Genomic DNA, 41,884 nt, shown 5'->3' on the forward strand with positions numbered 1-41,884 from the left:
CGGGATCACGGCGCGCGTCTCCAGGATGGCCATCGATCTGGCGCGCAAGGAGGGAGCCAAGGTCGGCTTCCTGCGCCTGATCACCGTCTGGCCGTTCCCCGAGAAGCGGATCCGGGATCTGGCCCGGAAGACGAAAGCCTTCGTCGTCCCGGAGATCAACTATGGACAGATGGCGCTCGAGGTGGAGCGGTGCGCGGCCGGGGCCGCCGGGACGGTGCACGTGCCGCATGGCGGCGGCGGTGTCCACGATCCCGAAGCCATCTTGAAGGCGATCCTGGGGGTGAAGCGATGAGCACGATCCTGGGCAGGATGGAGCTTCCGCTCGAAGAGCATCCGATCGCTCCCTACATCCGGATGGACAGGATGCCGCACATCTGGTGCCCCACCTGCGGCATCGGCACGGTGGTCAAGTGCTACGCCACGGCGCTCGAGCAGTCGCAGCTCGACTTGGACAAGGTGGCGGTCGTCTCTGGCATAGGCTGCACAGGGAGAGTCGCGGGATACCTGAAGCTCGACGGCTTCCACAGCACGCACGGGCGGGCGATCCCGTTCGCGACGGGATTGAAGCTCGCGCGGCCCGAACTCCTCGTCACGGTCTTCTCAGGCGACGGCGACCTCGTCGGCATCGGCGGCAATCACTTTATCCACGCCGCGCGCCGGAACATGGACCTGATGATCGTGCTGGTCAACAACTTCATCTATGGGATGACGGGCGGGCAGAACGCGGCCACGACTCCGCCGGGGGCCAAGACCTCCACGATGCCCTTCGGAAACTACGAGAGGCCGTTCAATCTGCCCCATCTGGCGGCGAGCTGCGGGGCCACCTATGTCGCGCGCTGGACGAGCCTGCATGTGCGGCGGCTGACGAAGTCCTTCCGAGAAGCGCTGGGCAGGAAGGGGTTCCGGTTCATCGAGGTGATCGCTCCCTGCTCGACCCTCTATGCGCGATTGAACAAGCTCGGCACCGGGTACGATCTGATGCGCTTCTATCACGACAACGCCGAGATCCAGCACGGAGCCGACGTTCGGGATCTGGACATCGCCTTTCAGGACCGGATCATCTGCGGCAAGTTCATCGACGAGGAGCGCCCGACCTTCCAGGAAATGATGATGGCGCACTACAAGAAGGTGCTCGGAGAGAAGTACGTGCCGATGTCGCCCGAGGGAGGCTGGATCCATGAGTAGGACGGAGATTCGGATTACGGGATTCGGCGGCCAGGGGGTTGTCCTGTGCGGGTACATCATCGGACGCGCTTGCGCGATCAACTCCGACCTGCACGCGACGATGGTCCAGAGCTTCGGCCCCGAGGCCCGAGGATCCTCGTGCAGCGCGACCCTGGTCGTCGCGGACGTCGAGGTTCTCTATCCCTACATCAAGAAGCCCAACATCCTCGTCGTCATGTCTTCCGAGGGATACCAGAGGTTCTCGGACGAGCTGGACGGCGAGGGGACCCTGATCTACGAGAAAGATCTCGTGCACCCCACAGCGAAGCCGGGCCAGCGGAGCTTCGGCGTCCGATCAACCTGGATCGCCGAATCGATGGGCAAGCCGATCGTTCAGAACATCGTGATGCTCGGGTTCTTCACCGCGGTGACGAAGATCGTCACACGGGAACAGATGCGGGAGGCCGTGAAGGCATCGGTTCCGGCGGGCACGGAGGAGTTGAATGTGAAGGCCTTCGAGGCGGGATGGGAGGCCTTCGAGCAGGAATACGGCCCGGGCGGGCCGGCGCGCAAGGAGAGCGCCTTGAAGGAAGCCGACAAGGCCTGAGGCCGCAGCGCCGGTTGCAACAGAGGAGTCTCAGGAGGCAATTGAGAATGAGGTCACGGCGCCCGCGCGCGCAGAGTCCCCCCAAAGCGGTGGCGGAGAAGCGCGCGCTCGTAATCGGAGGCGGAATCGCGGGGATTCAGGCCGCGCTGGATCTCGCGAACGCGCGCATACCCGTGACGCTGGTGGAGAAGTCGCCGTCGCTCGGCGGCCGCATGGCCCAGCTCGACAAGACCTTCCCCACCATGGACTGCTCGATCTGAATTCTCGGCCCTAGGGCCATGGATGCCGGTCGGCATCCGCTGATCGAGGTCGTCACGAATGCGGAAGTCATCGCGTGCGAAGGCGCGCCGGGGGACTTTCGCGTCCGCATCCGAAAGAACCCGCGCTACGTCCGCGAGGACAAGTGCGTCGCCTGCGGGCAGTGCGTCGATACCTGTCCGATGGTCGGGGGCAACGAGTTCGACGTGGGGCTCAAGGCCCGCAAGGCGATCTACCGCCCCTTCCCCCAGTCCGTGCCGGCAGCGTATGTCATCGATCCGGAGGCCTGCCTCAACTTCACGCCCTTCCTCAGCCAGAAGCAGAAGAAGACCCTCGAGAAGGTTCAGGAAGTCAAGAAGCGCAAGCAGGCCGACTATCCGCTCCGCTTCCTGCCGTGCGGGCATTGCATGAAGTCCTGCCTGGTGGATGCCGTCGACTTCGACATGCTCCCGGAGGAGAGGGAGATCGACGTGGGCGGGATCCTCGTCGCCGTCGGATTCCAGGAATTCGACGCGCGGAAGCTCGGCAACTACGGATATGGACGTTTCCCGAATGTCATCACGAGCCTCGAGCTCGAACGGATGCTCAACGCCTCCGGCGTCACGCTCGGTCACGTCGTGCGTCCCTCCGATCGGACGACGCCGAAGCGGATCGTCTTCGTCCAGTGCGTGGGCGCGCGGGGCGAGGGGGGAAGGCCCTACTGCAGCCGCTTCTGCTGCATGAACGCCGTGAAGGACTCGATGCTGATCAGGATGCACGATCCCGAAGTCGAGGAAGTGACGATCCTCTACACCGACCTTCGGGCCTTCGGCAAGGGTTTCGACGAGTTCGTGGAGCGATCGAGGAACGAGCGAAGCGCGGTCTATGTCCGGGGACGCCCGGCCAAGATCGAGCAGGTCGAGGACGGGAGTCTGGAGATCTTCGTGGAGGACACGCTGGAGCACGCGCAGAAGCGGATGCGGGCGGACCTCGTCGTCCTCTCCGTCGCCGCGGCGCCGAACGAGGGGGCGCTGGACCTGGCGCGGATGCTCGGGATCGAGACCGACGCCTATGGGTTCATGGCGAGAGAGGATCCGGCGGTCTCGGCCGTCGAGACGACGCGCGAGGGGATCTATGTCTGCGGAAGCTCGGTGGGGCCGCAGGTGATCCCGGACTGCGTAGCGCAGGCATCGGCCGCCGCCGCGCGCGCCGAGCTGTTCCTGGCCGGACACCGGAGCGAGAAGCGCGAGAAAGAGGTGGAGCCGCTCGATCTCTCGGGTCCCCTTCGGATCGGGGTGATGATCTGCCATTGCGGGATCAACATCGGCGGCGTCCTCGACGTGGAAGGGCTCGTAGGCCGCGCGGCCGGGCTTCCCGACGTGGTCGCGTCGAAGGGGCATCTCTTCTCCTGTTCCTCGGTGGGACAGGACGAGCTGGCGGAGATGATCCGCGAGCACAAGCTCAACCGGATCGTCGTCGCGGCCTGTACGCCGCGGACGCATGAGCCGGTCTTCCGCGGGGCCTGCGCGCGGTTGGGCTTCAATCCATACCTGCTGGAGATGGTGAACATCCGGGATCAGTGCTCCTGGGTCCACGCGAACGAGCCGGAGGCGGCGCAAGAGAAAGCCTGGGCTCTGATCCGCATGGGAGTCGCCCGCGCGCGGCATCTCGCCCCGCTCGCCGAGGGCGAGGCGCCGATGACGCGCAGCGCTCTCGTGATCGGCGGCGGCATCGCCGGGATCCAGGCCGCGACCGATCTCGCGGCCCAGGGTTTCCCGGTGACCCTCGTCGAGAAGGGCAAGGAGCTTGGAGGCAGACTGGCGGGGGAGGGCCTCAAGCACCTCTATCCGAACATGAGGGCGGCCCGGGACGTGCTGCGCGAGAAGCTCCAGCGGCTGGAAGAGAGCGGCGCGCGGGTTCTGCTCGAGACGGAGGTCGCCGGCATCAAGGGGTTCGTCGGGAGCTTCGAGGCCACGCTCAAAGGACCGACCAGCGAAGTTCTTCCCGCAGGAGCGATCATCCTGGCGATCGGCGCGGACCTTCACGACCCCGCCGGCGAGCATGGCTACGGCAGGCTGCCGAACGTTCTGACGAGCGACGATCTGGAGCGGCTCTTCACCGGATCAGGAGAGGAGATCCTGATCGAGGGGAAGAAGCCGAAGAGCGCGGCCTTCATCCTCTGCGTCGGATCCCGCGATCCGAACGGCTATCCGGGATGTTCGCGCTATTGCTGCCCCACGGCCATCAAGCAGGCCATGATCCTGTCCCGCCAGGGTATCGACACCACGATCTTCTACCGCGACATCCGCACGATCTCGACGGGAGCCGAGGAGATGTACCGCGAGGCGCGCGGACTCGGGATCCTCTTCGTCAGGATACCGCCCGAGCGCGCCGTGGAGGTGATCGGCGGCGAGCGGGCCGAGGCGGTCCGCTGCCATGACGACCTCCTCGCGCGCGAGCTGGAGGTTCCCGCCGATCTCGTCGTCCTGAGCGTCGGAATGCGCCCGAGGCAGCCCGACACGGATCGATTTCACGACATGCTCAAGGCGAGCGTCGGCCTCGACGGCTTCTTCATGGAGAGGCATCCGGAGCTGGCGCCCGTCGAGACGGTCGTGGAGGGGATTCTGCTGGCGGGGACCGTGCAGGGCCCGAAGGACTTGGTCGACTCCGTCGCCCAGGCGTCGGCCGCAGCCGCGAAAGCCGCGGTCTTCCTCGCGCACGAGAAGGTGAAGATCGATCCCACCGTCGCGGCGGTCCACGAGGCGCGTTGTCGCGGCTGCGGGAAGTGCGTCGAGATCTGCGAGTTCCAGGCGCCGGTCCTCGTCGAGATCGCGGAGGGCGTGCATGTCGCGAGGATCAACCCGTCGGTCTGCAAGGGATGCGGCACCTGCGCGAGCTGGTGTCCCTCGGGGGCGATCACGGCGATGCACTTCACCGACCGCCAGGTGTTCGCGATGATCGACGAGCTGCTCGCCGAGGAGGCGGCGCCGTGAGCGGGGCCCTGAAGCCGGCCGCGCGGCGCCCTCGCGTCGGGGATTCCGGGGCGTCCTGGGATCCCAGCATCGTCGTCTTCGCCTGCAACTGGTGCTCCTACGCCGGGGCCGACACCGCGGGAGTATCGAGGATCCAGCAGCAGCCCCACTTCCGGATCATCCGCGTCATGTGCTCGGGGAGGATCCAGCCGGGATTCGTCCTGCGGGCGTTCGAGAAGGGGGCCGACGGCGTTCTGGTGTCGGGATGCCACTTCGGCGACTGCCACTACATCTTCGGGAATCATCGGGCCGTCGAGCAGTTCGACAAGACGAAGAAGGTCGTCCGTCTCCTCGGGATCGAGGAAGGGCGCCTCCGCCTCGAGTGGATCAGCGCGGCGGAAGGGGCCCGGTTCGCACAGGTGATCGGGGAGTTCACCGACACGGTTCGCAGGCTCGGTCCTAGCCCGCTCGGAGCGAGCGCGGGACGGCGATCGGCCGCGCAACCGGCAAGAGGCGAGACCGAGCCATGACGCTGACGCAAGATCTGCTCAAGGCGGCCGGGAGGTCCAGGGCGTGGGCCTGCTACGACTGCGGCAAGTGCACGGCCACTTGCCCCGTGAGCCGGACCGGGCGCGACTACAGCCCGCGCCGTCATGTCCTCGCGACGGTTCTCGGCCACGAGGATGAGATCCTGAGCGACGGCAAGATCCACGCGTGTCTCACCTGCTCGCTGTGCGACCAGCGATGCCCGGCGCAGGTGCGCTACACCGATCTCATGCTCCTGCTCCGCGAGATGGCTCATCGGGAAGGGGTCGAGCCCGAGTGTCCGCACGGCGGCGCGTTGCAGTCGGTCATGCGCATGATGGCCGGAGGCAAGACCGAGCAGGACCGGATGGGGTGGATGCCGAGCGATCTCCGCGCCGACCCCGAGAAGGGGGAGGTCTTCTACTGGACCGGCTGCTCCATGTACTACGACGCCTTCTTCCCCGAGCTCGAGTCGCGCGCGCTGCGCGGGACCGAGGCGGCCGTCAGGGCGCTCAACCGTCTCGGGATCGTCCCGGTCGTCTCGCCCCGGGAGCGCTGCTGCGGCCACGACCTCCTCTGGAACGGGGATCGCGCGAGCTTCGAGCGGCTCGCCGAGCACAATGTGGACCTTGTCGCCGGGAGCGGAGCGGCGACCCTCGTCGTTTCCTGCGCCGAGTGCCTTAGAACATGGTCGATCGACTACGCCCCGCGCTTCAAAGGGAAGGCGCCGAGGATCGTCCACATCTCGACCTATCTGCTCGAGCGCCTCCCGGACCTTCGCATCGCCGCGAGGGAGCCGCTGCGGGTCACCTACCAGGATCCTTGCCGCCTGGGTAGGCATCTGGGGATCTATGACCCCCCGAGGGAGCTTCTTGCGGGGATCCCCGGGGTCGAGCTCATAGAGATGCGTCACGCGCGCGCCGCCGCGGGCTGCTGCGCCGGAGGAACCTGGTCGGACTGCGACCGCTTCGCGAAGCAGATCCAGGTGTCGCGCCTCAGGGAAGCGCGCGCCACGGGCGCCGAGGTCCTGGTCACCGCCTGTCCGAAGTGCCAGATCCACTTTCGATGCGCCATGAAGGATCCCAAGGTCGGGGAAGAAGTGCAGATCGAGATGAGGGATCTTGCGGAGATCGTCGCGGAGGCCCTCGCTCCGAACGAGTAAACGAGACGGCCGCTGAGAGGAAGGGGAGAGACCGATGATACGCGAGCAGACCGACGACGGCGTCCGGGTGGGCGTCTTCGTCTGCGACTGCGGGTTGAACATTGCGGGCGCCGTGGACTGCGCCGACGTGGCGGAGTACGCAAGCACGCTGCCGGACGTGGCCTGCGTCGTACGCAACAAGTACACCTGCGCCGACCCGGGCCAGAACGAGATCAAGACCGCGATCCAGCAGCACCGGCTGAACCGGGTCGTGGTCGCATCCTGCACGCCCAGGCAGCACGAGCCGACGTTCCGCCAGTGCGTCTACGAGGCGGGCCTGAATCCCTATCTGATGGAGATGGCCAATCTGAGGGAGCACTGCTCCTGGGTCCATCCCACCGATCGGGATGGCGCCACGTGGAAGGCGAAGGATCTCGTGGCGGGGGCGGTGGCGCGGGCCCGGCTCCTGCAGCCGCAGGAAGAGATGAGCGTCCAGGTGACCAAGCAGGCGCTCGTGATAGGGGGCGGCGTGGCCGGCATCGAAGCGGCCCTGCAGCTCGCCGATGCCGGGCATCGAGTGGTGCTGGTCGAGAAGGAGGCGTCGATCGGCGGGATCATGGCCCAGCTAGACAAGACCTATCCCACGATGGACTGCTCCATATGAATTCTCGGCCCTAAGGCCATCGATGCCGGTCGGCATCAGAAAATCGAGCTCCTGACCTATAGCGAAGTCGAAGAGGTCTCCGGCTACGTCGGCAACTTCACGGTCAAGATCCGCAAGAAGGCGCGCTATGTGGACCCTTCGCTCTGCAACGCCTGCGGCGAGTGCTCGAAGATCTGTCCGGTAGTCAAGCCGGACGAGTTCCAGATGGGGCTCTCGTCCCGCAAGGCGGTCTACATCCCCTTCCCGCAGGCGGTCCCATGCTCCTATGTCCTCAACATGGACGACTGCCTGGGGAACAATCCGCTCGCCTGCGGCAAGTGCGCCGAGGTCTGCGAGAAGAAGGCGATCAACTACGACGACCGCGATCAGATCGTCACGCGCGAGGTCGGAGCGATCGTCGTCGCGGTCGGCCTCGATGTCTACGATCCCACCGAGATGGACGAGTATGGATACACGCGATTCGAGAACGTGATCACGTCGATGGAGTTCGAGCGCCTGATCTGCGCGGGGGGGCCCACGGCGGGGCACTTCGTCCGGCCCAGCGACCAGAAGAGGCCCCAGAGGATCGGGTTCATCCAGTGCGTCGGCTCGAGGAATCCGAAGATCGGCCGCCCCTACTGCTCCAATATCTGCTGCATGAACACGGTGAAGGACACGCTGCTGCTCGCGGACCACTATCCGGACGTGGAGAACACGGTCTTCTACCAGGACATCCGCGCCTTCGGAAAGATGTTCGAGGACATGTTCCAGCGCTCCAAGGAAGCGGGAACGCGCTACGTCCGCGGGCTGCCGGGGGACATCGAGGAGGATCCGGTCACGCGCAATCTCGTCATCACCGTGGAGAACACCACTTCCGGCCGCATCGAGCGCCACGGGCTGGACATGGTGATCCTCTCCGTCGGCGTCGAGCCCCGGAAGGACCTGGACAAGATATGCAGGATGCTGACCCTCTCGCGGACCTCGGACGGCTTCCTGATGGAGTCGCATCCCAAGCTCAAGCCGGTCGACGCTCCGACGCGGGGCGTCTACTTCGCCGGCTTCTGCGAGTCGCCGAAGGACATCAAGGACGCCGTCTGCCAGGCGGGCGCGGCCGCGTCGCGCGGCGGGGCGCTCCTCAACGCGGGACGGATCAAGATCGAGGCGATCACCAGCCGCATCGACGAAGCGGCCTGCAAGAAGTGCGGACTCTGCGCGGCGGTCTGCCCCTATGGCGCGATCGTCTGGAAGAAGGGAGACGTCGCCGTCGTGGTCGAGGCGGCGTGCGCGGGCTGCGGCGCGTGCGGCGCGACCTGCCAGTTCGGGGCGATCACGATGCGCCACTTCACAGATGATCAGATCCTGGCGCAGGTGAGGGCGATCCTGGCCGATCGTCCGCAGGAGAAGGTTTTCGCCTTCGCATGCAACTGGTGCTCCTATGCGGGGGGCGACATGGCGGGGATCTCGAGGATCCAGTATCCGGCGACGGGACGCGTCATTCGGACGATGTGCTCGGCCCGGGTCTCGGAAGAGATGGTCCTCGAGGCGTTCCGTTGCGGAGCGCCTGTCGTGCTCCTCTCGGGCTGTCACTACGCGGACTGCCACTACATCAACGCGAATCGCCAGACGGTCAAGAGGATGCAACGCCTCTGGGACAAGCTGGAGGCGGCGGGGGTGCGCCCGGAGCGGCTTCAGCTCGAGTGGATCAGCGCCGCTGAAGGACAGAAGTTCGCCAAGGTGATGAAGCAGATGGAGGAGCTGCGGCGCACCGTGACGGCGGAGGAGATCCAACACGCGCGGAAGGCGCTGCGGCCGAAGCCGAGGAAGGTGGCGGTGGAGGAGGTCGTAGGCTAGGCCGAGATGACCCGCTGCGCGGGCGAAGCGAGCCCAACTGGAGGCACGAATGGGGGCGACGATCGAGAAGTTCCGATGCATGATGTGCGGCCACGAGTACGAGGAGGCCGTCGAGAAGGGAGAGGACAAGGAGCGATCCTGTCCGAAGTGCCGCTCCAACAGCATTCGCCACCTCAAGAAGAGGCCGGCGGCCAGGGAGTCGCTCCAGGGATGAACGGGGATCGGCGCAAGAAGGGGATCGGAGGCGGGGCCCGATGATCGGCAACGACGAAGGCCGGGAGGGAGCCGTCCGGGTCGACTTCGCCTTCAAGCGAGAGCTGGCGAAGAAGATCGAGGGGAACCTCGCGAGCTACTGCTACCAGTGCGGGGCCTGCGCGGGCGATTGCCCCGCCACGACCTACAGCGGCAACCGGTTCAATCCGCGCGAGATCATGTTGAAGGTTCTCTACGGCCTCGGCGATGAGCTGCTCACGAAGGAGTCGATCCTCTGGGAGTGCACCAACTGCTACAACTGTCATGAGCGATGCCCGCAGGAGGTGAAGCCGGTAGAGGTCATCATCTCCCTGAAAAACATGCTTGCCGATCGCGGGATCTGCCCCGAGCCCGTGGAACAGGTCATTCGGACGTTCGAGTCGAGCGGTCGAACGACCCCGATGACATCGGCCGTCAATCGGCAGCGGGAGTCATATGGCCTCTCTCCCCTGATGGATGTCCCGATGGAGGAGGTTCGAGCGCTCATCGAACCGGAGGCGGGACCGGTGATCGCCACGGCGGCCGAGTTCCCCGAGATCGCGCGGAGGCCGGCCCCGACCTCCACCGACTCGCAAGGCTCGCGCCGCTTCGCCTTCTTCCCCGGCTGCTTGATCCCCGTGAGGCATCCGGCGATGGAGTTCGCGATTCGCCATACGCTCTTGAACCTCGGCATCGAGATCGTCGACCTCGAGGGCGCCTCCTGCTGCCCCGATCCGATCTACTTCAAGTCCAAGGACAAGCTGTCGTGGCTCTGCGTCGCCGCCCGCAATCTCTGCCTGGCCGAGGAGCAGGGCGTCGATCTGTTCACGAACTGCTCCGGGTGCACGGCGACCCTTTCGGAGACCTACCACCTTCTTCATGACGATGCGCTGCGGGCTCGGGTGAATGAGAGGCTGGCGAGGATCGGGAAGAGGTACGAGGGCCGAAGCCGCATTCGCCACATCGTGACCCTGCTGAGGGACGTCGTCGGCTATGAAGCCGTCAGGGCGTCGGTCGTTCGGCCTCTCGAAGGGCTCAACGTGGCGATCCACTACGGCTGCCATCTTCTGAAGCCGAGCAAGATCATGGCGGTGGATGATCCGAACAACCCGATCGTGATGGAGAACCTAGTCGAGGCGCTGGGGGCGAAGCCCGTCCGCCACAGGAACTGGCACCTGTGCTGCGGGAAGGCCTGTCAGGCGGAGGACATCCCCTCGAACATGATGCACGATCTCCTCGGCGCCGTCCGGGAAGAGCGGGCCGACCTTCTGGGGTTGATCTGCCCGACCTGCTTCGGCCAGTTCGATCACGGGCAGGCGAAGATCGCGGCGCAGTTCGGGGAGGAGTTCGGCACGCCCGCCGTCTACTACTTCCAGCTTCTCGCGTTCGCGCAGGGCGTTTCCTACGACAAGCTGGGATTCGCGAGGCAGCGCTTCAAGCCGGAGTGCTTGAAGAGGTTTGAATAAGGCCCGGCTCCGGCGGCCGCCCCGGCTCCGGCAGGTGTAGTCTCCCAGCCCCCTTGTGCTATACTGGTCTGCGCGCGATCCACATCCGGAGGCCCAACGATGAGATCTCTCGTGTGTCTGCCAATCGCCGCGGCTCTCGTGCTTCTGTTGTCGGGGTCCGCACCCGCCCGAACTGCGATCTACGACATCCAGTACACGACCGATCCGTCCGGCAACTCCCCCATGGTGGGTCAGTCGGTGACGATCTCGGGCATCGTCACAGCGATCTTCGTCAGCGGCTATGTCGTCGCCGAAGAAGCAGGACCCTGGCATGCCATCTACGTTTACTCCACCCGAGACGGACCGAAGGTCGGCGACGAGATAGGGCTGAGCGGAACGGTATTCGAGTCCGGAGGCATGACGCGCATCTCGAGCGTTACGAGCTACACCCGACTCTCCCAGGGGAATGCCCTGACCCCATGGCCCGTGAATGCCCCCGGATCGGCGATGCGCTGGAGTCCCTGACCGGAGTCCTCTTCTTCACGAGCGGGGCATTCAAGGTCGAGCCGAGGACGACGGCCGACATCAGTGGGGAGGTCATACCTTCCTATGCGCTTCTCGGGACCGTCGTGACGATGGATGACGGCCTGAGCGTCCTTCAGGACGCCTACGTGATCATCCGAGGCGACCGGATCGTCGCCATACAGCAAGCCGAACCGCCGGGAGTGCCGATCGTCGATTGCGAGGGTCTGATCTTCCCGGGCCTGATCGACGCCCACAATCATGCAGTCTGGAACATCCTCGACCTGATCCCGTTCAACCGGACCTTCAACGATCGCTCTGAGTGGCGCGCGCATCCGCTCTATGCGGACTTCCAGACGCAGTACTACGCCATGCGCAACTATGGAGGCTCCGACGCGCAGACCTCGAACGCCTACAAGCTTGCCGAGGTCAGGGCGTTGTGCGCCGGGACCACGATGATCCAGAGCACCAACTGCAACGGCCCTGCCTACGACTACTTCGCCCACCAAGGAATCGGCATCGGCAATGCCGAGCGGTTTCCCAGCAGGGTCTTTGATTCGGTGTTTCCTCTCAATGAGACCCAGGCGTTCTGGACGCAGAAGCGCGGCGAGTACTGGGAGCGCTTCGTCATCCACCTGTCGGAGGGGATCAACGCCGGCGCGCTGCAGGAGTTCTACACCTGGCGGGACTGGGGCATGCTCGATGGGCGGACCACGATCCTCCACGGCGTTCCCTACGGTCCGAGCGAGTGGACGCAGATGGCCGCGGCCGGCGCGAGCCTGGTCTGGGCGCCGGCCAGCAACTGGTATCTGTACGCGGCATCGCCGAACATCCCCCAGGCCCTGGCCGCCGGCGTGAATGTCGCGATCGCTCCCGACTGGACCGAGTCGGGATGCCGGGACATGCTCGCGGAGATGAAGTACGGCTACGCGCTGAACGTCTCCCTCTGGGGCGGCATGCTGACGGCGGAGGACTTCGCCCTATTCGCGACGCGCAACGCCGCGCAAGCCATGGGGCTCCACGAGAGGACCGGCAAGCTTGCGCCAGGGTTCCAGGCGGATTGCCTGGTCATTCCGGGCGACCCGCAGAGCCCCTACGATGCGCTGCTGGCCGCGGATCCGGCCGACGTGCGACTGACCGTCGTCAGCGGCCGGCCGATGTACGGCGATCAGGAGTTGATGACGCAGTTCCCGTTCCTGGAGAGCATGGAGGAGATCGAGATCTGTGGCCGCGAGAAGATGCTGGCTGTTCAGGTCGACGCCTTCGCGATTCCGGCCTCCGACAAGGCGATGTCCCTCGTCATCTCGGAGCTGGAGGAGGCTTACGGCCATGCCCTTCCGCGGGTCTGCGCGTTTCTCGGCCCTTACTACTGCTCGGCCGCCGGCGCGGATGATCTGGCCCATGCTGGCGGTCCTTCGCTCTCGGTCTGGCCCAATCCCTCTCGCGGATCAGCGACGCTCAAGCTTGGCGGCCTGGGCGGCGGTCCCGCCCGTCTTGAAATCTATGACGGGCGTGGAGGGATCGTTCGTGGTCTCCTCGCAGGAACGCGGGGCGCTGCGGATCGCCTCGCCGTCTGGGACGGTCGGGACGAGGCCGGGAGAAGAGTGGCGTCGGGCGTTTACTTCGTTCGCCTCGACGGCGGCACGCGAGCCTCGGGCGCGAAGATCCAGCTGATTCGGTAGCGGGCCCGCCGGCTTCTCCGCCGGCTCCGGATTCTCGGCCCGTTCCGCGGGGCTGGGCTCCCGTCAGTCCCCCATCAGACGCATCGCGCGGATGACTTCCCCCTCGTCCTTGGCTTTCAGAAACGCCTCGCGAACGTCGGTGGTCTGGAAGGCAACCGCCATCTGCTTGTAGATCTTCAGATACTGCGCGTCGTCATAGGGCGGGGCGACGATCACGAAGAAGAGATGGGCCGGCTGGCCGTCGAGGCAGTCGAATTCGAGCCCACGGCTCGAGCGGGCGAAGGCGAAGAGAAGCTCCTTGGCGTGAATCGTTCGAACGTGGGGAACGGCGATGCCGCGCACGAGGCCCGTGCTCGCCTTCTTCTCGCGGCTCAGAAGATCAGTGTGGAGTTTTCCCACGCTCCCCGTTCTGCCGCCGGCCTCGACGAGTTGCGCAAGCTCCAGGAGCGCCTCTTCCTTGACCCGCCAGATGTATCGCTCGCGGGGAAGGGGCGGCTCCTCCTGGGGAGGGTTTTGGGTCTCCATCTCGAGCTTGATCAGCTCGGGTCTCAGGAGACGGGCCAGATTCATGAAATCGCCTCGGCTCACGCCGCATTCCAGCATGGCGCAATGGCTGGGCCACGCGGGAGGCGGCCGCATACGCTCCTTACGGGTCTATGAGAATCTCCTTATGATCCTCTCCGTGTCGATCGGCGGCTCCGGAGACGGCCGCCGGCCTCCCTTGTACAACATGTCCGTATAGGATGGCCGGTCGACCTCATAGAAGACGCCCAAGTAGTAGGTGTCTGGCGGATCTCCCGTGAGGCGGAGCGCGGCCCATATGTCGTTCGTGTCGTGGTCGTCCGGAATCGGCACGACGTGGCTCTGATAGTAGTCGTATCCGATGCTCTTGTTGAACGTGACGCAAGGGCTGAGGACATGAATGAACGAGAAGCCATTGTGGCGGATCCCGCGGTCGATCATGGCGGCGAGCTCCTTGGGGTAGGAGGAGAAGCCGCGGGCGACGTAGGTCGCGCCGTAGGAGAGCATGAGCTGGACCGGTTGGATCGAGTACTCGAAGGAGCCATAGGGGCTCGCCTTGGTCGTCGTTCCGGGGTCCGAGGTGGGAGACACCTGCCCCTTCGTGAGGCCGTAGATCTGATTGTCCATGACGATGTAGGTGATGTTGATGTTCCGCCGGGCGACGTGCGACACATGTCCGCCGCCGATGGAGAAGGCGTCTCCATCGCCTCCGACGACGAGGACATCGAGGGCCGGATTGGCCGTCTTGACCCCCACCGCCACTGGGAGAGCGCGTCCGTGGGCTCCATGGAAGCCGTAGGCCCTGATGAATCCGGGCATGCGGCTCGAGCATCCGATGCCGGAGACGACGACCAGGCGATCGGGGTCGATCGCGGTCGTGGCCAGCGCGGAGAAGATCGAGTTCAGCACCCCATAGTCGCCGCACCCGGGGCACCAGACGGGCTTGCGGCTGCTCTTGTAGTCGGCCGCCCTTCTCGTGGCGGCAGTCGTCGAGGGCTCGGGCGGGTTCATGGCGCCATCTCCCTTATCTTCTTCAGCACGTCGCCGCGCTGGATCGGCAGGCCGTCGTAGCGTGTCACGACAACCGGGTCGAACCCCGGAATCTGCGATCGGAGAAACGCGGCATACTGCCCCGACATGTTTCCCTCGATCACGAAGACCTTTTTGCAGGATTGGATGAAGGCCCGGATATCTTCATTGGGACTCGGGTAGATCATGCGCGGGACGAAGCCGCCCGCCTTGACTCCCGCTCCGCACGCGATCTGCACGGCCTCGCGGATCGGCCCGGCGGTCGACCCCCACCCGATTACACCGATGTCCGGGTTGGCGTCGCCGTATCTCTTCACGGAGCCGAACTCCTTCAGGACCCCGGTCAGCTTGCGCTGCCGCTTTTCCATCATCGCCCGCCTCGTCGGCGGATCGTAGGCGGGCTTCCCGTCCTCGGCGTGCTCGAGTCCCGTCACGACATGCGCGCCGCCGATCGTGCCGGGTATCGTCCTGGCGGAGACCCCATTCTCCGTGAGCCGGTAGCGGAAGTAGAGAGCCTGGTCCACGATCTCCTGGGGAGGGCACAGGGGGGACGTCACCGGCTTCGCGCGCAGGAGGGAACGCGGGAGGTCAGCCCTGCGGAAGCCGAGCGCCTGCTCCGTGAGCACGATGACGGGGAGCTGATAGCAGTCGGCTACATCGAACGCGAGTTGCATGATCTCGAAGCAGTCGCGGATCGTCGTGGCGGCGAGGACGACATGAGGCGCGTCGCCGTGAGTCGCGGCGAGCGCGAGGGAGAGGTCGGCCTGCTCGGTCTTGGTCGGAAGGCCCGTGCTCGGACCCCCGCGCTGGACATTGACGATGACGCAAGGAATCTCCCCCATGGAACTCAAGCCGATCAGCTCGGCCATCAACGAGAGTCCGGGTCCCGAGGTCGCGGTCATGGACCGCACGCCCGTGAAGGAAGCCCCGAGAACCGCCCCGATGCTCGCGATCTCGTCCTCCGCCTGATACATGGCGCCGCCGACGCGCGGCAGCTCATAAGCGAGGATCTCCATGATTTCGGTCGCCGGGGTGATCGGATAGCCTCCGAAGAAGCGGCAGCCGGCGTAGAGCGAGCCGAGCGCGACCGCCTCGTTGCCGGAGAGGACGATGAACCCCTCGCCCTCCTCCTCCTTCAGCTCGAAGGGATCGTGCTTCTCGACGTGCGCCACGGCATAGTCGTAGCCTGCCGTGAAGGCGTTGAGGTTGTCCTGCAGGATCTTCCCGCTTCTTTTCGCGAATCGTTCCGCGAGGTTCTTCTCGATCATGACCCTGGAGAATCCGAACAGGGCCGAGACCGCCCCCACGGCGACCATGTTCTTCGTTCTGGGCTCTCCGACATCCTTGCGCGAGATCCGGTCCATCGGGATCTGGTAGACGATCCGGTCCGCGAGCTCCGGATGGCGCCTCTGGACCGGATCATCGTGCTCTCCGTCGATCACGAGGACGCCGTGCTGGGCGAGGTCGGGGCCGTGGAGGCCGTAGGCATCCTCGTTGAACGCGACGAGGATGTCGTACTCGTCGCCGAGGCTGTATACATGGTCGAGGCACAGCCGGAGCTTGACCACGGAGGGGCCTCCGCGCGCTTCCGCCGGGAACGTGCGGAAACTCGAGCTGTGGATGTTCATTCTGGCGGCCGTCATGGTGAGGATGTCGCCCGCGAGGACGACTCCCTCCCCCGACTCACCGCCGATGCCGACGACGAACTCCCGGACCGCCTCCATGAAACCTCCCAGGCTTCCCTCGGGGACTGAACGCGCAGGGCGCATGAGGATCGGCGAAGCCGGCTCCCCTCGTCGTCCCTTCTACACTTGCCGGCGGGCGCTCTGCCGGCCCGCCTTGCCTCGGGCGGGCCTATCCATACAAGTTACGGACCCCCCCTTCACGAAGACAAGCGGAAAGATAGGCCGAGAGAGGCTACCTCGCTAGCAGACGGCGAGTTAGCGGCGCGGGAAATGCGCTACCATTCACGTGTGTCGGAAACGCCGCTCATCTCCATCCTCCTCCCGGTGCGGGACGCGGAGGAGTTCCTCCCCGCGTGCCTCGATTCCCTCATCGGGCAGGACTTCAAGGACTGGGAGTGCCTCGCCGTCGACGACGGATCCCGCGATCGTTCCGCGGCGGTCTTGGATGAATGGCGCCTGCGCGATCGCCGCATCCGAGTGATGCGGATGTCCGGGGAAGGCGGGATCGTCCGTGCGCTCGAGGCGGCCCGCCGGGAAGCGCGCGGCTCGATCCTGGCCCGCCAGGACGCCGATGACCGGAGCCTTCCCGAGCGGCTCGCCCGACAGGCCGAGACGCTCGAGCGCCACCCGGATCTGGCCGCGGTCGGCGCGCTCACCCGCCCCGAGGGGAGAATCTCGGGGGGCATGAGCCGCTATCTCGATTGGCTCTCCGGTTGCGTGACGGCGGAGATCTGCGCGCGCGAGATCTGGATCGAGAGCCCCCTCGCGCACCCGACGGCGATGATGCGGGCCGCGGCGATTCGCGGTCTCGGAGGGTACCGGGAGATGGGGTGGCCCGAGGACTACGACCTCTGGCTGCGGCTTCATCGAGCCGGACAGCTCATCTCGAATGTCGCTGAGGTTCTCTACTGCTGGCGCGATCACCCCGATCGCCTCTCGCGAAGGGACCCGAGGTACAGCCCCGCCGCGTTCCTCCGTTGCAGGCTCCATCATCTGAGACGCCATCTCGCGGAGAAGAAGATCGTCAGGCCCCTAATCGTGTGGGGGGCGGGGCGCGACGGAAGACGGCTGGCGCGAGGATGGGAGGAGGAGACCCGCTCGGCGCCCCCCGCTCCCGAGATCGTCGGATTCGTCGACATCGATCCGCGCAAGATCGGCAGGGAGAGGCGGGGCCGTCCCGTCCTCGACATGCAGAGCGCGATGCGCGCCCATCCCGAGGCGTTCTTCTTGGTCGCCGTCGGGGTTCCGGGGGCGCGGGAGCTGATTCGCGATTCGCTTCGAGCCGAGGGGCGAGAAGAGGGCGCCGACTTCCTCTGCCTGCACTAGCCGGGGGCTTCAGGACAGGGCCAGCATTCTCCGGATCGGGACCAGGGCGCGCTTGCGGATCTCTTCGTCGAGGCGGATCTCGGGCCGCCCGTCGCGCAAGCAGAGATAGAGCTTCTCCAAGGTGTTGAGCCTCATGTGCGGGCACTCGTTGCACGCGCAGGACGAATCGGGAGGAGCCGGGATGTAGGTCTTCCCAGGCGCCATCTTCTCCATCTGATGGATGATTCCCGGCTCGGTCGCGATGATGTAGACCTCGCCCGCATCCTCCACGACGAACTTCAGGATCGAGCTGGTCGACCCGATGTGGTCAGCGTGCCGCAGCACCGACTCCTCGCACTCCGGGTGCGCCACGATCTGGGCCGCCGGATGCCGCAGCTTGAGCTGGACGATCTTCCTCTCCGAGAAGAGCTCGTGCACCTCGCAGGATCCGGGCCAGAGGATCATCGGGCGGCCGGTCCTGCTCATGATGTAGCGGCCAAGGTGCTGATCCGGGGCGAAGACGATCCCTTGTCCTTCCGGCACCGACCGGACGATCTTCTCCGCGTTGGACGAGGTGCAGATGATGTCGGACATCCCCTTCACCGCCGCCGAGCAGTTGATATAGCTCACGACGAAGTGATCGGGGTATCTCGAGAGGAAGGCCTGGAAGGCCTCCGGGGGACAGCCGTCGGCGAGAGAGCAGCCCGCCTCCAGGTCGGGGACGACCACGAGCCGATCGGGGTTCAGGATCTTCGCGGTCTCGGCCATGAAGTGGACTCCGGCGAAGACGATGACGCGCGCCTCGGTCTTCTCCGCGGCCTGGGCCAGGGCGAGACTGTCCCCGACGCGGTCGGCGATGTCCTGGATCTCGCCCTCCTGATAGTAGTGGGCGAGAATGACCGCGTTCTTCTCCTTGCGGAGGCGCTCGATCTCCCCGTGGATATCGAGGCCGGGGTCGATCTCCGACGACATCGAGGCCATCTCTTCCCTCACGCTGAGCGTTCCCGCCCCCCGCCTCCCTTCGCGTGGAGTCCCGCTCGCATGCTCCCATCCTAGCACGAGGCAGAACGCCTCCTTTCCTTCTGCTATCATCGCCTCCGATGGAACCTGCGCGGAGCGCGACCCCGCACGGCGAAGGCGGCGGGCCAACGGCGGCGCGAGGCGGGACTGCGGATAGCCGGCCAGGGCCGTCTCGCGATCTCGCCCTCTGGGGGATTCTGGCGCTTGGCCTCTTGCTGCGCCTCTGGAAGCTCGACGGCGATCTGCCCTACGTCCTCCACTACGACGAGCCGACCATGGTGGACAACGCCGTCTGGATGTGGCGGCACGGGACGCTGAACCCGCACTTCTTCAACTATCCGACCGGCCTCATCTACCTGCTCGCCGCCTTCTACGGGCTCGTGATGCTGGGAGGAGTCATCGCGGGGCGGTTCGACGGTTTCGCGCAGGCGCTCCAGTGGATCGGTTCCGGGACCTATCCGCGTCCGCCCGAAGGAGGGGTTCTCTACTTCTACCCGACCCTCGGCGTCCCCGCGCTCTATCTGATCGGCCGCTCCATCAGCGTCGCCGCGGGCGTCATCGCGATCGCGGCGATCCATGCCGTCGCCCGCCGGATCGGCGGGAGTCCGAGGGCGGCCCGCATGGCCGCGTTCTTCCTGGCCGTTTCCCCGCTCGCCGTCGAGCACTCCCATCTGATCACCACCGACATGGCGTCGGCCGGGCTCGCGACGCTGGCGCTTCTCGGCGCGATCAGAGCGGAAGCGGGAGGAAGGAAGGAGTGGATCTTAGCCGGGATCCTCGCCGGACTCGCCGCGGGAACGAAGTACAACGCGGGACTCGTGGCCTTGGTCCTTGCCGCCCTCGCGGTGTGGCGCTGGCGCTCCGAGGGGATGAACGCGACCCGACTTCTCTTGTACGGCGCGCTCGCGGCGGCGCTCGCCTTCATCGTCACGACCCCTTATGCCGTACTCGACTTCTCCCGTTTCGCGAAGGACCTGGCGTACGAGTTCCACAGGGTCTCATCGATCACCCCGACCTTCCGGGGCGCTGAAGCCGTCGAGGCCACTCCAGCGGAGAAGATCGGAGGGATCGTCTGGCACAACCTGGGGGCGGCGGGGATGATCGCGGCCCTCGCAGGCGCGGCGGCGGCGATCAGGACGCGGCGATTCGGCCCGTCGGCGGTGGTTGTCTGGGTGGCGGCGACATTCCTGCCGATGTTCATGTGGGAAAGCCTGTATGCCCGCTACATCCTCCTTCCGTGGCCCGCCGTCCTCTTGCTCGCCGCGTGGGGCGTGGAGGCCGTCCTCGGATCGATCTCAAGGTGGCGGAAGCTCACTCCTGACGCGGAAAGGAAAGTCCTCGCCCTGCTCCTGATCCTGGTGCTCCTGCCGGGGACGATCCGTCTCGTCAGGCGCGAGTCGCGCCGCGCGACGCTCGATCCCCGGATCGAGATGACGGCCTGGATCGATGAGAACGTCCCGGCGGGAGAGAGGGTCGTCATCGAGCCGGGAGGGGCGTTCCCCCGGACGGATCGGCTCACAGTCGATAGGATCGACTTCCTCGGCCGCGAACTGCCGGCGACATACCTCTCCCGCGGGATTCGCTTTCTCGGCGCGTCGGGGCGGGAGCGCCTGGTCCGAGGAGAGGAAGCCTGCAGGGGCGTCTTCAGGAATCTCGACGCGATCAAGGACTCCTCCGACATCGTCTGGTCGCGGGATCGCTACGCGATCTACTACCTTCGCGGCCGGCTGGAGTGGGAGGACTCGCTCTCCGCCGCGCTCGATCGCGGGGACCTGGCCGGGGGGAGGGAGATGCTGGAAGCGAGGACGGAAGCGTTTTCCCCGACGCCGTATCTGTGGAAGACCCTCTCCTTTCTGCGTCTTCAGCTCGGGGACACGGCGGCGGCGGCGCAGGGGTATCGAATCGTCGCCGCCATGGACACGACGGATGTCGAGACGCCGTTGATCCTCTCGGACCTCGCGCTCGGAGAGAGGGACTGGGACGAGGCGCTGCGCCATCTCGCGGTCGCGCGGCGGATCTCCCCGCGGGCGCACCTGATCCATCACAACCTGGCGGTGGCCTACCTGTACAGGGCGCAGGATCGGCTGCGCGCGGGCGGCAGGGACTCGGCCCGAGTCGATTGGAATCGGGCGCGCGAGAGCGCGGCCTACTGTGCTAAGGTCGCTCCCGCGGATCCGGAGATGCTGGCCATCCGGGACCAGGTCGATCGGATGGGGCGAAGATGGGGATTCGAGGAGGGGAGACGACCTTGATCCAGGTTCAGGACCTGCGGAAGAGCTTCGGGCAGACGCGGGCGGTCGACGGGATCACCTTCGCCGTGTCGGAGGGGATGATCTATGGGCTGCTCGGGCCGAACGGCGCCGGCAAGACGACCACGATCTCCTGCATCACGGGACTCCTGATGCCGGACGGAGGCAGGATCGTCCTCGACGGATGCGAGCTCGCCTCCGATCCCATCCGCTTCAAGCGATCGATCGGCGTGGTGCCGCAGGAGACGGCGCTCTATCCAACCCTCACGGCCTACGAGAACGTGGCCTACTTCGCTTCCCTGCACGGGCTCTCGGGGGCGGATCTTCGCGGCCGGGCGGGGCAGATCCTCGATCGCGTCGGCCTCTCGGCAGGGTCGAAACAGCAGGCGCGGACCTTCTCGGGCGGCATGAAGAGACGATTGAACCTCGCGATCGGCTTGATGCACCGCCCTCGACTTCTGCTCCTTGATGAGCCGACGGTCGGGATCGATCCCCAGGCCCGCATCAACATCCTCGACGTGGTTCGCGAGATCCAGCGGGAGGGGACGGGAATCCTCTACACCACTCACTATCTCGAGGAAGCGGAGACCCTGTGCGACAGGGTCGGAATCATGGACCACGGCCGGGTTCTCGCCGAGGGGACTGTCTCCGAGTTGCGGAGCATGGTGGGGGAGGGGACGGTCGTCGCTCTCAGGGGGAAGTTCCGGGCCGAGGCGCTCCGCGCCTCGATCGCGTCCGATCCGAGCATCCATCTTCTCTCTCTCGAGGATGACGCGGCGATGCTCTCCGTGGGAGGCGCCGCTCGCGCGGTCGCGGATCTGCTCTCATCGCTTCTTCGCGGGGGAATCGAGGTCGAGGAAATCTCGATGAGGGAGGCGAGCCTCCAGAACGTCTTCCTCAAGTTGACGGGCCGCGAGCTGAGGGACTGACGGTCGTGCGGACGGTCTTGCTGTCGCTGCGAAAGGACCTGCTGAGGTGGGTTCGGTCCCCGATCCTGCCCCTGGTGTTCCTGTCCTTCCCGATCGTCTTCGCCCTGTTGATCGGGCTCGCGTTCGGGGGCGGCGATGAGATCGCGCCGATCAAGCTCGCCCTCGTCAACGAGGACGATGGAGTCGTCTCAAGGCTCATCTCCTCGGCCTTCACATCGAGGAGAGCGCCCGTCGCCTTCCAGATCCAGGAAGCGGACTCCGCAGGCGGATTGCGGCTCGTGGAGAACGACAAGGTCTCCGCCATGCTCCGGGTCCCCGCGGGATTCAGCGACAGTCTCTTCAGCGGAGGCACGAGCTACCTGGAGGTCGTGAAGAATCCCGCCGAGGCCGTCTACCCGCGGATCGTGGAGGAGTACGCCGGCGTGCTCGCGCTGCTGGGCACGGGCGCTTCCCGGATCCTCGGCGATCCCTTGAGCGGAATCCAGGAGCAGGTCGAGTCGAGGGCGGCTCCCACGGACGCATTCCTCTCGGCTGTCTCGGTCGACATCGGACGACAAGCGCGGAAAGCGGCCCGCTATGTCTTCCCGCCGGCGATCTACCTGCGGTCCGGAGAGACGGAAGGGGACGACCGTTCCTCCTCGTCGCCCCTCAAGGTGGCTCTCTTCGTCCTGCCGGGCATGGCGACCTTCGCCCTCCTCACCCTCGCCATCGCGAGCATGTCGGACTTGAGGCGCGAGAGATCGGCGGGCACGCTCGCCCGTCAGCTCGCGGGCCCGGTCCGCCCTTGGAATCCCGTCGCGGCCAAGATCGGCGTGACCCTGATCCTGGGTCTCATGTGTATCGTCATTCTTGGGATCCTCGCCGCGATGTGGGGAGACGGCAAGGTCTCCATCGCGGGCTTCGCTGTCCTCTCGTTCGCCTTCGCGCTCTGCGCCACCGGATTCGCGACGCTCATGCAATCTCTCTTCGAGTCCGAGACCGCCGGCAGCGCCTTCGGATCGATCGTCGTCATGGTGATGTCGCTCCTGGGCGGGAGCTTCATTCCTCTCTCGGTGCTGCCCGGCTTCGCCCGCAGGATCGCCCCCTTCACGCTGAACTACTGGGCGAACACGGGGTTTCACAAGCTCCTCTTCGAGAAGGCCTCTCCTGCGGAACTCCTTCCGAACGTGGGCATCCTGATCGGGATGGGTGTGTTGTTCGTGGCCGTCTCCCTGCCCTTGATGCGCAAGCGAATCCTGAGGGGGGCCTAGCGTGCTGCGCGCCGTCATCCTGATCGCGTTGGGCGAGCTTCGCCTTGTCTTCAAGGAGCGCTCGGCCATCATCTGGATGCTCGCGATGCCGATCGCCTTCATCGGACTCTTCGGATCGTTCATGGGATCGGGGAGCGCGGTGAGGCCGACAGGCCTGACGGTTCGGGATGACGACAACACATTCCTTTCCGAGCGCATGATCGAGAGCCTGCGAGGCGAGCTGTTCAGCATCCGGATGGCCGAAGAAGGAGACACGCTCCGCCCGCCGGCCCGCACTCTGACGATCCCCGCGGGATTCTCGGACAGCCTCGTCTCTGGACGGCGCGTGGGTCTGGGTTTCGAGGAGAGGAGCAACGCGAACGAACAGCACACTCTCGCGGCGCGCGTCCATGTCCAGAAGGCGATCGCTCGGATGCTCATGACCCTCGTAGAGATCGACACTTCCCTCGCAGCGGGCGGGCTCCCGTTGGAGGGAGAGTCCTTCCGGGCGGAGTTCCGTCGACTCATGGAGCGGCCCGATCTGATCGCCGCGAAGGCGCGAACGGCCGGCAAGGGCAGGGCGGTCCCGCAAGGATTCGCGGCGAGCGCGCCGGCCATGCTGGTTTTCTTCGTCATGATGAACACGGTGATCTACGGAGCCATCCTGTTGACGCAGGAGAAGCAGACTCGCTGTCTGGCGCGCCTCGCCGCCCAGCCTGTGAGCCGCTTCGGTCTGCTCTCCGGAAAGCTGCTCGGGCGGATCCTGCTCGCCCTTGCGCAGGCCGCCCTCCTCCTTGTCGTGGGCCGTCTCGCCTTTGGAGTCTACTGGGGACCGAGCCCGGCGGCCCTCACGGTCCTCGTCTTCTGCCTTGCCGCCGCGTGCGGGTCGCTCGGCCTGATGCTCGGCTCCGTTCTACGAACCACGGAGCAGGCCTCGGCGATCGGCTGGATCATCCCCCTCATCCTCGGCGCCATCGGAGGGTGCTGGTGGCCCCTCGAGGTCGTTCCCGGCTGGCTTCGGACCGCCGGGCACATCTCTCCGGCCGCCTGGGCGATGGATGGGCTCCACGGATTGATCTCGTTCGGTCGAGGGGGAGAGGCTGTGGTCTGGCCGAGTCTCGTCCTGATCGCCTACACGATCCTCTTCCTGGGCCTGGGAGTGAGGAAGCTGCGGAGCGAGTAGGCAGGGACGGCTGCTCGCCGCCTCACCGGGGCCCTCCGGCCTGGTTGACATCACCCCCGTCTCGCCCGATCATGCGACAGCGTGACAAGCAATCTCGAGGGACGAGAGCTTCTCGGGGGGCGTTACGAGATCCTCGTGAAGCACTCCCCAGACAACCGCAGCGGCAGCGCCGCGCTGTTTGCGACGGGTAGCAGCAGTTGACTCCGCCGGAATCGCGCGGAGTCGGAGGGCTCGCGCGTTGACGCTCCGAAGGCTGATCAGGGGTCTCAGGCTCTACGCGCAGGGATCGCTCGCCTGTCTCTATCTCGCGGCGGGGGGATTCCTTCTTCGCAGGAACCGGCCGCTCCTGCGCGAGGTCGCGAGCCGTCTCGGCTCCGGCGGCCTTCCGGGGGGGCGCCCGCGCGGGCTCATACCGCCGCGCCCTCTGGGGGAGGTCATCAAGACCTCGACGACCGTCACGCTCGCCGAGCTGGAAGATGCGGACGGGGCCGTGAGCCTTCTCGAGCTCGTCGTCATCGCGTCGCTCGTCCGGGAACAGGATCCCTCGCTGAGTCTCGAGATCGGCACCTTCCACGGCCGCACGACGCTGAACATCGCGATGAACCAGCGGCCCGGCACAGAGGTGATCACTCTCGATCTCCCGGCTGAGGACCTGCCGCGCGTCGACAAGGCGCTGGAGGACTCCGACAAGAAGTACATCCTCAAGGATTCATCGGGCGCCCGGTTCGCCGGCCGGCGGACGGAGGCGCGGATCGTCCAGCTCTATGGAGACTCTTCGCGGTACGACTTCTCCCAGTACGCCGGCAGGGTCGATCTCGTCTTTGTCGATGGCGCGCACAGCTACGACTTCGTGCTGAACGACTCCCGCGTGGCGCTGAGTTGCGTCCGCCCGGGGGGCGTTGTGCTCTGGCACGACTACGACACGCCGCACTGGCCCGGCGTTACGCGCGCCCTGAACGAGCTCTACCAGACGGACCCTCGCTTCGCGGAAGTCATGCACATCGAGGGCACGTCGCTCTGTCTTCTGCGCCGTTGAGCGCGGGATCGATCGGGGTGGGTTCGAAGGACCCCGACGGTTCCCTTCGCCCGAGTCCATCGGGAGCGGAGTCCACGGCGCCGGATTGCGGGATCAGTCCGCGAGCACGACCTTGCGCGTGTAGGCGACGCCCGCGGCGCGCAGGTTGAAGAAATAGACTCCCGCGGCGGCGCGCAGGCCCGAGTCGTTCGTTCCGTCCCAGGCGATCTCGTGCTTGCCTCCCGCGATCCGGCCATCGAGCAATGTCCTGACACGGCTTCCCTGCAGGTCATGGACCGCCAGGCTCACCGTCTCATCGAAGAGAAGCTCGAAGGAGATCGCCGTCGAAGCGCGGAAGGGGTTGGGCGCGACGCCCGCGATGGATCCGGCGGCGGGCGCGCCATCCTCGTCCACTCCCGCCGCAGGCAAGACGACCTCGAAGGAGTACCATGCCGCCGGCTCTGCGCGGGGCATTCCCTCCCGGCGATTCGACTCGTCGACGGCGTGGATGTAGTAGTCCACCGTCGTTGCGCTCGGTTGAGCCGGGATCATGGCCTGATACCAGTCCGCGGGCGCGTCGGGAAGCAATGTGGAGGAGGCGAAGGAAGGCGGCGTCTGACCGGTTGGATAGGCCCGCCACCAGACGAGGAGCGAATCCGCCTTCAGCCCCGCCTCGCTCCGGTCGTCGATCATCGCTCGAATCGGCACGGGGGCGTAGGCGTCCCATTCGACGATCGGGGTGTGTTCGATCCGCAGCATGCCGCCGTCGGCGATTCCCATGACCCTGCAGTGGAGGGCGTCGTCCGTCAGCCAGCCGCTGTAGGAGACGCCGATCACCTCATAGCCCGGCATGGCGGCGCCGTAGACCTGGAGGGCGTTGGCGTCCCCCGGCGACAAGCTGAACGTGGGGACGAGGACCTTGTCGTTCAGGATCAGGGAGTTTGTGTAGGCGGCGACGTTCGAGCCTCCGATGCTTGGGCAGAAGACCCGGACGACGCGGTAGTTCCTGCCCGTGGAACTCTGGAGGGAGGCGATCAGAGTCGCGTTCTGTTCGAGTTCCGGGTAGTCGCCGTGGCCCGAGGCGACCTGCTTCATCACGATCGTCTCCTCGTCGAGGAGCTTGGCCCAGCAATCGATGTGGTGAATCCCGGTCGTCGCGATATCGGGCACGACGTTGTAGGTGTTCAGTCCGTAGTAGTCCTGCATGAGCTGGAAGATCTGCTCGTGCGTCCTGCTCGCGTTTTCCGTCCAGACGAGATCGGTGGAGAAGGAGATCCCGTATCCATCGGTCATGTAGTTGCCGCCCGTGTGCCAGAGATCGTGCGTATGGACGGGGATTCCCCAGTGCTGCCCGCAGACGATCGGGACCGCGTTGTCGTTCGGCCTGTACGGACGGTTGTAGTAATGATCGATGATCCTGATGTCGCCGTTGCCGTCGAAGACGAACCAGGGGCCGTAATCGCGCGTCCAGTATGAATCGGACGGCGCGATGATCCAATCGACTCCGTTGGGGTCGATTCCGTTCGCCTGGAAGTTGGTCCGAGCTGTGCTGTAGGAGCTGGAGGAGACGACGCAGGCGATCTGGACGTCCTCGTCCATCTCGCGGATCAGCGAGTAGGGAATCCCGAGGGGGTAGCGGATGAGCGCCATCGTCATCGGTTCGTACTCGGCCACGTTGCGGATCGGCGCCGCCGGCGGCGGGTCGTTGACCAGGAGCCGCAGCGGGGGAATTCCCCCATAGGCGGCCCGCTCCTCCGGGGTCTCCCAGCTCGGGAGCTGCTTCGCCGTGCGGTCGACATCCCATTCCCAGCGGTCGATCGTCGGCGCTTCGAGGCCCGGATCTGGGGCGGAGATGGCGGGTATGGCCGCCAGAGCGAGGAGAAGCGTGAAGAGCGCGGGTACGGGATTGCGTGGCATGTTGCTTCCTCCGCGTCGCTGCGTGTTTGCGCCCAGGGGCCGAAGCAGGATTTTCACAATTCTACAGGATCTGACCGGCCTCTGACAAGCGGGTCGGCAGCGCGTCAGTCTTGGGCCTGCTCCTCGAGCCGCGCGCGGACGCGCTCCGAGATCTTCTGACCGCGATCGGATGTGCTGGCCAGAAGCGACCCGGCCCGAGAGGCGACATCGCGCGCCCAACCTTTGTCGGCGATTCCGGGAAGGTTGATCATCACGTTGTCGTAGGCGCCCTCCGCGCAGGCGACGGTGACGAGGGCGGCGACGGCGGCATCGCTCGCCGAGTTCGGGTTGCCTCGGGTAGCGGCGGCCTCCGCGAGATCGAGAACAGCGGCCGTTCGCTCGAGGACTCCCAGGGGAACGCGGATCGCTTCCCGGGAAGCCTCCTGGATCGCTTCCTCGCGCGCCTGCTGCTCTTGTGCGGTCTTCTTCGGCAGACGCCCGGCGGCCATGACGGCATTGAACGCGTCGGTGTCGCGGTCGATGTCATCGAGGAAGGCGTCCTTCAGGCGCTGGCCATCCTCCGCGATCTTGATCATCTCCTCTCGCGCCGCCTCGTGCCCTTTCTTGCCGACGGTGAGGTTCGCGACCATGGCCGCCAGGGCGGCGCCCAGAGCGCCGCAAAGCGCGGCCACGCTTCCTCCGCCGGGGGCGGGCGAGTCGGTCGACAGCTCGTCGACGAAGTCGCGCACGCTCCTGTCGATCAACAGGCGTCCCCCCTCGCGGACGCGGTACTCGATGATCTTCTTCATGGGATCGAAGGGCGAGATGTCGTTCAGCCCGAGAGACTGCACGGCCACATGGACGAGTTCGGCATCGGGGACGCCCGTCGATTCCCCTTGGCGCTCGAGATAGTAGCGACCGGCCGAGCGCATCGCGTCCAGCGGGATCAATCCCACCAGCTCGCTCCCCGTGACCCGGAGCCCGAGCTTGGCCGCCTCCGTCACGCAGGCCTCGAAGGCGAGATGCGGGGGCGTGAGGTGGTAGTTCAGCAGGTTGATCGAGACCTGCGCGCACCCGTACTCCTCGATCGACCATCCGACCGCCCGCACCGCCCGCAGAAGCCCGGGCTTCCGCACGGGACTCCCGTCCTCTGCGAGGACCTGCGCCCCGCTTGAATCGCGCGCGATCCGCCCCGTCTCGCGGATGTTGAGCGCGACCTCGTTGGCGAGCCGCTTGTCCCGCGTGTTCAAGTTCACGTTGTAGGCGATCAGGAAGTCGCGGGCGCCGATCACCGTCGCGCCGGATCTGGCGTTGAACGCGGCGGGGCCGAAGTCGGGGACCCAGGCGGGATCCTTCAGCTTGTCCGCGAGACCCTCGTACTCCCCGGCGCGGATGTCGGCGAGGCTTCGCCGCTCCGGGCGGGACGCGGCGTGCTCGTAGAGGTAGATCGGAATCGCGAGCTCGCGCCCCACGCGCTCGCCGACGGCGCGCGCGATCTCGACGCAATCCTCCATCGTGACGCCGCTCACCGGAACGAACGGACAGACATCGGTCGCCCCCATGCGCGGATGCGCCCCCTTGTGCCGGCTCATGTCGATCAAGGCCGACGCGCAGCGGATCGCGCGGAAGGCCGCCTCCGCCACGCCCGCGGGCGAGCCGACGAGGGTCACGACGGTGCGGTTGGTGTCCGCGCCCGGGTCGACATCGAGGAGGCGCACTCCCGCCACCCCCTCGATCTCGCGGGCGATCGCATCCAGGACGGAACGGTCCCGCCCCTCGCTGAAGTTGGGAACGCACTCGACCAGGCCGGCCATCCGCCGCCTCCTTTCCACGTCTCCGGAATGCCTGAGGCTACGGGCCCCGCCCGCCGCCGGTCAAGCGCGGGCCGGAGGGTCCGGCATCGGGACGAGCCCCGGCGGCCATCGTCCTTGAGGCGGTCGCCCCGGGGCACCATTCCCTCTCCCCCGCGCCCGCGGGGACCGCTATCATCTGTCTCCGGACCGCATGGCGTCGAGATTCCCGTTCCGTGGCGCCAAAGGAAGGAGAGAAAGATGAAGCACTCGTTCCCCCTCTTTATCGTGATGTGCGCCGTGGCAGGCATCGCCCTAACCGGCTGCGCCGCCAAGAAGACTCAGGTCGCGGGCGGCGCGGATCGATCGGGCGCCACCCCCGCGGACAAGTCGACCGCCGCTCCCGCGAAGTGGGAATACAAGGACGCCCCGACTCCGCCCTTCGATGGAACGCCCGAGAAGTTCCTGACCTCCTTCGGATTCGAGGAAGGAGCGTCGGTGCTCAAGTCCGAGGCCATGGGGGCATGCCAGGAAGCGGTGAAGGAGATCGAAGGGACGCCTGACGCCAGGATCCTCGCGGTCGGGTTCGCCGACGGGATCAAGGAGAAGGACACCGCGGAACGGCTGGGAACGGAACGCGCCGAGGCCGCCCGCCGCTTCCTGGGCACGCTCGGCATCGCCTCGACGCGAGTCCATGTCGCCTCCTTCGGATCGCGCTACTCCACCGCGCGGGACTTCGAGACGATCAAGCAGGGGCACGAGCGCAAAGTCGAGCTCTGGGTGTTGAAGTAGGCGGTCGCCTCGCCGCCCGGCCCCTTCGCGCGATTTCGTCGCGCCGGCCCGGCCTGGCGGAGCCCGAGACGCGGGGCGAACTCCGGGCCTACCGGATCGCCCCCTCCTTGCCCAGGAGCCTGCGCAGGAGTCCGATCTGGCCCAAGTGATACGCCTCATGGAAGTGGAGCATGGCGATCTTCTCGGCCACGGTTCCATCAGGACCCGCCGCCGTGAGTCGCTCGGGAGAAGTCCGCGCCAGGGCCGCCACGATCCTCTCCTGTGAGCGATCGATGGCGCCCAGGATCTTCTCCAGGGGAGCCGCGGCGCCCGCATCGATCATCGGTTTCGAGCCGCGGATGTAGGGGGCCGACTCCGCCTCGGTCCAGATCGCCGGCTCCTCGAGGAGCCGCAGGATCGAGTTCCGCTGCTGGGCGATGTGTCCGAGGACCCAGTTGATGCAGTTCCCCGCCCCGGGCGGCTGAGCGAGGCTCTCCTCGTGGGTGATCCCTTTCATGTTCACGCCGAGCACGTGGTGGTTGATGCCGAAGAGCATGGCCAGCACTTCCGCGTTCATCGTTCCTCCTGTGGGGTTTCTTGGCCGTCGGTCGCCCCCGGGCCTCCCCGCACGGTCCCGGGCATGGCGATCTCCGTCTCGAGCAGGCTGCGCAAGATGGCGAGGGCTGAGTGGATCGGGCCCAGATCCGGGTCGATCTGCTGGCAGGTGATCCGATGGCGCCCGCGAGCCGGCGTCCTGAACTCGACCGGGACCGGCGCCTCCGCGATCCGCTTGATGTCGCCGCGCGTGAGCGGCTCGCGGAACTCCAGCATGATCAGGCGCCGGCGTATCGTGGCCGTCTCGACGCCCGCCTGTCCCGCCAGGAGGCGAACCCTCCGCAGATCGAAAAGGTGCCGCCCCGGATCGGGGAGGGATCCGAATCGATCGCGGACTTCCTCCTCGATCGCGGCCACGCCCTCGATCTCATTCGTGTCGGCGAGGGACTTGTACAGGTTCATCTTCTCCCGCACGTCCGGGACGAAGCCGTCGGGGAGATAGGCCTCCAGATCGGTGACGATCCGCGCCTCGCGCGGCGCCTCGAGGGGAATCCCCTTCAGCTCGCGCACCGTCTCGTCCAGGAGGCGGCAGTAGAGATCGAAGCCGACGTTCAGGATGAAGCCGTGCTGTTCGGCGCCGAGGAGGTTCCCCGCCCCGCGGATCTCGAGGTCCCGCATCGCGAGCTGGAAGCCGGAGCCCAAGTCGCCGAACTCCTCGATCGCCTTCAGGCGCTTCTGGGCCTGCTCGGTGATCGATCGATAGGGGGGAGTGAGTAGGAAGGCATAGGCCTTCCTCGACGAGCGTCCCACCCGGCCCCGCAACTGGTAGAGCTGGGCGAGGCCGAAGGTGTCGCCGCGGTTCACGAGGATCGTGTTCACGTTCGGGAAATCGAGGCCCGATTCGATGATCGCGGTCGAGATGAGGACGTCGTACTCCTTGGCGAGGAAGTCGCGCATCACCCTCTCGAGATGCTGCTCGCGCATCTGCCCGTGGGCGATCGCGAATCTCAGGTGGGGGGCCAGGCCGGCGAGATAGCCCGCGATCGCGTCGATCGACTCGATCCGGTTGTGGACGAAGAACGACTGTCCGCCGCGGTCGGCCTCGCGCATCAGCGCGTGGGCGATCAAGTCGTCTCGGAACTCGACGATCTCGGTCTGGATCGGGCGCCTGTCGACAGGCGGCGTCATGATGGTGGACATGTCCCGCCCGCCGGAAAGGGCCAGATGGAGGGTCCGCGGGATCGGCGTCGCCGTGAGGGTGAGGCAATCGACGGTCTCGGTGAGCTTCTTCAGTCGCTCCTTGTGGACGACGCCGAAGCGGTGCTCCTCGTCGATGATCAAGAGGCCGAGTTCGCGGAAGACGACATCCTTCTGGATCAAGCGATGGGTGCCGATCAGGATGTCGACACGTCCCTTGCGAAGCTCCTCGATGACGGCCTTCTGCTCCTTCGCCGATCGGAAGCGCGAGAGCATCTCGACGCGGACCGGGAACTCGCGCAGCCTCTCGCTGAAGGTATCGAAGTGCTGCTCGGCCAGGAGGGTTGTCGGCACCAGCACGGCGACCTGCTTGCCGTCGATCACGGCCTTGAAGGCGGCGCGCAGCGCCACCTCCGTCTTGCCGTAGCCGACATCGCCGCAGACGAGCCGGTCCATCGGGGCCGGCGACTCCATGTCGGTCTTGACCTCGGAGATCGCCTTCAACTGATCGGGCGTCTCTTCGTAGGGAAAGGCCAGCTCGAGCGCGGCCTGCGCGTCGCTGTCAGGCGCGAAGGAGTGTCCCGGCCGGGAGCGGCGAATGGCATAGGTGCGCAACAGCTCCTCTGCCATATCACGGATCCGGCGCTTGATCTGCGCCTTCTTGCGCGCCCAGGTCGGCGTCCCGAGTCGGCTGAGCTGCGGGCGATGCCCTTCCTCGGCCGAGTAGCGCTGGACGACGCTCAGCTGCTCGACCGGGATGTAGAGCTTGTCGCCTCCCGCGTACTCGAGCGTCATGCAATCGGTCTCCTGCCCGTCGACGAGCAGGCGCGAGAGCCCGCGATAGACGCCGATGCCGTGATCGATGTGGACGACGAAGTCCCCCTGGCTCATCGCCAGAAGCTCCTTGACGGAGATGCCGCGCGAGAAGCGGCGGCCGGCGCTGCGGCGGCGGGTGCGGGCGAAGATCTCGTGGTCCGTCAGGACGGCGAGGCCGATGTCGGGAATCTCGAACCCGCCCGCGAGGTTGCCGACATGGAACTCCGCCGGGACGGGATGGAGAAGCTCGGAGAGCCGTTCCCGGTGGGGCTCGGTGTCGCAGAGGATGTGGATGCGGGGGCAAGTCTCCCGCAGGCGGAGGATGTAGGAGCGGGTCAGCTCCAGGTTTCTGCCGAAGCGCTCGGCGGGGCGGGTGTGCATCCTGTGGGCGTCTTCTTCGCCGGCATCGCTCGCCGACTGCGAGAACTCGATTCGGACGGGGGTGGAGTCGTCGGGCGCCTCGATGGAGCGATCACGGGACTCGCCGGCATCGCAGCGCGTCGCGCCGGCGAGATCGGCGAGAACGGCGAAGAGACGATCAGGCGGCGAGACGACGCGGCCTCCCTCCACCGCCGTCTCATAGGCGTTCGCGGCTGCCTCGATGATCGCCTCGGATATCGATCGCAGCCTCGCCGGCTCCTCCAGGACGATCCAGGCGGGCGAGGGAAGATAGGCCCCCGGCTGGACGAGCGGAATGGGATAGAAGCCCGCCAGCCATTCCGAGCCGTCGAACATCCCCTCGCCGCGGACCAGATCGACCAGCGCCTCCTCGACGCCGCCGCGCTCTTCGAGGACGCGCCCGGCCTCCTCGCGCTCCGCCGCGGACGGCTGAAGGGCGGCAGTCGGCAAGATGACGACCTCCTGCTGCGTCCCAAGGGAACGCTGCGTGAAGACATCGAACTCGCGGAGGCTCACGATCTCGTCGCCGTCGAACTCGCAACGCACCGGGTGCTCTCGGCCGAGCGTGTAGATGTCGAGGATGCCGCCGCGCCTGCTCGCGTCACCGTATTCTCCGACCATCGGGGAGAGTTCGTAGCCGACATCGACGAGGTGCCGCACCAGGATGTCGGGATCGGCACTCTCGCCCACCCTCAGCGTCCGTATCCGATCTCGCAGCCATGCGGGCTCGGGGACCTTGCGCATCCAGGCCGGCGGCGTGGTCACGATGACGCGAAGGTCGCGCAACATGGGGAGCGAGGCCGGGGAGCCGAGGGCGAGGGCGCTCAGGATCTCGGCCCGGACCGACCGCGCTGGACTCCGGGCGGGAGCGGCCCCGTATGGGTCCTCGCCGAGATCGGGGAAGAGGACGGCGGAGCGCGGCCCCAGGAGGAAGTCGATGTCCTCCCGGATCTCGTCGGCGTCATGAGCCTCGGCCGTGATCAGGACGATGGGCGCCGCGCGCTCTCTGGCCAGCGCGGCGAGGGCGAGAGAGCGCGTCGAGGCGACCAATCCTCCGATGCGAGCACGTTTTGCCCCGCCTCGAAGGTCGGCGAGGACCTTCGCGAAGGCGGGCCAGGCGGCGAACCTCTCGAGGATGGAGTCCGCTACCGAGAGGCCGACCCGAGCGTCCGCTCTTGGCATCTAGGGCGGGAGTATAGCGGATCGCGGAGGCGATGAGCGCTCTTCGAGGCGGGGTCCGCGCGGCCGTGGTCGCATCCTCGGCGTCGGGGCGGTTGCTCCATTAAGCCTTGCGGTTGTCTCCTCGGCATGGAGGAAAGGGAGTGTTGAATGTCGGGGTTCCGGTGTATGATGGACTCGCCCAGGAGATAGGCCGGCGCGGGATGGAACACCAGGGAACAGGCCAGATTTCGAGCCCCCGCAACCCCGGCCATCCGGCAGGCGACAGGCGGGAGATCGGCGTGACTCTTCGCGGCGACTATCCGACCATCTCGCACCGCTCCGCGGCATATCCTCGTGGAGGCGCAGCGGCATCGCGCCGTTTTGTGGGAACCAAGGAGACAAGGAATCTGAACAAGGTCTTGCGCCGCAGGTTGCTGGTCGGAGTCGCTGCCCTTGCTACCCTTCTTTCCCTATCCTGCGACTCGAACGAAACCGATGAGCGCGTGCCCCCCGCGTCCAAAGGGCTGTCCGGTGTGTGGGTAGGTGTCGTTTACGACGCGTGCGACATTCCCGAGATGGTCGATCCGGAGTTGGTGCTGGATCTCGTCGAGGTCGATTCGGTGATCGCAGGAACGTCCTGGATCCGCTGTGGAGGGGGCCCAGATTCATTGGTTTCGGGTGTGTGGAATGGCGGTCTGGTGTCCTTCTGCAGTCGTGGTCCAGAGGCCGACCACGAGTTTTCTGGCTCCCTTGTGGGTATGAACCGCCTCGAGGGTACGTACCGGTTTCGACTGAGGGCGACGGGCGAGTACGTTTGGAGTTCATCCTGGTATGCAGATCGGGAAGACTGAGGACCGTGAAGGTCGCCGTGCATAACGGCGCGGTGGAGCAGGCGGCGATCCCGTCCCGCTCTTGGCGGAGGTGCTGCAGAGTGAAGCGACGGGCCCGTGTGGGCCAACAGCGGTCCGAATGGCCGCAGCTCAACGAGAGCGTTATGACTACGGGCGGTCGCCCACTACCTGTTGTGCGACGACCAAGTCCAGGAGGCGTATTTGCTCTTCTCTTTGTCATCGCGTTTTCGGCTCCGGGGTGCTGCGTGATCGGCGCGGCTGCAGCACATCGGAGCGAGATCAAGAGGGATCGGGCAACAAGAGGCAACGTCGGGTTGTTAAACACGATGACACGGGGCACGATGGTCACTGTCAAACAGGCCGGGGCGCCCGCTGTCACCGGCAAGTTCCTGGGGTGTTCGGTGGCTGGAACGAGCGACGCCGAGCCTCTGGGGGGGGGTGGCGACGAGTTGCTACATCTTCGTGTTGGTCGGCGATCCGTAGCAATCAGGACGGAGCATGTTGAGTGGGTGGAGCTGAAGTCCTCTCCTCATGTAGTATTGGCTGGCTTTGGCGTGGGCTTAGCTGTTGATCTCTTCGTTCTCTATCGTTTGTTTCTGCCGCTTTCCGGCCTAGGGGGTTATGGGACACTGAGATGAGCAATGCATGAGTCGTAACAGCGTGGTGGAGCAGCCGGCGATCCCGTCCCGCTCTTGGCGGAGTGGCTTCAGAGGAATGCGGAGGGCAAGGGTGGGCCAAAAGCGGCCAAGTCCGCCGCTGCTTAACGCGAGCGTTGGATACTGCTGGGGAGCCCATGAGATGAAACCCGCCCTCGTCGCGTTGCTGATCGCTTCATGCGGGGTGGTCGCTGCCCAGCCCGAGGTCACGCCGATCGATGAGTGCGGTTTCCTTGAGCAGGTCGGGGACTGCATCTTCTTTGAACCGAACAACAGCTGGGATCTACTCGTCACCGACCTTGCAGTGCTTCCTGACTCGCTTGTCTATAGACCCGTGAGGCTCATCGGTGATCTGGTCTCCTGTCAATATGACTGTGCCGGGTGGACATACCGCAGCTGCATTGTCGGCACTCAGGTTGGGACATGCGAGCGCGTCGACCTGGGTTGTGGTGTCCTGCAGGAGGACGTCACGGACTTCTGCCATGTCTGGATCTCTCCAGTACACGGCATTCTACCTACGTCACTCTATGGTCACGCAGACGGTGATACGGTTAGAGTGCTTGGCGTCATCGACCGCAGTGTTCTATCAACGTGCATGTTCGGGGACGGAAGCCTCTGCAACGAAGTATTCTACGAATGCGTCGACAGCGTTGACGCAACCAGGAACATCACATGGGGCAAGCTGAAAGGCATCTTCAGGTGATCGGCGCGGTGCCGAACGGCGCGGTGGAGCAGGCGCCGGATCCGTCTCGCTCTTGGCGGAGTGGCTCTCGAGGAGTGCGGAGGCCAGGAGTGGGCCAAGAGCGGTCGGTCTCGCCGCTGCTCAACGCGGGCGCTAAGCACATGCGAGAGAGACGTATGAGTCTAGCTAAGACATGGTTCAGCACCTGCCTCATGCTGAGCTTAGCCGCATGCTCAACAAGCGAGGCGGAGCGAATCGATAGCTGCGGCCAGATCTACCGCGATCGTGACTGCTTGCTCTTCTTTGCGTACGGGGGTCCTCATCCAGGTTGTTCCTACGTTCTCCCGGACACCGCTCAGCTGGCGGTGGATTCCGAGTGGCGTATCGTCGGTGATGCGCGACGGATGTCACGCAGGTGTGGGTACATCACGTACTACAACGCCTTGGATCCCGTGAGCATTGGTCCGTGCGTCCCGGAGACGCTGGGTTGCGGTGTGCTGTGGAATTTCGAACCGGAGTATAACTGCTACGTCTGGTCGAAGCTTGGGTACGTAGAGACCAGGCTGCTGACGGACGGGCTTCATGGGTTCGATTTCGGGGATACGGTCTTCGCGGTTGGGATTCGAATGCCTTGCATCGACATTTGCATCTGTGGATGCGGCTGCCTGGTCCACTATGAGTTCAGCGCGTGTGGTGACACGCTGACACCCGTAGAGAGAATGTCATGGGGCCGGGTGAAGGCCCTCTACAGGGAGTGAAACGGAGTGCCTGACAGCGCGTTTGAGCAGGCGGCGGATCCGTCTCGCTCTTGTCGGAGTGGCTCTCGAGGAGTGCGGAGGGCAGGAGTGGGTCAAGAGCGGTCAGTACCGCCGCTGCTCAACGCGGGCGTTGGGGGTCTATTCAGGAGGGCCCGACCCTGAGGCTCTGTATCCTGTTCCTGGCAGTGCTACTCGCAGTCCACGTCCCGCGGGCATACGGCCAACTGATCTTCGGCTGCGACGCCTCACTCCATGGTAGCCGGGTTGTTCCGCCGACTAACTCGCCGGGCGGCGCCTCATTCGAGTTCACATTTGCCGCCTGCGCAGGTTGCTATGACTGTGTGACTGGGTCCACGGTTGACTCGCTCGCGGTGATCTTCCGTTACCAGCTCTTGGCGGGGACGCCGACAGGTGCCTCGCTTTTTGCCGGGGAGCCAGGAGTGAACGGTGTCTTCCTGCGTCGGATGGCAAGTGGTTACTTTGCGAGCGGCGATACACTGTACGTCCACATCATCCCTGACGAGTGCGACGACTTCACGTATGGAAGCACCTACGTGGTCATCGAAACCGATGTGTATCCGAGCGGGGAGGTTCGCGGGCAACTGAGATGTCACGTATCTCCCGTTGTGGAGGAGTCGTGGGGTTTCCTCCGTTCGCTGTATCGATGACCCCTAACAGCGCGGTGGAGCAGACGGCGCTCCCGTCCCGCTCTTGGCGGGTTAGCTGGAGTGCTCGTTCGCTGGTCCGTGTGGGCCAAGAGCTGTCCGAATCGCCCGCAGCTCGACGCGGGCGTTACATCCCTTTACGTGGTCCCGCCCAGCATGAGGGGAGCTGCTACTCCGGGTTGTGCTCCAAGAATGTCACTGTGGAGGAACACGATGAGATCTCGCCTGACTCTGAATCACATACTGGTTCTAGGACTAGTAACCTGCCTGACGGCCGGGTGTGGCACTTCCTATACACTCTCAATGCAGGCTCACCGCGATCCTCTCAACGACAGCGTTGTGACCGCCGCCTTGAAGGGTGCGCCTTGTCGAAAGGTCATGGTGATACCTCCATCCGGAACTATTCGGGGGAAGTTCGATCGATTCATCGCCCTGTTTGAAAAGGAGCTCATGAGAGCGGGTGTCACCGTGGTTTCGGGTGCCGTTACTGGCAGGATTGTCCTGAGCACCGAATCTGACACCACTGTCCACCGGGTCGAAGCGGCGAGGCCGCTCTCCGACGCTGAGAGGGCGTTGGTCATGGCCGAGGGAACTGGAGCGGAGGCTTTGTTTCAGCTCGGCGACTTCGAATGGGAGGCCTCATCACCAACTAGGTTCTTTGCAGCTCTTCCACCAGGCTCAGCCAAGCAGTTCATTGAGGTTAGCCGAGATGAGTATAACAGTACCTCCAGACTGAGGAGACTCTGCTTCGAATCTCAGAAGCTTCGCTTTACTGGTCGGCTCACTGACCTGCAGTCCGGGACGTTGCTGGCATCACTTGATGTAAGCTGTCCAATGAACTACACGCTCCCTGAAGACTACGTAGCGCGCTTTCGTTCTGACTCGAGGGGTCCTGATGTTGAGCACATGAAAGAGAACTTCGCGTATAAGGAAGGGTCATGGGTCGAGCAAGCACGGGGGGATACTGAGATTCGGGTGATCCGTCTGATAGCAGCACTCATCACGGGTCGATGAAGGGAGCATGAGGGGGTGGTCGTAACCTGATCTAACTACGCTTGAGCAGGCGGCGATTCCGTCCCGCTCTTGGCAAAGTGGCTCCTGGGTGACACGACGATTCGGGGTTGCCTAAGAGCGGTCCGGTCCGCCGCTGCTCACCGCGGGCGTTGATATGACTTCCACTGTCAAGGACGTTTGAGAGCTGGCGGTTTACATGCGTGTTCTCCGGGAAACGAGAAGGTTCAGGGAAGAGGCGGAGCCAGCAGTCACGACGGTTGATCCTGCTGATATCCGTGGGTTGGTTACCACCTTGCTTGATTCCGTCCAGCGCCTTCCTCTGTCTAGGCACGAGGGTCGACCGAAGTCGCCTCTTAACGCCGCCGAGGGTTGCGCCAAACCGGGGCCGCGCCTCTTCCCGGAAAACCGGTTCATGCCTGGTTCGCCGAGTGCGGACTCAGGCCTTCCCGTTTACCTGTCCAGCGATCGCCCACATGAAGGCGGCGAGTTCGCGGGCGATGGCGGTGACAACGACGTTGGGGTTCTTGCCTCGCGCGGTCAGCCGACGGAATCGCTTGCAGAGCCGGACCTGCGCTTTCCAAGCGATGTCCTGAACGGGCTTGGGGAGTTTCTCCAGCCGTTTCCGGATGTGTTCGGAGACCTTGGCCGGATGGCGGTAGGCCCAGGCGCCTTCCACAAGGGCGCGGCGGGCATGGGCATTGCCCCCTTTGGTGATCCCACCCTGGCGCCGGCCCTCGCCCGAGGAGTACTCGCTGGGGATCAGGCCCAGGAAGGCGGCGAGCTGTCGGGGAGTATCAAAGCGAGTCAAGTCTCCGATCTCGGCGACAGCGGTGACGGCGGTGATCTGCTGCACACCGCGGAGGGCCTGCAGCGCCTCGACGACGGGGTTCAGGCGCCAGCCAGGGAGGAACTCGGCGAGGTGTTCTTCGATCCGTTGCAGCCGCTCGGCATGGTCGTCGATTGCGCGGAGGTACTCTTGGAAGACGACCTGTTGCGCCGGGGTGGGACAGACGATGCGGGCGAGGAACCGACGGTGGGCGTCGTTCCAGTTGGCGCGGCCGACGTAGTGGAGGCCGAGGCGAAGGAGAAAGGACTTCAGGCGCTGGCGGGCGCCCTTGAGATCGATGACGGCATCCTCGCGGGCGCGGGAGAGGTCGCGGATAGCCTCATCCTCGACCTGAGGGACATAGGCCGTGGTGAGGTCGCCGGAGCGCAGCAGGCGGGCGAGCTGCACGGCGTCGCGGCGGTCTGTCTTGAGGCGATCACCGGGCTTGCGCGGGATGAGAGAGGGAGCGACGACCAAGCACTCGAGTCCCTTGGAGGTGAGATGTCGATAGAGGACGTAGCCACAGGGGCCGGCTTCATAGGCAAACACCACGCGCGAGGCACGACTCTGCAGCCGTCGGACCATCTTGTCGATGTCGCATTCGCGGGTCCCGATGGGACCAACGAAGATCGGTTCATCGGTGCGCTCCGGCCCGCAGGTCGCCACCGCGATCGAATCCTTGTGCACGTCGAGACCCACGAAGAGGACGGTGGTAGACTGTGACATGGCTGACCTCCCGATTCGGTTGGATGCCTTTGGTGCCCAACATGCGGCTCTGGCCTTCGAGGCTAACCCGCGACAAGGTCGGGGGGCAGCCACTCCGACGAACGGAAGTCATGATGTCTAGGCATCTGAAGGGTAGTGGTGTGAACCGACTGAGGACGTGGCTTAGCGTCGGTCTCTTTCTGGGCATGGCGACGCTTTCTGCAGGAGCGGAGGGGGAGCGCATCGATTCCTGCGGCCGGATCTCCCGTATGGGCGACTGCCTCGTGTTCCAGGCGTACTCGGGCTCGCCGCGTCGCGACTATGTGCTGCCCGACACGACCTATGTGAAGGTGGGTTCGGAGTGGCGGATCGTAGGCGATGCCCGGCTTCAAACGCGAGTGTGCTGGACCTGGTCCTATCGGTACGCTCTTGAGGTTATCAGCATCAGTCCTTGTGTTCCGGAGACGCTTGGCTGCGGCGTTCTGTGGGATTTCAATCCGGACTACGACTGCTACGTCTGGTCGGAGCTTGGCAACGCGGCGAATACGATCCTGGTGGGACCTGACCTTCATGGTTACGCCCTCGGGGATACTGTCCGGGCGATTGGAGTTCGTGACCCCTGCCTCGACGTCTGCATCTGCGGTTGCGGTTGTCTTTCTCAGTCGCGATTCACCAGCTGTGGGGACACGGTGACGTCGGTAATGAAGCTGTCATGGGGCCGAGTGAAGGCCCTCTATGGGGAGTGAAACGTGACCTCTAACCCCGCGGTGGAGCAGGCGGCGATCCCGTCCCGCTCTTGGCAGGGTGGCTCCCGCGTGACACGGCGGTTCGGAGTGGGCCAAGAGCGGTCCGGTCCGCCGCAGCTCAACGCGAGCGTTGGCTGAAGGCGAGTATCATGACGATCAACCTGAGACCGGCGACCGAGAACGACAAGTGGTTCTGTCGGCGAGTGCATCACGAGGCGTATCGCGACGTGGTGACACATCAATTCGGCAGATGGGATGAGGCCATGCAGGATGCGTTTTTCGACAAAGGATGGGCTTCGACTCCCCATCAGGTCGTCGAACTGGCCGGCAGTCCGGTGGGATGCTTCAGTCGGGAGATCGAACCAGACCACATCTTCCTTGCGGAAGTGCAATTGCTGCCGGAGTACCAGAATCGAGGCATCGGATCGAGTCTTGTGAGACTGCAGCAGGACGAAGGCGCGAAATTGGGCGTGCCCGTACGCTTGCGTATCTTGAAAGAAAACCGAGCGCGGCGGCTGTATGAACGGCTGGGTTTTGTGGTCACCGGCGAGACGGAAACGCACATGGAGATGGAATGGACAACCAACAAGCCCATACAGGCGGCGCGGTACCCGCGCGCCTGATGGGCGCCGTTATGCCAACGAAGAGACCCGCGAGTTGATCGGCGCAAGGGGTAGCTGAGCAATGAACCAGTCTTCTCGAATACGACTCGTCGCCCTGGCAGCTGGACTCGTTGTCGGGTTCCTATCAGGTTGTGCGGACTCGGGCGACGACTGGGAATATACCGATTGCGTTGTCTTCACCCTGGCGCTGCCAGACACGGTCGATGCCGGCCAGTCAATCTCCGCTCGCGTCACAGGAGCCTCGGGTTGTGCTCCCTGCTGTCGATTCGAGGGCGTTGCGGTTGGCGAACAATCAGGCTGGTGGGTGCTCGAGCCGCGCACCCGATGCAAGCGGAACCCCAGCAGCCCCTGCCCGCCCTGTGACTACTTCTTTGACGAGCTTGTCACCATACCCGGGCAGAACCCCGGTTTGCTACGGGTGCGAGCCGTTTCCTATGGTCACGATCTGGTGGATTCAGTCTGAACCGCCCCGGGTTTTCCGGAGAGTTCATTCCGTGACTCCGGCCAATTCGGCTGGAGTCTGTTGACGACGATAGTACGCCTCCTCATGCTCAACCGGTGGAACATACCCGATCGGCTCAAGGAGA

At 65.4% G+C, this 41,884-nt stretch carries 35 protein-coding genes; 26 read left to right on the forward strand and 9 right to left on the reverse strand.

Translation table 11 applies throughout. From position 1 onward, the window contains the following. The 12 genes from FJY88_02805 to FJY88_02860 all read left to right on the forward strand — a co-directional run. Positions 1–292: 2-oxoacid:acceptor oxidoreductase subunit alpha (locus FJY88_02805; protein ID MBM3286269.1), on the forward strand; the 292-nt coding region annotated here is incomplete at its 5' end. A gap of 17 nt (positions 293–309) precedes the next feature. Further along, positions 310–1,185 (forward strand): 2-oxoacid:ferredoxin oxidoreductase subunit beta, encoded by an 876-nt coding sequence (locus FJY88_02810; GenBank protein ID MBM3286270.1) that lies wholly within the window; start codon positions 310–312, stop codon positions 1,183–1,185. After that, positions 1,178–1,771 (forward strand): pyruvate ferredoxin oxidoreductase, encoded by a 594-nt coding sequence (locus tag FJY88_02815; GenBank protein MBM3286271.1) that lies wholly within the window; start codon positions 1,178–1,180, stop codon positions 1,769–1,771. The genes FJY88_02810 and FJY88_02815 overlap by 8 nt, the downstream gene beginning before the upstream one ends. After that, complete coding sequence (locus tag FJY88_02820) at positions 1,690–2,031, forward strand: FAD-dependent oxidoreductase (GenBank protein MBM3286272.1); 342 nt, start codon at positions 1,690–1,692, stop codon at positions 2,029–2,031. The genes FJY88_02815 and FJY88_02820 overlap by 82 nt, the downstream gene beginning before the upstream one ends. 18 nt (positions 2,032–2,049) lie before the next feature. Beyond that, positions 2,050–5,001 (forward strand): CoB--CoM heterodisulfide reductase iron-sulfur subunit A family protein, encoded by a 2,952-nt coding sequence (locus tag FJY88_02825; GenBank protein MBM3286273.1) that lies wholly within the window; start codon positions 2,050–2,052, stop codon positions 4,999–5,001. Then, complete coding sequence (locus tag FJY88_02830) at positions 4,887–5,510, forward strand: hydrogenase iron-sulfur subunit (protein MBM3286274.1); 624 nt, start codon at positions 4,887–4,889, stop codon at positions 5,508–5,510. Before FJY88_02825 ends, FJY88_02830 begins: the two co-directional genes overlap by 115 nt. Next, on the forward strand, positions 5,507–6,667 hold the full coding sequence (locus FJY88_02835; GenBank protein ID MBM3286275.1) for a (Fe-S)-binding protein: 1,161 nt from the start codon (positions 5,507–5,509) through the stop codon (positions 6,665–6,667). The genes FJY88_02830 and FJY88_02835 overlap by 4 nt, the downstream gene beginning before the upstream one ends. 34 nt (positions 6,668–6,701) lie before the next feature. Then, positions 6,702–9,140 carry a hydrogenase iron-sulfur subunit gene (locus FJY88_02840; protein ID MBM3286276.1) on the forward strand — a complete coding sequence of 813 codons (2,439 nt, stop codon included), beginning with the start codon at positions 6,702–6,704 and terminating at the stop codon, positions 9,138–9,140. Between the two features lie 49 nt (positions 9,141–9,189). Further along, positions 9,190–9,354, forward strand: coding sequence for a zinc ribbon domain-containing protein (locus tag FJY88_02845; GenBank protein MBM3286277.1), 165 nt, complete (start codon positions 9,190–9,192; stop codon positions 9,352–9,354). A 40-nt stretch (positions 9,355–9,394) separates the two neighbouring features. Then, positions 9,395–10,837, forward strand: coding sequence for a 4Fe-4S dicluster domain-containing protein (locus tag FJY88_02850; GenBank protein ID MBM3286278.1), 1,443 nt, complete (start codon positions 9,395–9,397; stop codon positions 10,835–10,837). 99 nt (positions 10,838–10,936) lie between these two features. Then, a complete protein-coding gene (locus FJY88_02855; protein ID MBM3286279.1) occupies positions 10,937–11,341 on the forward strand; it encodes a hypothetical protein in 405 nt (134 codons plus the stop codon). Beyond that, positions 11,296–13,020 carry an amidohydrolase family protein gene (locus FJY88_02860; protein MBM3286280.1) on the forward strand — a complete coding sequence of 575 codons (1,725 nt, stop codon included), beginning with the start codon at positions 11,296–11,298 and terminating at the stop codon, positions 13,018–13,020. The genes FJY88_02855 and FJY88_02860 overlap by 46 nt, the downstream gene beginning before the upstream one ends. Positions 13,021–13,083: 63 nt before the next feature. Here FJY88_02860 and FJY88_02865 read toward each other — a convergent pair whose 3' ends face one another. From FJY88_02865 to FJY88_02875, 3 genes are read right to left on the reverse strand one after another with little or no spacing between them, the layout of a single operon-like run. Next, on the reverse strand, positions 13,084–13,659 hold the full coding sequence (locus FJY88_02865; GenBank protein ID MBM3286281.1) for a PTS sugar transporter subunit IIA: 576 nt from the start codon (positions 13,657–13,659) through the stop codon (positions 13,084–13,086). Positions 13,660–13,674: 15 nt separating this feature from the next. Next, a complete protein-coding gene (locus FJY88_02870) occupies positions 13,675–14,553 on the reverse strand; it encodes a 2-oxoacid:ferredoxin oxidoreductase subunit beta (GenBank protein ID MBM3286282.1) in 879 nt (292 codons plus the stop codon). Continuing rightward, positions 14,550–16,340, reverse strand: coding sequence for a 2-oxoacid:acceptor oxidoreductase subunit alpha (locus FJY88_02875; GenBank protein MBM3286283.1), 1,791 nt, complete (start codon positions 16,338–16,340; stop codon positions 14,550–14,552). The genes FJY88_02870 and FJY88_02875 overlap by 4 nt, the downstream gene beginning before the upstream one ends. Before the next feature lie 186 nt (positions 16,341–16,526). On the opposite strand from FJY88_02875, the gene FJY88_02880 reads away from it, so the two are divergent. Beyond that, positions 16,527–17,582, forward strand: a complete 1,056-nt coding sequence (locus FJY88_02880) for a glycosyltransferase (GenBank protein ID MBM3286284.1) — start codon at positions 16,527–16,529, stop codon at positions 17,580–17,582. Positions 17,583–17,591: 9 nt separating this feature from the next. On the opposite strand, the gene nadA is transcribed toward FJY88_02880, so the two are convergent. After that, positions 17,592–18,542, reverse strand: a complete 951-nt coding sequence (nadA, locus tag FJY88_02885) for a quinolinate synthase NadA (protein ID MBM3286285.1) — start codon at positions 18,540–18,542, stop codon at positions 17,592–17,594. Positions 18,543–18,661: 119 nt separating this feature from the next. On the opposite strand from nadA, the gene FJY88_02890 reads away from it, so the two are divergent. The 5 genes from FJY88_02890 to FJY88_02910 all read left to right on the forward strand — a co-directional run bounded on the left by FJY88_02890 (position 18,662) and on the right by FJY88_02910 (position 25,207). Continuing rightward, positions 18,662–20,833, forward strand: coding sequence for a phospholipid carrier-dependent glycosyltransferase (locus FJY88_02890; GenBank protein ID MBM3286286.1), 2,172 nt, complete (start codon positions 18,662–18,664; stop codon positions 20,831–20,833). Then, complete coding sequence (locus tag FJY88_02895; GenBank protein MBM3286287.1) at positions 20,803–21,759, forward strand: ABC transporter ATP-binding protein; 957 nt, start codon at positions 20,803–20,805, stop codon at positions 21,757–21,759. Before FJY88_02890 ends, FJY88_02895 begins: the two co-directional genes overlap by 31 nt. Beyond that, positions 21,657–23,009, forward strand: a complete 1,353-nt coding sequence (locus FJY88_02900; protein ID MBM3286288.1) for an ABC transporter permease — start codon at positions 21,657–21,659, stop codon at positions 23,007–23,009. Before FJY88_02895 ends, FJY88_02900 begins: the two co-directional genes overlap by 103 nt. A 1-nt stretch (position 23,010) precedes the next feature. After that, on the forward strand, positions 23,011–24,171 hold the full coding sequence (locus tag FJY88_02905; GenBank protein ID MBM3286289.1) for an ABC transporter permease: 1,161 nt from the start codon (positions 23,011–23,013) through the stop codon (positions 24,169–24,171). Between the two features lie 238 nt (positions 24,172–24,409). Further along, a complete protein-coding gene (locus FJY88_02910) occupies positions 24,410–25,207 on the forward strand; it encodes a class I SAM-dependent methyltransferase (GenBank protein ID MBM3286290.1) in 798 nt (265 codons plus the stop codon). A 93-nt stretch (positions 25,208–25,300) separates the two neighbouring features. Here the strand turns inward: FJY88_02910 and FJY88_02915 are convergent, their stop codons facing one another. Further along, a complete protein-coding gene (locus FJY88_02915; GenBank protein ID MBM3286291.1) occupies positions 25,301–27,103 on the reverse strand; it encodes a hypothetical protein in 1,803 nt (600 codons plus the stop codon). A 104-nt stretch (positions 27,104–27,207) separates the two neighbouring features. Next, on the reverse strand, positions 27,208–28,896 hold the full coding sequence (ftcD, locus tag FJY88_02920; protein MBM3286292.1) for a glutamate formimidoyltransferase: 1,689 nt from the start codon (positions 28,894–28,896) through the stop codon (positions 27,208–27,210). A gap of 27 nt (positions 28,897–28,923) precedes the next feature. On the opposite strand from ftcD, the gene FJY88_02925 reads away from it, so the two are divergent. Beyond that, a complete protein-coding gene (locus FJY88_02925; GenBank protein MBM3286293.1) occupies positions 28,924–29,664 on the forward strand; it encodes a hypothetical protein in 741 nt (246 codons plus the stop codon). 88 nt (positions 29,665–29,752) lie between these two features. On the opposite strand, the gene FJY88_02930 is transcribed toward FJY88_02925, so the two are convergent. Next, on the reverse strand, positions 29,753–30,220 hold the full coding sequence (locus FJY88_02930) for a DinB family protein (GenBank protein MBM3286294.1): 468 nt from the start codon (positions 30,218–30,220) through the stop codon (positions 29,753–29,755). Beyond that, positions 30,217–33,792, reverse strand: a complete 3,576-nt coding sequence (gene mfd / locus FJY88_02935) for a transcription-repair coupling factor (GenBank protein MBM3286295.1) — start codon at positions 33,790–33,792, stop codon at positions 30,217–30,219. Before mfd ends, FJY88_02930 begins: the two co-directional genes overlap by 4 nt. Before the next feature lie 200 nt (positions 33,793–33,992). Here mfd and FJY88_02940 point away from each other — a divergent pair, with 200 nt between their 5' ends. The 5 genes from FJY88_02940 to FJY88_02960 all read left to right on the forward strand — a co-directional run bounded on the left by FJY88_02940 (position 33,993) and on the right by FJY88_02960 (position 38,397). Beyond that, positions 33,993–34,622 carry a hypothetical protein gene (locus tag FJY88_02940; GenBank protein MBM3286296.1) on the forward strand — a complete coding sequence of 210 codons (630 nt, stop codon included), beginning with the start codon at positions 33,993–33,995 and terminating at the stop codon, positions 34,620–34,622. A gap of 798 nt (positions 34,623–35,420) precedes the next feature. Then, positions 35,421–35,981 carry a hypothetical protein gene (locus tag FJY88_02945; GenBank protein MBM3286297.1) on the forward strand — a complete coding sequence of 187 codons (561 nt, stop codon included), beginning with the start codon at positions 35,421–35,423 and terminating at the stop codon, positions 35,979–35,981. A 155-nt stretch (positions 35,982–36,136) separates the two neighbouring features. Continuing rightward, complete coding sequence (locus FJY88_02950) at positions 36,137–36,718, forward strand: hypothetical protein (protein MBM3286298.1); 582 nt, start codon at positions 36,137–36,139, stop codon at positions 36,716–36,718. A 50-nt stretch (positions 36,719–36,768) separates the two neighbouring features. Beyond that, positions 36,769–37,386: a CHRD domain-containing protein gene (locus FJY88_02955; GenBank protein MBM3286299.1), complete on the forward strand. Its 618-nt coding sequence runs from the start codon at positions 36,769–36,771 to the stop codon at positions 37,384–37,386. A 210-nt stretch (positions 37,387–37,596) separates the two neighbouring features. After that, the gene (locus FJY88_02960; protein ID MBM3286300.1) at positions 37,597–38,397 is read left to right on the forward strand and encodes a hypothetical protein; all 801 of its coding nucleotides are present in this window, start codon (positions 37,597–37,599) and stop codon (positions 38,395–38,397) included. Positions 38,398–38,833: 436 nt separating this feature from the next. On the opposite strand, the gene FJY88_02965 is transcribed toward FJY88_02960, so the two are convergent. Further along, the gene (locus FJY88_02965; protein ID MBM3286301.1) at positions 38,834–39,949 is read right to left on the reverse strand and encodes an IS110 family transposase; all 1,116 of its coding nucleotides are present in this window, start codon (positions 39,947–39,949) and stop codon (positions 38,834–38,836) included. Positions 39,950–40,089: 140 nt separating this feature from the next. On the opposite strand from FJY88_02965, the gene FJY88_02970 reads away from it, so the two are divergent. Together FJY88_02970 and FJY88_02975 are read left to right on the forward strand one after the other, a co-directional pair. Continuing rightward, positions 40,090–40,674, forward strand: coding sequence for a hypothetical protein (locus tag FJY88_02970; GenBank protein ID MBM3286302.1), 585 nt, complete (start codon positions 40,090–40,092; stop codon positions 40,672–40,674). 149 nt (positions 40,675–40,823) lie between these two features. Continuing rightward, on the forward strand, positions 40,824–41,297 hold the full coding sequence (locus tag FJY88_02975) for a GNAT family N-acetyltransferase (protein MBM3286303.1): 474 nt from the start codon (positions 40,824–40,826) through the stop codon (positions 41,295–41,297). Positions 41,298–41,884: the final 587 nt, after the last annotated feature.

Source organism: Candidatus Eisenbacteria bacterium (assembly GCA_016867495.1).
Taxonomy (GTDB): Bacteria; Eisenbacteria; RBG-16-71-46; order CAIMUX01; family VGJL01; genus VGJL01.

Coding starts and splice junctions, on each gene's coding strand:
- FJY88_02810 (MBM3286270.1), top strand. CDS start 310: ATGGAGCTTCCGCTCGAAGAGCATCCGATCGCTCCCTACATCCGGATG.
- FJY88_02815 (MBM3286271.1), top strand. CDS start 1,178: ATGAGTAGGACGGAGATTCGGATTACGGGATTCGGCGGCCAGGGGGTT.
- FJY88_02820 (MBM3286272.1), top strand. CDS start 1,690: ATGGGAGGCCTTCGAGCAGGAATACGGCCCGGGCGGGCCGGCGCGCAA.
- FJY88_02825 (MBM3286273.1), top strand. CDS start 2,050: ATGGATGCCGGTCGGCATCCGCTGATCGAGGTCGTCACGAATGCGGAA.
- FJY88_02830 (MBM3286274.1), top strand. CDS start 4,887: ATGCGGCACCTGCGCGAGCTGGTGTCCCTCGGGGGCGATCACGGCGAT.
- FJY88_02835 (MBM3286275.1), top strand. CDS start 5,507: ATGACGCTGACGCAAGATCTGCTCAAGGCGGCCGGGAGGTCCAGGGCG.
- FJY88_02845 (MBM3286277.1), top strand. CDS start 9,190: ATGGGGGCGACGATCGAGAAGTTCCGATGCATGATGTGCGGCCACGAG.
- FJY88_02850 (MBM3286278.1), top strand. CDS start 9,395: ATGATCGGCAACGACGAAGGCCGGGAGGGAGCCGTCCGGGTCGACTTC.
- FJY88_02855 (MBM3286279.1), top strand. CDS start 10,937: ATGAGATCTCTCGTGTGTCTGCCAATCGCCGCGGCTCTCGTGCTTCTG.
- FJY88_02860 (MBM3286280.1), top strand. CDS start 11,296: ATGGCCCGTGAATGCCCCCGGATCGGCGATGCGCTGGAGTCCCTGACC.
- FJY88_02865 (MBM3286281.1), bottom strand. CDS start 13,659: ATGCGGCCGCCTCCCGCGTGGCCCAGCCATTGCGCCATGCTGGAATGC.
- FJY88_02870 (MBM3286282.1), bottom strand. CDS start 14,553: ATGAACCCGCCCGAGCCCTCGACGACTGCCGCCACGAGAAGGGCGGCC.
- FJY88_02875 (MBM3286283.1), bottom strand. CDS start 16,340: ATGCGCCCTGCGCGTTCAGTCCCCGAGGGAAGCCTGGGAGGTTTCATG.
- FJY88_02880 (MBM3286284.1), top strand. CDS start 16,527: ATGCGCTACCATTCACGTGTGTCGGAAACGCCGCTCATCTCCATCCTC.
- nadA (MBM3286285.1), bottom strand. CDS start 18,542: ATGGCCTCGATGTCGTCGGAGATCGACCCCGGCCTCGATATCCACGGG.
- FJY88_02890 (MBM3286286.1), top strand. CDS start 18,662: ATGGAACCTGCGCGGAGCGCGACCCCGCACGGCGAAGGCGGCGGGCCA.
- FJY88_02895 (MBM3286287.1), top strand. CDS start 20,803: ATGGGGATTCGAGGAGGGGAGACGACCTTGATCCAGGTTCAGGACCTG.
- FJY88_02915 (MBM3286291.1), bottom strand. CDS start 27,103: ATGCCACGCAATCCCGTACCCGCGCTCTTCACGCTTCTCCTCGCTCTG.
- ftcD (MBM3286292.1), bottom strand. CDS start 28,896: ATGGCCGGCCTGGTCGAGTGCGTTCCCAACTTCAGCGAGGGGCGGGAC.
- FJY88_02925 (MBM3286293.1), top strand. CDS start 28,924: ATGCCTGAGGCTACGGGCCCCGCCCGCCGCCGGTCAAGCGCGGGCCGG.
- FJY88_02930 (MBM3286294.1), bottom strand. CDS start 30,220: ATGAACGCGGAAGTGCTGGCCATGCTCTTCGGCATCAACCACCACGTG.
- mfd (MBM3286295.1), bottom strand. CDS start 33,792: ATGCCAAGAGCGGACGCTCGGGTCGGCCTCTCGGTAGCGGACTCCATC.
- FJY88_02940 (MBM3286296.1), top strand. CDS start 33,993: ATGGAACACCAGGGAACAGGCCAGATTTCGAGCCCCCGCAACCCCGGC.
- FJY88_02945 (MBM3286297.1), top strand. CDS start 35,421: ATGAAACCCGCCCTCGTCGCGTTGCTGATCGCTTCATGCGGGGTGGTC.
- FJY88_02950 (MBM3286298.1), top strand. CDS start 36,137: ATGAGTCTAGCTAAGACATGGTTCAGCACCTGCCTCATGCTGAGCTTA.
- FJY88_02960 (MBM3286300.1), top strand. CDS start 37,597: ATGAGATCTCGCCTGACTCTGAATCACATACTGGTTCTAGGACTAGTA.
- FJY88_02965 (MBM3286301.1), bottom strand. CDS start 39,949: ATGTCACAGTCTACCACCGTCCTCTTCGTGGGTCTCGACGTGCACAAG.
- FJY88_02975 (MBM3286303.1), top strand. CDS start 40,824: ATGACGATCAACCTGAGACCGGCGACCGAGAACGACAAGTGGTTCTGT.